General features: G+C 50.9%; 50 protein-coding genes (1 of these 50 running past the window's edge). 23 read left to right on the top strand and 27 right to left on the bottom strand.

What is annotated here, in order from left to right:
* Positions 1-165: 165 nt before the first annotated feature.
* The 3 genes from KDM89_RS17165 to KDM89_RS17155 form a co-directional block, all read right to left on the bottom strand.
* Positions 166-1,383, bottom strand: coding sequence for a GumC family protein (locus KDM89_RS17165; RefSeq protein ID WP_212689148.1), 1,218 nt, complete (start codon positions 1,381-1,383; stop codon positions 166-168).
* A gap of 2 nt (positions 1,384-1,385) precedes the next feature.
* The gene (locus KDM89_RS17160) at positions 1,386-3,635 is read right to left on the bottom strand and encodes an SLBB domain-containing protein (protein WP_212689147.1); all 2,250 of its coding nucleotides are present in this window, start codon (positions 3,633-3,635) and stop codon (positions 1,386-1,388) included.
* Positions 3,636-3,728: 93 nt separating this feature from the next.
* A complete protein-coding gene (locus KDM89_RS17155; protein WP_212689146.1) occupies positions 3,729-4,733 on the bottom strand; it encodes an MraY family glycosyltransferase in 1,005 nt (334 codons plus the stop codon).
* A 423-nt stretch (positions 4,734-5,156) separates the two neighbouring features.
* Here KDM89_RS17155 and KDM89_RS17150 point away from each other — a divergent pair, with 423 nt between their 5' ends.
* Positions 5,157-6,182 (top strand): S8 family serine peptidase, encoded by a 1,026-nt coding sequence (locus KDM89_RS17150; protein ID WP_212689145.1) that lies wholly within the window; start codon positions 5,157-5,159, stop codon positions 6,180-6,182.
* Between the two features lie 125 nt (positions 6,183-6,307).
* On the opposite strand, the gene KDM89_RS17145 is transcribed toward KDM89_RS17150, so the two are convergent.
* The 3 genes from KDM89_RS17145 to KDM89_RS17135 form a co-directional block, all read right to left on the bottom strand.
* The gene (locus KDM89_RS17145; protein WP_212689144.1) at positions 6,308-6,718 is read right to left on the bottom strand and encodes a hypothetical protein; all 411 of its coding nucleotides are present in this window, start codon (positions 6,716-6,718) and stop codon (positions 6,308-6,310) included.
* A 115-nt stretch (positions 6,719-6,833) separates the two neighbouring features.
* The gene (locus KDM89_RS17140) at positions 6,834-7,772 is read right to left on the bottom strand and encodes a hypothetical protein (protein ID WP_212689143.1); all 939 of its coding nucleotides are present in this window, start codon (positions 7,770-7,772) and stop codon (positions 6,834-6,836) included.
* 291 nt (positions 7,773-8,063) lie between these two features.
* Positions 8,064-8,543 carry a hypothetical protein gene (locus tag KDM89_RS17135; protein ID WP_212689142.1) on the bottom strand — a complete coding sequence of 160 codons (480 nt, stop codon included), beginning with the start codon at positions 8,541-8,543 and terminating at the stop codon, positions 8,064-8,066.
* Between the two features lie 375 nt (positions 8,544-8,918).
* On the opposite strand from KDM89_RS17135, the gene KDM89_RS17130 reads away from it, so the two are divergent.
* Together KDM89_RS17130 and KDM89_RS17125 are read left to right on the top strand one after the other, a co-directional pair.
* Positions 8,919-9,659, top strand: a complete 741-nt coding sequence (locus KDM89_RS17130) for a hypothetical protein (protein ID WP_230427935.1) — start codon at positions 8,919-8,921, stop codon at positions 9,657-9,659.
* 259 nt (positions 9,660-9,918) lie between these two features.
* Positions 9,919-10,521, top strand: a complete 603-nt coding sequence (locus KDM89_RS17125) for a LysE family translocator (protein WP_212689141.1) — start codon at positions 9,919-9,921, stop codon at positions 10,519-10,521.
* Between the two features lie 18 nt (positions 10,522-10,539).
* Here the strand turns inward: KDM89_RS17125 and KDM89_RS17120 are convergent, their stop codons facing one another.
* Positions 10,540-11,133, bottom strand: a complete 594-nt coding sequence (locus KDM89_RS17120; protein ID WP_212689140.1) for a hypothetical protein — start codon at positions 11,131-11,133, stop codon at positions 10,540-10,542.
* Positions 11,134-11,405: 272 nt separating this feature from the next.
* On the opposite strand from KDM89_RS17120, the gene KDM89_RS17115 reads away from it, so the two are divergent.
* Positions 11,406-12,281, top strand: coding sequence for an alpha/beta hydrolase (locus tag KDM89_RS17115; RefSeq protein WP_212689139.1), 876 nt, complete (start codon positions 11,406-11,408; stop codon positions 12,279-12,281).
* An 88-nt stretch (positions 12,282-12,369) separates the two neighbouring features.
* The gene (locus KDM89_RS17110; protein WP_212689138.1) at positions 12,370-13,047 is read left to right on the top strand and encodes a Bax inhibitor-1/YccA family protein; all 678 of its coding nucleotides are present in this window, start codon (positions 12,370-12,372) and stop codon (positions 13,045-13,047) included.
* Between the two features lie 86 nt (positions 13,048-13,133).
* Here KDM89_RS17110 and KDM89_RS22890 read toward each other — a convergent pair whose 3' ends face one another.
* Complete coding sequence (locus KDM89_RS22890; protein ID WP_329604688.1) at positions 13,134-13,967, bottom strand: DUF2322 family protein; 834 nt, start codon at positions 13,965-13,967, stop codon at positions 13,134-13,136.
* Between the two features lie 75 nt (positions 13,968-14,042).
* Between KDM89_RS22890 and KDM89_RS17095 the strand changes: the two genes are divergently transcribed.
* Both KDM89_RS17095 and KDM89_RS17090 read left to right on the top strand, forming a co-directional pair.
* A complete protein-coding gene (locus tag KDM89_RS17095) occupies positions 14,043-14,510 on the top strand; it encodes a carboxymuconolactone decarboxylase family protein (protein ID WP_212689137.1) in 468 nt (155 codons plus the stop codon).
* A gap of 8 nt (positions 14,511-14,518) precedes the next feature.
* Positions 14,519-14,953, top strand: coding sequence for a GNAT family N-acetyltransferase (locus tag KDM89_RS17090; protein ID WP_212689136.1), 435 nt, complete (start codon positions 14,519-14,521; stop codon positions 14,951-14,953).
* A gap of 170 nt (positions 14,954-15,123) precedes the next feature.
* Here the strand turns inward: KDM89_RS17090 and KDM89_RS17085 are convergent, their stop codons facing one another.
* Both KDM89_RS17085 and KDM89_RS17080 read right to left on the bottom strand, forming a co-directional pair.
* A complete protein-coding gene (locus KDM89_RS17085) occupies positions 15,124-17,163 on the bottom strand; it encodes a porin family protein (RefSeq protein ID WP_212689135.1) in 2,040 nt (679 codons plus the stop codon).
* A 226-nt stretch (positions 17,164-17,389) separates the two neighbouring features.
* On the bottom strand, positions 17,390-17,866 hold the full coding sequence (locus KDM89_RS17080; RefSeq protein WP_212689134.1) for a DoxX family protein: 477 nt from the start codon (positions 17,864-17,866) through the stop codon (positions 17,390-17,392).
* Between the two features lie 214 nt (positions 17,867-18,080).
* Between KDM89_RS17080 and KDM89_RS22885 the strand changes: the two genes are divergently transcribed.
* Complete coding sequence (locus KDM89_RS22885) at positions 18,081-19,649, top strand: MutS-related protein (RefSeq protein ID WP_212689133.1); 1,569 nt, start codon at positions 18,081-18,083, stop codon at positions 19,647-19,649.
* A 179-nt stretch (positions 19,650-19,828) separates the two neighbouring features.
* Here the strand turns inward: KDM89_RS22885 and KDM89_RS17070 are convergent, their stop codons facing one another.
* The 9 genes from KDM89_RS17070 to arsA form a co-directional block, all read right to left on the bottom strand.
* Positions 19,829-20,920 (bottom strand): S41 family peptidase, encoded by a 1,092-nt coding sequence (locus KDM89_RS17070; protein WP_212689132.1) that lies wholly within the window; start codon positions 20,918-20,920, stop codon positions 19,829-19,831.
* Positions 20,921-21,036: 116 nt separating this feature from the next.
* The gene (locus tag KDM89_RS17065) at positions 21,037-22,515 is read right to left on the bottom strand and encodes a cytochrome c oxidase assembly factor Coa1 family protein (protein WP_212689131.1); all 1,479 of its coding nucleotides are present in this window, start codon (positions 22,513-22,515) and stop codon (positions 21,037-21,039) included.
* Between the two features lie 49 nt (positions 22,516-22,564).
* On the bottom strand, positions 22,565-22,951 hold the full coding sequence (locus tag KDM89_RS17060; protein ID WP_212689130.1) for a BlaI/MecI/CopY family transcriptional regulator: 387 nt from the start codon (positions 22,949-22,951) through the stop codon (positions 22,565-22,567).
* A gap of 393 nt (positions 22,952-23,344) precedes the next feature.
* Entirely contained in the window at positions 23,345-23,857 is a 513-nt protein-coding gene (locus KDM89_RS17055) for a nuclear transport factor 2 family protein (RefSeq protein ID WP_212689129.1), read from the bottom strand.
* 104 nt (positions 23,858-23,961) lie between these two features.
* Entirely contained in the window at positions 23,962-24,630 is a 669-nt protein-coding gene (locus KDM89_RS17050; protein WP_212689128.1) for a nuclear transport factor 2 family protein, read from the bottom strand.
* Positions 24,631-24,829: 199 nt separating this feature from the next.
* A complete protein-coding gene (locus KDM89_RS17045; protein ID WP_212689127.1) occupies positions 24,830-28,264 on the bottom strand; it encodes an SbcC/MukB-like Walker B domain-containing protein in 3,435 nt (1,144 codons plus the stop codon).
* A complete protein-coding gene (gene sbcD / locus KDM89_RS17040) occupies positions 28,261-29,481 on the bottom strand; it encodes an exonuclease subunit SbcD (RefSeq protein WP_212689126.1) in 1,221 nt (406 codons plus the stop codon). The genes KDM89_RS17045 and sbcD overlap by 4 nt, the downstream gene beginning before the upstream one ends.
* A 112-nt stretch (positions 29,482-29,593) precedes the next feature.
* Positions 29,594-30,949 (bottom strand): ATP-grasp domain-containing protein, encoded by a 1,356-nt coding sequence (locus KDM89_RS17035; RefSeq protein ID WP_230427934.1) that lies wholly within the window; start codon positions 30,947-30,949, stop codon positions 29,594-29,596.
* A gap of 36 nt (positions 30,950-30,985) precedes the next feature.
* Positions 30,986-32,752 carry an arsenical pump-driving ATPase gene (arsA, locus tag KDM89_RS17030; RefSeq protein WP_212689125.1) on the bottom strand — a complete coding sequence of 589 codons (1,767 nt, stop codon included), beginning with the start codon at positions 32,750-32,752 and terminating at the stop codon, positions 30,986-30,988.
* Positions 32,753-33,060: 308 nt separating this feature from the next.
* Between arsA and KDM89_RS17025 the strand changes: the two genes are divergently transcribed.
* From KDM89_RS17025 to KDM89_RS17000, 6 genes are all read left to right on the top strand, one after another.
* Positions 33,061-33,510, top strand: a complete 450-nt coding sequence (locus KDM89_RS17025) for a cache domain-containing protein (protein WP_230427933.1) — start codon at positions 33,061-33,063, stop codon at positions 33,508-33,510.
* Between the two features lie 215 nt (positions 33,511-33,725).
* Positions 33,726-34,211, top strand: coding sequence for a hypothetical protein (locus KDM89_RS17020; protein ID WP_212689124.1), 486 nt, complete (start codon positions 33,726-33,728; stop codon positions 34,209-34,211).
* On the top strand, positions 34,211-35,344 hold the full coding sequence (locus KDM89_RS17015) for a glutathionylspermidine synthase family protein (protein WP_212689123.1): 1,134 nt from the start codon (positions 34,211-34,213) through the stop codon (positions 35,342-35,344). The genes KDM89_RS17020 and KDM89_RS17015 overlap by 1 nt, the downstream gene beginning before the upstream one ends.
* Positions 35,345-35,354: 10 nt before the next feature.
* Positions 35,355-35,762, top strand: a complete 408-nt coding sequence (locus KDM89_RS17010; RefSeq protein ID WP_212689122.1) for a DUF350 domain-containing protein — start codon at positions 35,355-35,357, stop codon at positions 35,760-35,762.
* A gap of 155 nt (positions 35,763-35,917) precedes the next feature.
* Positions 35,918-37,141 (top strand): sensor histidine kinase, encoded by a 1,224-nt coding sequence (locus KDM89_RS17005; RefSeq protein WP_212689121.1) that lies wholly within the window; start codon positions 35,918-35,920, stop codon positions 37,139-37,141.
* Positions 37,138-37,890, top strand: a complete 753-nt coding sequence (locus KDM89_RS17000; RefSeq protein WP_212689120.1) for a LytR/AlgR family response regulator transcription factor — start codon at positions 37,138-37,140, stop codon at positions 37,888-37,890. The genes KDM89_RS17005 and KDM89_RS17000 overlap by 4 nt, the downstream gene beginning before the upstream one ends.
* Here the strand turns inward: KDM89_RS17000 and KDM89_RS16995 are convergent.
* From KDM89_RS16995 to prs, 5 genes are all read right to left on the bottom strand, one after another.
* Positions 37,868-38,581: a hypothetical protein gene (locus KDM89_RS16995; protein ID WP_212689119.1), complete on the bottom strand. Its 714-nt coding sequence runs from the start codon at positions 38,579-38,581 to the stop codon at positions 37,868-37,870. The genes KDM89_RS17000 and KDM89_RS16995 overlap by 23 nt on opposite strands.
* 74 nt (positions 38,582-38,655) lie before the next feature.
* On the bottom strand, positions 38,656-38,937 hold the full coding sequence (locus KDM89_RS16990) for a hypothetical protein (protein ID WP_212689118.1): 282 nt from the start codon (positions 38,935-38,937) through the stop codon (positions 38,656-38,658).
* Positions 38,927-39,907 carry a type II secretion system F family protein gene (locus KDM89_RS16985; RefSeq protein WP_212689117.1) on the bottom strand — a complete coding sequence of 327 codons (981 nt, stop codon included), beginning with the start codon at positions 39,905-39,907 and terminating at the stop codon, positions 38,927-38,929. Before KDM89_RS16985 ends, KDM89_RS16990 begins: the two co-directional genes overlap by 11 nt.
* A 57-nt stretch (positions 39,908-39,964) precedes the next feature.
* Positions 39,965-41,665 (bottom strand): nicotinate phosphoribosyltransferase, encoded by a 1,701-nt coding sequence (locus KDM89_RS16980; RefSeq protein WP_212689116.1) that lies wholly within the window; start codon positions 41,663-41,665, stop codon positions 39,965-39,967.
* A gap of 63 nt (positions 41,666-41,728) precedes the next feature.
* Entirely contained in the window at positions 41,729-42,547 is an 819-nt protein-coding gene (prs, locus tag KDM89_RS16975) for a ribose-phosphate diphosphokinase (RefSeq protein WP_212689115.1), read from the bottom strand.
* 114 nt (positions 42,548-42,661) lie between these two features.
* Here prs and KDM89_RS16970 point away from each other — a divergent pair, with 114 nt between their 5' ends.
* Positions 42,662-43,360, top strand: a complete 699-nt coding sequence (locus KDM89_RS16970; protein WP_212689114.1) for an NUDIX hydrolase — start codon at positions 42,662-42,664, stop codon at positions 43,358-43,360.
* A gap of 169 nt (positions 43,361-43,529) precedes the next feature.
* Here the strand turns inward: KDM89_RS16970 and KDM89_RS16965 are convergent, their stop codons facing one another.
* Positions 43,530-45,008 (bottom strand): hypothetical protein, encoded by a 1,479-nt coding sequence (locus tag KDM89_RS16965; protein ID WP_212689113.1) that lies wholly within the window; start codon positions 45,006-45,008, stop codon positions 43,530-43,532.
* 318 nt (positions 45,009-45,326) lie between these two features.
* Between KDM89_RS16965 and KDM89_RS16960 the strand changes: the two genes are divergently transcribed.
* The 8 genes from KDM89_RS16960 to KDM89_RS16925 all read left to right on the top strand — a co-directional run bounded on the left by KDM89_RS16960 (position 45,327) and on the right by KDM89_RS16925 (position 53,516).
* Complete coding sequence (locus KDM89_RS16960; RefSeq protein WP_212689112.1) at positions 45,327-45,965, top strand: NAD(P)H-dependent oxidoreductase; 639 nt, start codon at positions 45,327-45,329, stop codon at positions 45,963-45,965.
* A gap of 194 nt (positions 45,966-46,159) precedes the next feature.
* Positions 46,160-47,233, top strand: coding sequence for a hypothetical protein (locus tag KDM89_RS16955; protein WP_212689111.1), 1,074 nt, complete (start codon positions 46,160-46,162; stop codon positions 47,231-47,233).
* The gene (locus tag KDM89_RS16950; protein WP_212689110.1) at positions 47,230-49,068 is read left to right on the top strand and encodes an AAA family ATPase; all 1,839 of its coding nucleotides are present in this window, start codon (positions 47,230-47,232) and stop codon (positions 49,066-49,068) included. The genes KDM89_RS16955 and KDM89_RS16950 overlap by 4 nt, the downstream gene beginning before the upstream one ends.
* Positions 49,065-49,718, top strand: coding sequence for a 4Fe-4S single cluster domain-containing protein (locus tag KDM89_RS16945; RefSeq protein WP_212689109.1), 654 nt, complete (start codon positions 49,065-49,067; stop codon positions 49,716-49,718). The genes KDM89_RS16950 and KDM89_RS16945 overlap by 4 nt, the downstream gene beginning before the upstream one ends.
* A 2-nt stretch (positions 49,719-49,720) precedes the next feature.
* On the top strand, positions 49,721-52,105 hold the full coding sequence (locus tag KDM89_RS16940) for a serine/threonine-protein kinase (RefSeq protein ID WP_212689108.1): 2,385 nt from the start codon (positions 49,721-49,723) through the stop codon (positions 52,103-52,105).
* A 207-nt stretch (positions 52,106-52,312) separates the two neighbouring features.
* Positions 52,313-52,603, top strand: a complete 291-nt coding sequence (locus KDM89_RS16935; RefSeq protein ID WP_212689107.1) for an HU family DNA-binding protein — start codon at positions 52,313-52,315, stop codon at positions 52,601-52,603.
* A gap of 134 nt (positions 52,604-52,737) precedes the next feature.
* On the top strand, positions 52,738-53,037 hold the full coding sequence (locus tag KDM89_RS16930; RefSeq protein WP_212689106.1) for a YciI family protein: 300 nt from the start codon (positions 52,738-52,740) through the stop codon (positions 53,035-53,037).
* The gene (locus KDM89_RS16925) at positions 53,034-53,516 is read left to right on the top strand and encodes a cupin domain-containing protein (RefSeq protein WP_212689105.1); all 483 of its coding nucleotides are present in this window, start codon (positions 53,034-53,036) and stop codon (positions 53,514-53,516) included. The genes KDM89_RS16930 and KDM89_RS16925 overlap by 4 nt, the downstream gene beginning before the upstream one ends.
* Before the next feature lie 101 nt (positions 53,517-53,617).
* Here KDM89_RS16925 and KDM89_RS16920 read toward each other — a convergent pair whose 3' ends face one another.
* The gene (locus KDM89_RS16920; protein WP_212689104.1) at positions 53,618-54,832 is read right to left on the bottom strand and encodes a hypothetical protein; all 1,215 of its coding nucleotides are present in this window, start codon (positions 54,830-54,832) and stop codon (positions 53,618-53,620) included.
* A 34-nt stretch (positions 54,833-54,866) separates the two neighbouring features.
* Positions 54,867-55,933 carry the 3' portion of a DUF3857 domain-containing transglutaminase family protein gene (locus tag KDM89_RS16915; RefSeq protein WP_212689103.1) on the bottom strand. Its footprint extends 1,645 nt past the window's final position, so only the last 1,067 of its 2,712 coding nucleotides appear in the window; the start codon falls outside the window, past its right edge; the stop codon is at positions 54,867-54,869.

The raw sequence follows: 55,933 nt of genomic DNA, 5'->3' as shown, positions 1-55,933 counted from the left end.
GTTCCAAAGTAGTTCCCGCTAATATTCAACGGGAACTACTTTGAAGATTTTTAATGCTGACGTCCAAACGGTTCAGATGAGGCGCTTACTTTTGGTGTTTGTCAGCAGTCTGGAGCATTTATAAAATGGGCTATTTTTTGAGGGTGAATCAAATTTTTCCGAGCATTAAATATTTTTTAAATCACGAATTTTTTGAGTGCTGCTTGAAGAAACGGATCTTTCTGATAGAAATGCAGTTCCTATTCCTAAGAGCAATCCAAACATAGCAAAGATTATGGCAATTAAGCTACGTTGCGGTTTTACTTTTATTTCGGGGTCTATTGCTTTGTCTAAAATCTGAATCAAGGGAATATCTTTTGCTTCATCGAGACGCGCGATTTCGTATTGTTTTGATAGCATTTCATGAAGCATTTGATAATATTTTAAGTCTCTTAATAATTGTAAATTGTTGTTGTTTTTAATGATTTTTTCTTTATTTATGGCGTGTTTTCCGAGAGTTAAGTTTTCACTAGATTTTGATGTGTTATAGCTACCGTTCTCTAACTTTGATAACTCTTCTTGCATTCCAAGTATCTCTTGATTAACTCGCTTGTATTGAGGGCTGTTCGGAGTAACGAATGATTCCAAGGATTTTAATTGGATTTGTTTTAACGAGATTGCTGCTCTTAATTTTGCAATTGTCTCAAGTGTAACTTTGCTTGTAATATCTACACTTGTAACACCATTTTCTTCTATGCTGCTGGACAGAGTTTTCTCTAATTCGCTTAAGTTATTTTTTGCACGTTCTAACTGTGTTTCGTAAAAAACTCGTCGTTGAGAAGCTTCTGTTAATGCTAATTTACTAGTCAGCTCTGTTAATTCTTGGACATATGCATTAGCAATTTCAGCTGCAAAATGAGGGTCATGATCATCAAAGTCTATTGAGATAATGCCATCTTTCCCAGAAGATATGGACGACCTTGAACTTAATATAGTTCTTGTATTTTCCATATATTTTTGGTCGTATTTTTTCTGCAAATCAAACTTCTGAATTAATTTGTCATTTAAATATCTACTTTTCAAAAGTGCGATGTAAAGCTCGTTTGGGTTTTTTATTCCCAAGGCTGCACCGGCACTACCAGCAAGTCCGCCAAGTTGAGAAAGCATAGCAGACGCCGTTGATTGGCTTTGCTGTGGGGGTAAGATTTTAGTGTTCGCCCTGTAGGTGTTCGGAATTAAAAGACTAACCCCGTACGCGAGTATTCCAAAAATAATTGGAAATGTAAGGATTTTGAATTTATGCTTTGCTATTATGATTAATAAGTAAATTGCGTTAATATCATTTTCATTGGAGATGTTCATGTCATCTAAATTTTGCTTATTTTCTTTTTCTAATGTGGACATGCTTATTGCCTTAATGTTTTAATTGCAGCTGCGCTGATACCAAATCCGGAAAGAATCTGTGCCCAATCTTTCAGTCCATTTGTCAGTGTTTTATATGGCGTTTCTTTGTTTAAGCGTTCAGGAATGACGATGGTATCACCTGGCATCAGAGCATAAGAGTTAATGCTAGAAAACCATCCGCGTCCTGTCGAAGAAAGAACGGTACCATTCGCACGTAAGATAAAAATATTATCTGTATCTGCATCTGAAGTTAATCCAGAATTTTGCAAATATTTATCGACTGTAGTACCTTTTTGCCAAATTAATGAAGATTCTTGATTTACAGCGCCGAATATATGAATAAAGTCGGGACGACTAGGTATGACTAGCTGGTCTCCATTTTCAAGTTTCAAATTAGGTAACTTAAGTAAGTTTTCGTTATTCTCACTTGACTCTAAATCCAACGAAATTCTACCTGTCGCTTTTAATTCACGGAGCTTAGCAATCGCATTAGCACTAGACTCTTTCGCAGCCTGAATTCTTGCCGATGCGAATGCAGCATCATTGCTAGTATCGTTTGTTGTGATTTTTGCATTCTCTGAGCGTAATTGTGCTTCGAGGCGTCGAACCGCTTTTTCAAGATTGGCTTGTTGCTCCTTTCGCACTTGTTCACGGTAAAATTCTGTGCCGAAAATATACGCACTGTTTGTTGCGCCGCCAGCTTTAGTAATTAGGGACTGAATCGTATCACCCGGAGTCATTTCATATACTCCAGGGATATTAACTTCTCCTTCTACTCTCACAACAACTTTTCGCTTTGACGCAGGGACACGAATATCATTTTGCGAAAACACTGTTACAACGTCGCCGGACTGAAGAGTTAAATTGTCTGGACTATTGACATCAGCCATTGCCCGGCCAAGATTAAATGAAACCAGGCTGATACTTTGGGTTTCTTTATCTGTTCGTTCTATAACGGCGTATTCCCAGTTGATTTCATCGGACAAATTGCCGATTCTTGCAGCTATTGAATTACTGTTTTGATTTGTAGCTGCGACATCAAGACCTTCAAAATTTCGTCTTGCAATGGTAGCTCGTGTAGTCAGAGCTTCTCGGTTTGGTATCAGATCCCTGATGCGCATTCCGATTGTATATGGAATACGAAGTTGTTGATTTACATTACCGCGTAAGGAAACAGCATTCGAAAAATCTGGTGTAATAGGGCTGATGGAAACGATATCACCGCTTTTTAAAGTTCTATTTAAGCCTTGGTTGTCCAGTTTAAACTCTTCGACGCTTCGAGGTTGTGATTTTGTCGGATCAATTCGTTCCAAAAACACGCGACGTGGATCTGCGATAACTGGCAAACCGCCAGCGATTTCAAGAACGTTGCTCAGAGTCTCATTTTGCGATCTCAGTTCGTAGATTGCTTGCGTATTGACCTTACCGGTAAGTGCAACGTGACCGACTGCTGCAGGTATGAAAATAGTATCTCCGTCCTGAAGTTTTACATCTCCGGATTTGTCGCCTTTGGCAATGAAAGAGTAGATGTCTAAGTTGCCAACAGTTTTGCCGTGACGCTTTACCTGTACATTTCGCATTGAACCTACTGAATTTGGCCCGCCGCTTGCCAGAAGGGCAGTGACCAAAGTGGAGAAACCAGAGACGGTGTAAGAACCTGGGCGTTTTGCGTGACCAACGACATATACTGTGATAGCGCGTAATCGTCCGAAAGTAACATTCATCGAAAAATCACGATACAGCTTTGCGACACTGGCCTTGATAACGGACTCTGCATCACCCGCTTTTACGCCGGCGAGAGAAATCGTTCCGACTGTAGGTAAACTGATATTACCGCTACGGTCGATCGTAGTTTTGTAGTCGATATCGACGCCACCCCATGCACGGATTACGACTTCATCCCCAGGGCCCAAAGCGTAGTCAGTTGGCAAAGGTGTGTTCTGCAAAGGAGCGAAGCTGGAAGGGCTGCCTGAGAAGAAATCCTGACCATATAAATTTAAAATTTTTCCCGTGGAATATTGTACAAAAGCCTGAAATTCACTTTTTTCGTTTTTTCCAACGCCGCCGGCATCTGCGCGTTGTGCGACTACAGGCTCGTTTGAGATGCTTTGAACGCCGTTTTGGTTTGAAATTTTAGGTGTTTTGAATGCCTCAGCCGGTAGGGCAGATATCTCGGCAGATGTAAGTTCAGCTTGTTGCGCATATGCACTGCTGATCAGCAGCAATGTTAACGTTGGTATAAATTGCTTCATTGATTTCTGCATAATAGGGAATAATCTTATTTTTGATCTGAGTACTAGTTCATATCAAAGTCGGGTTTGTTTGCCGAAACTAGTTGCCTTGAATTAGATGGATGGCGTTGGAATTTCTACGTCAATTTGCTTTTTTCTGCTAATTTTCATCCATGATTTTAATTTGAATTTGACAATCATTGAATAAAGAGAACCGTAAATCAACACAAATAAGCCCATAAAGATAAATATACCTGCAGAATTGTTCCACACAAAAAGGGCAGGGATGGCGCCAAAAAGGGATACGAGCCAAAGATAAGGTGATGTCATGGAATTTTGGCGAATTTTGAGTGCAGGTGTTTTATCTGAACATTTCACCAGTCGGCGATAGATCAAACTGTGTAAATGTATTGCATCTGGCTCACCGACCGGATGGCCGCGAACAAATTTGCGTCTGTAAATTGAAAAGACGGTTTCCCAGACAGGATAGATCACAACTAAAACAGGAAACCAGGGAGAGACCGCAGGATTGCGATTTACTAACAGAACGAGCAGTTCGGCAATTGCAAAGCCCCAGAGGTAGGCACCACCATCACCCGCAAAAATTTTTCCACCCGGAAAATTCCAGACGAAAAATCCCAAAGTTGCGAATAATAAAAGCAACGATTGAGTAAGGATAAAATTGTCTCCTACCTGATACGCGACGAAAGCGATCACGGCGAGCAGCATCATAGTTACACCACTCGCAAGGCCATTGAAGCCATCAATAATATTTAATGAGTGAGTCGTTCCTCCCACGCCAATCATGATGATCAGCGCATTAAGGAAAATGTAAGTTTGCGTGTATTGATCAATTACACCAATATTCAACGGATACAGCTTGGCATTGACCAGCCACATACCGACTAAGGCAGAAACAAATGCAGCTATTAGTCGCTTCAGTGCACTGACTTTTTTCGTGAAATCTTCAGTCATTCCGGCAAGCCAGACTGGTAGTAGCGAGCATAAAAAATACCAGCTGTTTGTTTGTTGTTCGCTGAAGTAGAGATAAACCATGCCGGTAACAACAGCCAGCATGACAGGGAGCCCGCCAATTCTGGGGGTAGCGCTGGCATGCATTTTTTGTGGACCGGATGCAACGTGGTCAGTGGATATGTGAGCGTGTATATGCTGAAAATTAACCAGCAAATAGCATGTCAGGAATGAAACAATCAGTGTAAGTATGGATGCTGTGAGCATTTTTAGGGGTGGTTTTGTGTGCTGCACAATAGGTTTTATCAGACGAATGGACGATTTGCAAGCCCAAAATTTCAACCGATCGCAGCAGAATTAATTTTGCACATTTTAACGGATTTTTATTCGAAAAAGTTGCTATAAAGGCAATAAGGTGATGCTAAATTGCCCGAAGTTTCCGAATTTTTCAGTTTTTTATGAAGCTTCTTATTGAATACTATTTTTGTGACGAGAAAATTACCTAATTTAATGCCTCGAATTTATCTTATGTAAAACAAAATGAAAGTTTGTCGCATAACAACATAAATCATGAAATTCAGATATTCAGTGAATTTCTTCATTATCTTCTCTCAGCTTAATTGTATTGTTGTTGCGTTTGCAGACACTGGTTACGTGCCTCATGAAGACTTAACTGCGAATCTTGTGCCGGCGCAAGGTGGTACCGCAGGGCAGTATGGTTATAATTTTATTACCGACTACAATAAAGCGCGCTTGCCAAAACCTCAGACTGGTTCTTCTGTTCGTGGCCCGGATGCAATTGATATGGGTGACTGGTCTGACGGTACGGGTTGTGCAGCGGAAGACAGCACATGGCATGGTACTCACGTTGCAGGAACAATTGCTGCAGTCGCGAATAATGGTAAGGGAATTTCTGGTGTTGCTCCATTAGCAAAAGTACTCCCTTTACGTGTCTTAGGCATGTGCGGTGGAACAACTTCAGATATTTCTGATGCCGTAGCGTGGTCCGCAGGTTTGACGGTTCCGAATATGCCGGTCAACACGACAAAAGCAAATGTCGTGAATCTGTCGCTAGGTGGTATTCATGCTTGTAGTCGAACAACGGCTGCTGCATTCCAGTCTGTCATGTCTGCGGGCACAATCGTTGTTGTTGCTGCCGGGAATGAGTCAATTGATGCTAAGTTGTCCAGTCCTGCCAATTGCCCGGGTGTTATTACGGTCGCATCTAATGATATTGCCGGCGCCCGTTCAAGCTATTCGAATTATGGTGGCACTGTGACGATTGCTGCACCCGGAGGCGGCTTTACAACAGCTAGTGATTTAATCTACTCAACATTGCCATCTGGTAAGACAAGCTACACCGCAATGACGCCTACAGAGGTTAATGCATACGGGACAATGGCTGGCACTTCGCAGGCGACGCCACACGTTGCAGGTGTGATCGCATTAATGTTGTCGGTGAATCCGAAGCTGACACAGACTCAGGTAAAAGATATCATTATGAAAACTTCACGCCGCCCGCCTGCAAACTGTCCCGCATGTGGTGCAGGCATTATTGATGCTACCGCAGCCGTGAATGCTGCAAAAGCTCCGTAAAGCGCAAGCACGTCATACATAGTATTAATGTATGATTTTGTCATGGTGCAAAAAAGCTGACCCTGAAACTCAGGGTCAGCTTTTTCAATTGAACTGCAGCCAGCGAAGCGAAATACAGAAATGAGTCAAGGGTTCACAGTGTTGTGTTTTGAGAAAACCTGTACTTTGGTACCTTCAGGTTTACGGGACGATAAAGCGAGTTTTTGCGTTTGCTGAAATTCGTCCATGATAAATGCCAGATTATTTTTATCCGGTGGAGGATAGGCAAAGATCCGGGTGCCGCCGTTTTCCTGCGAGGCAACAACACGCAGTTGTTTCTGCGTCAGATAGTTACTGATTCTGTCACTGTCTTCTTTTTGTGTTGAGAATACGCTGATGTAATACTCTTTGTGATTCACCACTTGAGTATCGCGCTCTGCGAGACTTGGCATTTCCTTGCCATCCCCGCTGTCTTTCAGGCATCCGCTCAGCAAAAGCGCAATTGCAGCCGTCATAAAGCCAGTAAAGATTTTTGTGACCGTAGAGCGTGCAAGCATGTTTTGGCGTCAGGTTGTTGTATTGATTGAGTACTGAAGTATGGTAGCAAACGGCTAAATTCTGTGCGTATTTATAAGCTGTAAAGTTGTTTTTTAGCCTGATTCGGTTTTTTGATTAAAACAATGTTTGTAGCCCGCGGATAATCAAATAGGCCAGCAAACAAAGCGATATAAACCACATTGGAGGGTGAATCAGTACGGTAATAATTGCCACAGCATCCAGCAAACTGACTGCAGCAGTCAGTAACTCACGCCCTATTCTTGATGCATCAGGCTGTACTGGATAAAGTAAAGTTTCAATGGCTTTTGTGAGTACTCCAAACGAAAACAATATTAAAATAAACATAACGATGCTTTGGTTCGGTATCCCGGAAATCACAGATCCGCTTGCTGCCTCTGTCGCAAGCAGTTTTGGAAACAGATGAAAGCCGCTGGTCGCATAGGCTGCGAGTGGCAACATCAGAATAATGGCCCATATTTTTCTGACAGAAAAACTTTGCTTGGCCAGTGATGCAAAATGACTGGCAACGTGAAACGTAAAGATAAGCCCGGCTATCCAGACAAGTAATACTGGAAAACCGTCACTGAACACTAAACCTGCTAATAAAAAATAGCACGCACGTACTGCTGCACTAAAAAAGACGGCAAGAATCGGGCGCTCTGAAAATTGAAATTGCAGGGACATCAGGACAAAAAGTCCGACGATCAGCCAGCGGGAATCATGTCGTGACAAAGACTGAATCGTAAAACATCCTACAAAGACAAGTGCAACGCCGGCAACAGCAAGCAATCCGACTGGAATACTGTTGATAAATGACTGGCTGTTGATACTTACCGGGGAACTATTCGGGCGTATCATAAATATCAGGCTTTGCCCCGCATTAACAAACAGCATAGACAACACTAGGGCGATAATATGGTCGCGCGACGGCAGGCTTGCGGTGGTATAAGCGCCAATCAGGCTGGCAGACAGTACATTACTTGCAAGCCCAGGCCACTCCGTGATTTTGTTCAAAGAAACAGAACTTATCAATTGTCCAGCCCATCCCCGCATTGTTGGCTTTCCCTGATTTTTCAACAGTAAAGTAACAGCAAGGTTTGTGCCACGCGGGTGGGATAACACCCTGTTGTAACGATTGAATTAGGTATCCGAATTTCAGTTCGGATGTTTTGCATTCCAAAATGTTAAATGCAGAAAAGAGAAAACAAATTATGCTGCTCTTGCTTGATTGCGCACCATGAAAGGAATTTCACGCTGGCTCCATTTTTTGCGCCGGAGAAAACATTAGTACTTGATGTAATTTACATGTAATTTGATGTAATTTACATGCAAATAAATGCACTCTTACGCTGCGTTGGACGATTCCTCTGAAAATCGCAGTTGACTGCGCTTAATCCAGAGTGCATTCACAATTTGCTCTTGATCGAATCCAGTCTCTGTCAGAGCTGAATGCAAGTCAGATTCGCTGGCCAGTGAAAAAACATCATCTTCTTGCAGAAGATCGATCAGGGTAAGTGCTGTCATTGGTCCGTAACTTCTCTGAATTGCAAAAGCGGCCGCACCGAGCGGATGCCCTGCTTTTGATAACACTCTGACCATGAGCTCGGCAGGAATATGACTCTCGTATGCATGTTTAATCACATGGGTAAGATGGAGCGCGCCAATATTTCTTAATCCGGCCTGCTGCGCAGAATCGACATCAACGGATCTGCGATGATGACGGAGTTGTTCATTGACCTCTGTAACCGCTGAAACCGGATCTTTTCGCTCTCTTACTTTTTCTGAAAACAGCAAAAGCAGGCTGTCGGTTAATGGATCAGTCATCTTCTTTCTCCTCAGCATAAACGCTGTCATTTTGTACAGAGCCGTTTTTGTCGATCTTGAGCAGCATGTTGTACGGGGGCAGACAGAACATTTTGCATCGCATTTTAGGCAATTCCTGCGTAAATTTGTAAATGTGTATTTCTTTTATGGCAACAATGACTATGCAGAATATCCATTGTTTTATATGCAATTCAGATTGGTCGCTAGTAGTCAGTAAAATCTTTGCCTCCGATGGAACCACTGTTTATCTGCGATTTCAGGTGGTTTATCAGTGCCACATGCCATTCATCACAACACGAAAATTTGTGCTGATTTCCTTGTTAAACTGAATTTGTTATTTCACTTTGTTTAACAAAATTAATTCGAGGGGCAGGTATGAAAATTTCTGAACGGCAATTAACACCATTTTTTTCCGGAGCAGCCTCTGCTGCAGTCGTAATCTTTACTACCGTTTTTCTGACTGGAGCAAAAGACGGGCCAGTGAAAGCGCATTTTGATGAAATCACCGTAGGAAGGATCAATATTGCCGAACCTGATGGCACGAAACGATTGATTATTTCTAACAAAGCCCAGTTCCCGGGGGCGTTTGAGCAAGGAAAAGAAATAGCACGGCCAGATCGTGCCAGTTTTGCAGGAATGCTGTTTCTGGATGAAGAAGGGAATGAAAATGGCGGCTTGATTCAAAAGGGAAGCAGAGACGCTCAGGGGAAAATTCGCGCAGGATTATCGCTGACTTTTGACCGGTATCGTCAGGATCAGGCAATGCAGTTATTACATACCAATAATGAAAAGTCAGCGAATTCAGCCATTATGATTAATGACGTTCCTTACTACGAAACAACGTCGATCAGCGATTTGTCTGCATTCAGCGATGCATCCGCGAAGTTATCTCCACAGGAGCGCGATGCTTACTGGAAAAAACTCAGTACTGACGGACGTTTGTCTGAAAACCGTATTCGATTAGGGACAACCGGCGATAAAGCATCGGCACTGGCCCTCAAGGATGCACGCGGGCGAACACGTATGTTGCTCATCGTAAATGCCGATGGCCAGGCTCAGATCAGTATGCTGGATGAGCACGGCAATACCGTGAAATCCATTAAGGCAACAGATTAAACAGCGCGGCCACAAAATCCCCCGGAACTGTCATTGAGGAGTGAATTTGAGGAGACAGGGCAAAGCAAGATAACGGAAATCAGATTTACACTGCCGCCCTGCTCCGGTTTTTACCCTATTCATTTTATTGAATGATATATGCAAAAAATTTTGATAATTTAGATAAAAAATGCATATATCTTGTTTTTAGTGGTGAATAAAGCTGAAATTGATCTGAATGCGTTCCGTACAATGCTCACCTTCATTCAGGGAGAGTATTGTGGAACACTGGTTGTTATATTTCAGTGCAGTTTGTGCGGTTTTTTTATTGCCGGGGCCGGATATGGCGCTGGTGATGAATAATGCTATCCAGCGTGGATTCCGCGCGGGCGTCTGGACCTCTGCCGGACTGGCATTTTCCCGCTCTGCACACGTGGTGTTATCCGGTGTGGGTTTGTCTGCCCTGTTTCACGTATTTCCAGTATTGCTGGAAGTGGCAAAGTTTGCAGGAGCGGCATTTCTGATCTGGCTGGCATACGGTAGTCTGCGCAGCAGTGATACCCAGAGTCAGGATAAACCGGCGTTTGAAGGAAAAGTTGCATTTCGTCAGGGCTTGCTGACGAATCTGATGAATCCGAAAGCCCTGATGTTTTGCGGAGTTTTTTTGCCGCAATTTATTCGTCCTGGGGAAATGCTGGCGACCGAATATCTGAAGCTGGGTTCCGGTCTCGTGATATCTGGCTGGTTGTTTGATCTGCTCTACGCAGGCTTGGCAGCGAGGGCTGCCAGTTATTTAAGCGGCCCGTCACGTACCCGCACTTTAATTAACAGGATGTTTGCCGGTATTTTTGCATTAACCGCATTTAAGCTCATCCTGAGCTGACTACATACAAAGCCTGTTTCAAAGACAGGCTTTGGCTTTATTCAGCAATTCTGACATCGCCGCAGAATAGACTGCTTCACTATCCTGTGATGAGTCCTGTGTTGGTAACCAGTTGATATACATGGTCAGAATCTGCTGATGCTTTACAGAAATCAGGCTGTGAACTCCGACCAGTCCTGCACTGAGTACCGGCATACGCAACCCCAGCTCTGTTAACGCAGGGCTGACAATACGTATTATGGTCTCCGGTGTGGCACCGAATTTCTGATATTCCCTTGAAATGACTTCTGTATCGGAGGCAAGCTGGCCGTTTGCAGATTGTTCCAGATGCAGTTTTACCCGGAATTGCTGCCCTGCTGCGCTCCAGAAAAATCTCACGCCATCCGTTACTGAGACTTTCTCTGCACCTTGTGAAGTCTGAACGGTACGGTAAGAGACACCATTCTGCCGTTTTGTCAGATCACTGATTTGTAAGCCCTGTTCACGGAAACACGCTACGGTGCTGTCAATTGTGGAAGTGCTGCTTTCGGCTGCATTGGCAGTACCGGTACATATGATCCCGAAGGCAATTACTGCCTGCACCCACCGACGGGTTGTCTGAGTTGTTTTCACCGTTATCTCCTTATGCGTTTTAGTTGCCGCATCTTAATGTTGTCGTTGTTCAGTTGCACGCGCATATATCCGGGATCTCTTCTCAGAATGCAGCTCAGTGAAGCCTGCGGTACTTTTTTCGTTTTTCGGGAGCCATAAGCGGCATCGAATACACTGATATCCGGACGAAAACGGCATATTGCTGGTGTTTTATCTCATGTAATTTGAATAGCAGTGACAATTGTGATTAGATTTAACGATTAATAATCAAAACCGACAAGACGGAGACACCGATGGCAAGACTTTTCCCTGCTGTTTCACTGACCCTGCTAGCAGGAACAACGCTTACCGGATGTATGAATATTCACGTTCCGGATAATGCTTTTTTACGTCCGGACAGTGCAACGGGTTATCAGTACAGCGGTCCGGTTAGTACTGAAAAAATTCAGAAGGCGAGTCCCGGTGCCACACTGAATGATATTGAGTTACAGTCGGCTGATCAGCAGGTGCTGAAAGGCATTCAGGCATTACCACCCAAAACTTTAGATGGCGTAACGGTCTTATATTTCGGTGGCAATTTATCTCATGCGGATGACAATATTCCGTTTTTGCTGCGAAATACCGCTAACTGCGCTGTTCCGCTGTACACCTTTGATTACCGCGGTTACGGGCGTACAACTGGAACGCCGGATACAAAATCCCTGAAAGAGGATGCGCTGAAGATTTATGACGAAGTACGTTCCCGTGTTCAGGGAAAACTGATTGTGCATGGCCATTCGCTCGGGAGCTTTATGGCAGGCTATATCGCGCAGCATCGTCAGCCAGACGGACTGGTACTGGAAACGACTGCAACGCGGGTGGATGAAGTTGTTCCGCTGATGACGCCGTGGTTATTGCGCCCGTTTACGAAAGTCAGCTATGCGCCATCAATTCTTGAGATTGATAACAGGGTAGCGGTCAGTCAGTATCGCGGCAAAGTACTGGTGATCAGTGGTGAGAAAGATCAGCAGACACCGGCGGAACTGGGGTTGGCAGTGTTTAATGCGATTCCTTCCGCAGACAAACAGTTTATGAATATTGCCGGTGCCGGGCACAGTGGCTTAATGGCGCGGGCTGATGTTCAGCAATCGTATTGCGCCGTTGTGAACCAGCTCGCACAAACACGCTGACTGTTGCCAATCCTCGGTTTTATGTAGGCAAATTTGCAAAACAATGTAAAATCAGCGCTACAACAATCACTTTTCAGGGGAATTCATTATGCAACTCGCAGGCAGCGAACATTCGTTTGGCGGTTCACGTGAACGTTTTATCGCCAAAGTGTTTAATCACTTGGGTGGTGCCTTACTGGCCTTTACCGCGCTGGAAGTGTTCTTTTTTACTTCCGGTATTGCAAATGTCATCTTGGGCGCTTTGAAATTTGTGCCGTGGATGGCAATTCTCGGCGCATTCATGATCGTCGGCTGGATTGCAACCCGTGCCGCGCATACTGCGGAAAGCCTGAGCAGCCAGTATCTGGCGCTGGGCGCTTACATTCTGGCGGAAGCGGTGATTTTTGTGCCATTACTGACGCTGGCGAGCAAAGTTGCACCGGGCGCGATTGCGAATGCCGGTCTGATTACTGTACTGGCAACGCTGGGTCTGGTTGGTGTGGCTTACGTATCCCGTAAAGACTTTTCCTTCCTCGGTACCATTCTGAAATGGGCTGGTCTGGTCGCGATTGTGCTGATCATCTGCAGCGCGATTTTTGGTTTCACACTGGGCATTATTTTCAGTGTCGCCATGGTCGGTTTTGCCGGTGCTGCGATTTTGTATGACGCTTCGGAAGTCATTCACCATTATCCGGAAGATCGCTATGTCGGTGCAGCATTGCAATTGTTTGCTTCCGTTGCGCTGATGTTCTGGTACGTACTGCGTATTTTTATCAGCCGCGATTAATTCGCTGGATTGAACAAATAAAAAACCGGCCGCTTGCAGGCCGGTTTTTTTACGTCTGCACAGTGCGTGCAGATATATTCCTCAGATCATGCGGGGATCAGTTCCACTTGCAGTACAGGCAGCTGACCGGCGCTGATCGCGATCAGCCGGTCGATATTCGGATGTTTGCCCGGATGCTGATGTGCATCTGCGGTGTGTTCTGCATACCAGTTAATGCCGGTTTCCGCGGCCTCTTTGCTGATACTGCCGAATTGCTGAAACAGTGCGTGATAGACGCGCACGCTGCCAGCCGAACCTGGCTGATTCAGAATTTCAGCGATCACCTGATCGCCGTCTTTCAAACGTAAGCCGCGTAAATGGTCGATTGCTGGCAGTGTGGCCAGTCGTTCTGCAAATTGCATATCTTTCCTTTCAGATTGTGCGGGGAGTGATGGGTTTTCTGCGTTCGCCTGAACGGACAGGCGCACGGCAAGGTCGCTGAGCCAGCGCCGTATCGTTTGCTGTTCATCCTCACTGTAGCCGGACATGATTTCATGCTCAGCCTGCATGACTTGTATCCGAGCCTGATGCAGCAGGGTTTTACCGTGTTCTGTCAGAACAATTTGCTGAATCCGGCCGTGAGTCGCATGTTTTTCGCGCTGTATGGTACCGGCTTTTTGCAAATTACTGACAATCAGACTGACAGTTTGCGGCGTCAGCAACGACAAACGTGAGAGATCCGCGTTCGAGCAACCGGGATAGGCTTGCAGCATGGTCAGGACTGAGAATTGCGGCAGGGTCAGCCCCAGTGGTGCCAGACTGTTTTCGATATAGCTGCGGTGCGCCTGTGCGGCCTGACGTAACAGGTATCCGGCATAGCCATTCGGCCCGCGTTTGCCTTCACCTGTGCCCGGAACCGGATTTTCTTGATTATTTTGCATAATATCAGGGCTCTGATATGATATTCGAACACTGATATTATCGCACAGACGATTTTTTCTGAACAAGGAGCAGATATGACAACGCAAGCGCCAACATCCGGCTTTTCCTATTCCCGACTGCAGCAAGAGCATCCTGCGGCGACAGCCGCACTCGGTCAGTTCGGGCAAGCGATCAAAGACAGTGGCTTATCGCCGCAACTGACCGAGCTGGTGAAAGTCCGTGCCTCACAGAAAAACGGATGCGCATTTTGCCTGCAATACCATGTGAATCTGGCACGTTCGCTGAAAGTGCCGCAGGCACAGCTCGATCAACTGGCCACATGGCAGGAATCGCCTTTGTTCAGCGCCTCCGAAAAAGCGGCGCTGGCATGGACAGAAGCGCTGACCAGCACGCCCGCCCTGCCCGATCCGGCACTGATGCCACGTTTGCGTGAACACTTCTCCGAAGCAGATTGTGTGCACCTGACGCTGGCAATCGCCCATATCAATGCCTGGAACCGTATCGCCGGCCCGCTGGGATTTACACCGCCGCCAGCGCAGTGAGTGCGGTCATGGATCAACTGGTCTTTTCAGAAATGACGGAGGCTTCTGCGCTGTCACGTGTTTTCCCTGTGTTGCAGCAACTGCGGCCTGCGCTGACATCGCTGGAACAACTTGAAGCTTACTGGCAGCGGGTGAGACCGGCGGGTTACCGTTTGCTGACGGTGGAGAAAGCCGGTGAGGTTGTGGCGGTTGCGAGTTTCCGGATACAGGAAAATCTGGTGCACGGACGTTATCTGTATCTGGAAGATTTAGTCTGTGATGCCACTGTCCGGCGGCAGGGGATTGGCGAGGCGATCATGCAGCAGTGCCGCGTGATTGCAGAAACATCCGGTTGCGCCAAAATTGTACTGGATACCGGTTTGAATAATCCGTTGGCGCACCGGTTCTATTACCGTCAGGGTTTGCTGGCCAGCTCGCTGCGTTTTCAGCAAGTGCTGGCGTAGACGACTGGCAGGCTTCCAAAAGGCGGAAAATCCCTTAAATGCGGTGTTCTGCACAGCAAAAACCGTATTTTTGACAGACGTCCGCAGAAACAGTGGCGCTCCGGGCAGGTGTTTTTTATGCCAGATGCGGATCGCTGCACAGTCTGCGGTCGATGCGCCCCCTGCTCTGCTTATTGGCTCAGCGTCAGTACCAGCCGCCAGGTGCGGGGTTTGCCTTGCTGGAAGCTGTTTTCGCTGTCGACGTTCCAGTTGTCGCGGTTAAACAGGTTCGACACTTGCAGACGTAATTGCGCCTGCATATCCAGCATGCGGAACTGGTAGCGGGCACCGAGCTGTACCAGCATTTTTTTCGGCAAACGGGTGCCGGTGGTTTCAGAAGTGGTTTGCGGCCCGCTGTACTGCAGAGCGAGATCAAACGAAGTATCCGCCAGTTGTTGCGGGTGGTAATCCAGATAGCTGCGCCATTCCAGCGGAATACTGCCGGCGGGGCGTGCATCGGCAGCATTGCTTTGTGTGCGGTTCAGCGTGGCATCCTGCCATACGGCCGCCATCACCATATTCAGTTGCGGATGCAGATTACCGGCGATACTGCCTTCCAGTCCGCGATGGCGCACCGTACCGGTCAGGGCGAATGCCTGCGCTGTGTTATAGCCGTAGTAGGGTTTGCTGACATCGAAATAACCGAGTACCGCATTGAATGGCTGACCGTGCAGACTACCCTGCCAGCGCACGCCCAGATCATGCTGACGGGTACGGATAGGCGGCAGCACTTCGAAGCGGTTACTGGCGCTGACCGGCGCGACACCGCTTTCCTCCACGCCCTGCGTCTGGCCCGCATACACGGAAAACGCATCACCGAGTTTGCGGCTGATATTCCAGTAAGGCTGGTTTTGCTGTTCTTCGATACGGTGCTCCGGCTGCAATGCACTGCGTGTCTGCTTTTCATAGCGGGTGCGCATCAGTCCCAGATTCACTGTCCACTGCGTATGCTGCCAGGCGTAAGCCAGTCCCTGACTGCTTTGCTGCACCGAATCGCGGGATTTTTCAGAATAGATAAACGGGCCACTCTGGCTCAGCGCCGGTAAGCCGCTGTCTGCAGAAACCGGCCCTGCATCGATATCTGCTTCGCCGCCATAGCGGTATTGCGCTTGTCTGCTGCGCCAGATCAGATGCAGCCAGTGCGTGCTGTCGTTGGTAAGCCAGCGTTTGCCTAGGCGCAGCTCTGCACTGCGTGAATCGCGCTCATTGCCCTGTTCTGCAATCAGACTGCGCTGCCAGACCGATGGTGCAGTCTGTGTGATCACCTGATCGTAGGTATGACGCTGTTTTGCATGCGAACGTATCAGGCTGGCGCGCCATTGCCAGTCTGCTGCCAGTTGCTGATGGGCCATGATGCCGTAGGTGCGCGCATTACCGGAAGAGCGCAGCCACGGTGCATGTAAGGCTGCCGGATAGGCCAGATGCAGCACTGAGGAAGGCGGTAAGCGGCCGTCTGTGGTTTGCCAGTAAGGATGCGGTGTTTCGTACGGTGTCTGATCCAGACTGTAAAACGGCAGGATTTCAAACGGTGCAGCAGCACCCTGCGCCGAACGGATACGGCCAACTACGGCAGCGGAACGGTAAAACGACGCTTCGCGCGCTGGTGTGATTTCCTGATACAAAGAGCCCGCGACCGAGACGCCGTAACGCAGCCCCTCGTTGCCCGGATTCAGTGGCAGCAACAGATTCACATCGGTGGCGCGGTCACCGCGTCCGCGTGCTGACTGCTCCATTTCCATGCCGATATTCCATTCGCGCTGATCACCGGCTTTGCGGAGTTCATAATCGACGATGCCGGTCGGCGCAGGAAAGGCATAGCCGCTGACAGTGGCACCGACTCTGACTTTCGAACCATCGGTCAGCAAATGTCCCAGATAGGCGGCACGGTCAAAATACATGCCCTCGATACGCAGATTACCGGCTTTGGACGGAGAAAAGCCGCGCACATTGCCATCGTCGTAAATACCTATCGATTCTTTGCCGGACTGGTTACCGAAACCATCTTCCGCACCGCTGATCGCATTGTTTTTATCGGTACTGGTTTTGACTTGGGGCTTGTCCACCGCGCTGAGTTCATCGCTGGCCACAGCCAGCGTTGCTGCGCTGATCGTAAAGACAGCGCAAAGCAATCGGGGTAAGACAGCAAGCTGGAAATATCGGGATGGATGCATGAAAAGTCTGCGCCGCACTGGAGTCAACGGAATGCCACATCAGACAAGAGCGGACAAACAAGGTTCCGGTGTTTCCTTATTTTTTTGCTACGTGCTGCAGAGCAGTGAACCTGTGAAAAGCGGTAATCTGCATAGCGCTTGCCCGCTCCACGGCATACAATCCGGGTGTTGTCAGCAAGCGCATGCAGAAAGCGGCATCTTCAGAAATGTCATGTCATGCAGAATTTCAACGCTGATGACCGCGCTGATTTGCAGCATCCTGATGGTTTGTCACCAGTCGCAGCTTTGCCTGCGGATAGTGATGCAGTGCCAGCGCCAGAAAGGACACGATCAGCAGCACGCTGTATTCAGCGCCGCCGCTGCCGGGGCCGACCACAAACCAGCCTTCTTTGGCATGCACCAGCACTATGCCCATGCCGTAAATAAACGCAAACAGTAACCCCAGCGGCGTGACCAGTTTGCCGAGTATCAGCAGCACCGATCCGATAATTTCACTGCCGGTTACCAGCATTGCCAGCACCGTGCCGATCACAAAACCGTGACCATTCAGAAATTCACCGAACGGCAGCACGCCGCCATTGAAAACGCGGGTCCAGCCATGTGCCGCAATAATGCCGGCCACTGTCAGGCGCAGCATCAGCCAGCCCAGCTGAGAACGGTGTTCGTGATGCCGTAAATACTGCAAATCAAAACGCGATGCCATGCTGAAATTCTCCGTGAATAGTGATGCTTGCCCGGGATTTGTTGTGTATTTGTGCCTTTTTCACTGTACACGATGTGCCGCACTGGCTTGCCGCTGGCTGATGAAATAACAACATATTTGTCTGTTATGCATCTTGAATAAATAGCAGAGCTCCAAATATGGCGCACACCAACGCCTGCATCACAGCGTTTTCATTCATCTTCAGGAGAAACAGGTGGCAGGCTTTTTACTATCCCGCATGCGGCGCTTCTGGTCATGGCTGCAACTGGCGCCACAGCCATCCGAGCCACGCTGGATGCCGCATGAACTGGCTGCATACCACCAGGCACAGCCGCATGACGGCGAATGCGATGAACAGACCTGGCGTGATGTCTTATGTGATGATTATCTGGCTGAAGTCGGGCAACACGGCAGTATTTTCGGGCGTCAGTATCTGTATGCCCGTTTGCGTTGCGGTCATACCGCACCGGCAGAAAAAGCACAGTTCCGGCAACTGACCGAAAACGCGGCGCAAACACAGCAACTGACAGCCCTTTGTGCGCCTTTGCGTCGTGCCGAAGCGGAGGTAGCCACGACCTTGTTTGCCGGAAAAATGCAATCGCCGCCGCGCTGGCATGCGTATTTACTGAGTTTGCCGCTGCTGATGCTGGGTCTGCTGTTACTGACCATCGTACAGGGCTGGATGCCTGCACTGGCACTGGCTCTTATCGCGTGGATGCTGATGATGATCGTACAGGTCAGCTATCAGCAGGCGGCAGAACAGTTCTCTGCGCAAACCCGTACCCTGCAATGGATGCTGCACGTGTTCAGCACCTTACCCGGCACCGGCGACGCAGATCAGCCACGGCAAGCCTTGCGTGTGATGAAGGGCTTGCGCCGCAAAAAATACGCCATGTTTCCTCTGTTGCAGTTGTATATGCAATGGTTTTTTCTGGACAACATCCGTCATTATTTCCGCACTTTGCAGCTGGTCAGGCAGCAACTGGCTTTTTTGCAGCAATGCTATGCCAAAGTGGCTCACGCGGATGCCAAGACGGCGCTTGCCAGCCATTTACAGACCCAGGCGCATTGCTGGGTCAGTCCGGCAGATCAGCAAAAGCTGCAGTTTGAAGACATGCGTCATCCGCTGGTCAACGACTGTGCACCGGTTTCTGTGACATTACGCCGCAGGGGTATTTTTCTGAGCGGAAAAAATGCTGCGGGTAAAAGTACTTTCTTAAGAATGCTGGGATTAAATACCTTGCTGGCCAGTGCATTTGGCTTCGCATTTGCGCGCACCGCCAGCCTGCCGGACATCACCGTCATCAGCAGCATGCAGAATAATGATTCACTGGCAGATGGTGAAAGTACCTACCGCAGTGAACTACGGCGTGCGCAGACTTTACTTTCGCATCCGGTATCCGGCCCGACCTTACAACTGGTGGATGAAATTTTCCGTGGCACGAATTATCTGGAATCAATGGCAGGCGCCACTGCGGTGCTGCGTCATCTGGCAAAAAAAGGCTGGGTGATTGTCTCCTCGCATAATTTATTGCTGGCGGATTTATTGCAGCAGGAACTGGTGCCTATGTATGTGGACAGCAGTCCCGATCGCCGTCAGACCCGTTTGCGGGAAGGCTGTCTGACTGAGCCGAACGGGCTGGATTTGTTTGCAGAAGCAGGCATCGCTGACGATATTCAGCAGGATGCGCGCCGGATTTTTGATGAAATCGTCTCACATGCCGGCGCTTCCCGCCTGCCAGCGCAACGGCTGACAATGCCTGCCGCGACGGTTCCAAGCTAAGTGCAGGCGTGCTGATGTCCGTGGCTCAGCCCGTTTTCAGTCTTTTTTTGCCAGAATGCGGCATTCAGCACAGAAAAAAGCAGGTTTTTCACGGACGTCCGCAGAAACACTGGCTGAGCGGGCAGGTAAAAAAATGGCCGGATGCGGTATCCGGCACAATGATTGGCGTATCAACGGGTTCAGCCGGGGTAATACACGGGAAACAGGGTTTGCGGAGAGCGGGCTTTTTCCAGTGTTTTTTTCAGGGTGTCGCGGTGTTCATCGTCGCGCGGTTTTTCCAGCAGTTGTTGCAGTAAATGCTGATAGGCGACCGGCAAAGCGTCGGCTGCTTTAGCGCGGATATCCGGCTGCACGCCCTTGCCTTCCCAGTTGGTGCCTGTGACCGGATTCACTGCACGGCCAAACGGAATCGCTGCGACCAGTCCGTTTTTGATGCTGTAAGGTGCGACAGGATTCGCGCCACCGCCGCTGGTTTCACCGACGACCACGCCGCGCTGATGGGTTTGAAAATCATAGGCACACTCTTCCCCGCCGGAAAACGTGTCCGATGAAGTCAGTACCGCGACTTTGCCGGCATAGCGGACTTGCAGATTATCCTGCGTCCAGAATGCGCGGGTGCTGTTCTCCGGACGGTTATAAATGCTGTTAATCAGCCGGTTATCGCCTTCGGGGAAGAAATAACTCATCAGCAGCGCCACCGATTCCGGGCTGCCGCCGTGATTGCGGCGTAAATCCAGAATCAGGCCATCGGTGCCGGATAAAATCAGCATCGCAGCTTCATAGGCTTTGGCAACAGAAAAAGTCGGCCCGAAACCGCGAATTTCCAGAAAGCCGATATTCCCAGGCAAGCGTTCCAGGCGGCCGATACCGAATGCGCGCATCGCCGCATCGCCTTTAATTTCGATAATTTCTGCGGCCGTTGGTCCCTGAAACGGTTTGGCATCCGGTACAAACTCCGGCGCAAAATTAACCCGGAAATGTTTGTCATGACTCAGCAACTGCAAATCCTTCCCCAGACGTTCAGCAAACGCTTGCGGGCTGACCATTTCTTTGTACGCATCCTGATCGGCACGTTTGCGTATTTCAGACGCAAGCTGTGCGCCTTTGTCCGGGAACACATAATTCGATGCAACCAGATCGGCCAGCTGATACAGGCTGGTTTTACGCTGATCGGCACTCAGCTCGCCGGCTGCCTGCGCACCGACACTGCATAACAGCAAACCTGCAGCGATGGCAGAGGCCAGATAAGAATAGTGGAATCGGTTTTTCACAGGATCTCCTTCATGGTTTGGTGTGGTTCATCATCTACTAAATATTTAGTAGATTGGTTTTTAAAAAAGCGGCACCGATGTGCCGCTACGCTGCTGATGCTGCGGTGGGGAAAAACTCAGGCCGGGGCGGATGCTGCGGGTTTTGGTAAGGCTTCCAGATCAATGCTGTCGACTTTCCAGACTTTGTCCGGTTTGGTCGCATGCACTACCACCATTGCTGTGCCCTGACTGCCGCTGACCGGAATGTGATATTTCACGTAACTTGTGCCGGGTTCAAACCAGTGTTCCCGAATATAGATGCGTCCGTACACTGGCTTGCCGAATTGCAGATCTGCTCCGGCATGGCGGCGGATACCGGGGTCATTTTGCAACTGCGCCAGTACGGCCTGATACGGTTCGGATTCGGACAGCGGCGGAATAGCGGCCGGTAATTCCGGTGCTTGCGGTACATCCGGCGCTTGCGGCAACGATGGCAGTGTCGGGGATGCAGGTAATTCCGGCAGCGAAGGCAATTCAGGAATCTCCGGTGCGGTGGCGATCTGGATCTGGGTTGCTTTCAGAACCATATCGGGTAATACCGGAGCCACCACCACACCGCCGGTGAAACTTAAGGCCATCAGCACTGCCAGCGGCATGCTGAAGCGTACTGCGGGCCCATCCGGCTGGTTCAGCAGACGCATAATGCGCTGGCGGAAACGGCTGCCTTTCCCCGCATCATCCTGTGCCTGACTGACGGTGGCAAGTTGCCAGCTGCTGTTGCGACCGCGCTGTTGCTGTCCCTGCAGCCGCGCCAGCATGGTCAGTGCTTCCGCCAGTATCAGCGGATCGGTCCCGGTGCAGCGCAGCGCCAGATCATCAGTCGCATGTTCACGTTCGGTACGGATTTGCTTCGATAACCACCAGACTGCAGGATGAAAAAACAGGATGGTTTCCGCCAGCAACTGTATCTGGTTCCACAACCAGTCAAGGCGGCGGATGTGCGCCAGTTCATGCGCCAGAATGGCACGCACATGCTGCACAGGTAATTGCTGTAATACTTGCTGTGGCAGCGCAATCACCGGATGCCACAGATGCGCAGTCCACGGTTCGAGACGCTCTTGCAGCAGACGCAGACTGACCTGACGCCGTATCTGCATTTGCTGACGCAGCGTCTGCAGCATCGCGCTGAGTTCCGGCGGCACACGGGTACTGATGTTCTGTTGCCAGCGCCGCAGATACAGCATCGCTACCGTCCAGCGCAGCGCCATGGCAGTGACACCGGCCAGCCAGAACACTGAAATCCAGCCCGCCAGTGCCAGCGTATCGCTGCCTTCCGGTATCAGCACATCGGGCGGCACGACGGCGGCAAACCCTTCGGTCGTGGTAAGTAATGCGTCCGGCACATCACCGTTGACTAACACCGCAAAGAATACTTTCAGCGGGATCAGCAGCGTCAGCGCGATGCACAGCATGCCGCTCAGGTGCCGCTGCGCCGCACTGTGCTGACGGGCCAGACGAAAATACATCAGTGCACCGACGGCTATCAGGGCGCTGCTCCAGCACGCGGTCAGCAAAGCCTGACACAGTGCGCTTTGTACTAGCAGAATCGAAATCATTGCTGCACTCCTTCCTGGAAAACCAGCGTGACGATGGCTGGCAGAAAATTTACTGACGGCGCTGGCGGGCTTCGGCGATCAGCGCGCTTAAGGCATCCAGCTCGGCATCGCTGGCTGGCTGACTGTCCAGCGCCCGCTGCACCATTTGCAGCGCAGAACCGGAAAAGGCTTTATGCAATAGATCCGACACCAGCGCCTGCTGCACTTCCGGCTCCGGATACGCTGCGCTGTAGCGATGGCTGCGTTCCGACGCATCACGCTCCACTAAGCCCTTCTCATGCATGATGGTCAGCATTTTCAGTACGGTGGTGTAGGCGTTTTCTTTTTGTTGTAACAAGGCTTCGTGCACTTCGCGCACAGTGCAAGGCTGGCCTTGCTGCCACAGCACCCGCAAAATCGCGAGTTCGGCATCGGTGGGGGTAAGCGGCATATTCATCAACGGCTCCTGCTGCGTAAAATTCAATCAACTAAAATCATAGTACTAAAACTTTAGTAATTAACGCAAACAGTTTTTTGCACTCTGCACAGCAGCGTTGTTTTTCTTACCGGATCGGAAACGGCACGCATTACTGCGCGTTGACGGAGCAGACCTGCAGATGCCGCCAGAAATGCGGAAAACCTCTGAAATGCCAGCAAATCCGAAAGTCAGGGGTTTGGGGAGGTATTCATGGAGGCATTGATTGTTGAATGCACCACGATCGCTCAGATTGGTATTAATTAATCTGTTACCGGTTCGAAAGCAATAATGGCCACATCAAAGATGTGACCATTATTTTTATACTCCATGACAATCACGGACCCGGGAAAGAGATTGCATATCAGGTAATATTTACTTCTCTGCGTTCCCCGTGCGCTGATGGTTATAACTGTAAATACGTGCAATTTTCCAGACACCGTCCTTTACAAGCATTAAGTGCGTAAACGACGACTGGAAGGTTTTTTTGACAATCTTGCCAGCATCCGTCGTATAAAACTCATGGTCGCCTGACACGATGGCGCCATATATTTCATCTCCTTTGCGCATAGGGAAGATGTGCAGCGAGGCAGGAACAACCATCCGGCGTGCCCGGTTCCCCGGACCATCCATGCCTGCATTGACCTTCGCCAGTGCGTCCCAGCCGATGACCGTTCCACCGAGATCGTGATAGAACTCAACATCTGCGGCGAGGTAGCTGTTGAGCGCGGCAGAAGTTCCGAAATTGAACTCATGCCAATATGCATCGTCAGTTTTTCTGACCTGCGCTTCCCAGTCATCGCTTTTGTCTGCTGCCAGGGCTGGCACCGCAGTGTTAAGGACGATGGCACATGTGAAAATGAAGATGGTTTTGAAAAGTTTGAGCATAGGTAGTTTTGCCTGAATGACTTTGTGATTTGCTGGTCGGTGTTTGTACGGAAGGAAAGCAGTTATAGATGCATTTTGGGTTTTTCAAAGACTGCGATCACAGCCTACTTCAAGCCCACTGAGGGTGGCGGTACCGGATTCAGCTCCTGCGACCATGTTACTGCCGCAATTTTCCAGCCGTTGCTTGTGCGCACCATTTGCCAGCTTTCTTTGCCCCAATTCTGTTTGTAGCTTCCCCTGACAAAGTTGTAATCAAACCAGACCAGCCCGACGTCGCCATCGCTGTCGATACGTACGTTCGATATAGTCTCGTCGACTTTTTCCTTTTCCTTGACGACAAAATTAATAAATTCGCGCGGGCTGCTGCTGAAGAATTTTGAAGGTCGCTTCATCTCTGGCTTTGGACGATTTGCGTACATCATTTCAATACTGGCGTCAGTGTTAACACCGGTCCAGGTGATGTTTTCTTTCAGAAACAATTGCAAAAATGCTTTCTTATCTTTGTTGACGATAGCGGTTCGGAAGGCTTCAATGACTTGTTCGATCTGCACCTTGTCGGTACTGTCCGCTGTCCGGGCGACTGCATACCGGGGCGAGGATGCCATTCCTGCGAGTATCAACATCGCTAATAATTTGTACATTTTCTTCCTTAAGTTGTGAGGAATTTTCTTATTTCTGACGTCTGCTATGGCTGCGCTAAAGTTATGCCACTGGCATCCTAGCAAAATTTTTTGTATTTTCTGGCAAAAAATAAGTACTTTATACGCGTCCACAAGTCTCACAGGATACTTTCTGCAATCCCGCAAAGACGACTGGAGCCGATTGCCGTATCTGAAAATATGGATCTTGCTAAAGAAATGCGGCATTCAGCACAGAAAAAAGCGGGTTTTTCACCGACGTCCGCAGAAACAGTGGGCGAGCGGGCAGGTACAAAAATGGCCGGATGCGGTATCCGGCACAATGATTCTTATTTTATCCGCTGACTTTCAGCGTGGAAGTACCCAAGCCATGTCCTTTGCTGACGATGATCTGCACCGGAATCCGCTCTTTCAGGCCTTCGATATGGCTGATGACGCCGATACATTTGCCGCTGGCGTTCAGACTGTCGAGTGCGTCGAGTGCGATATCCAGTGTGTCGGGGTCCAGCGTGCCGAAACCTTCGTCCAGAAACAGGGAATCAATCGAGGTCTGATGGCTGACCAGATCGGACAGACCGAGTGCCAGCGCGAGACTGACCAGAAAACTTTCGCCGCCGGATAAGGTGCGGGTATCGCGCGTCACATCTGCCTGCCAGGTATCGACAATTTCCAGCTCCAGTTCGCCGCTGGATTTGCGCTGCAGCAGGTAGCGGCCATGTAATTTTGCCAGATGCCGGTTTGCCAGATGCATCAGGTGATCCAGCGTCAGGCCTTGTGCAAAACGGCGGAATTTATTGCCGTCGGCGGAACCGATAATATCGTTCAGGCGTTGCCACCAGTCGGCATTGCGCATTTGTGTCTGAATTTCTGCCAGCAGACCGGATTGCTGGCTGCGGCGGCTGTCATCGTCCTGCAGCAGAGCTTGCATCGCACCGGCATCGCGGTTCAGTTGTTCACTCTGCTGTTCCTGTGTCGCCAGCGCTGCATTCAGCTCATCCAGCGTCTGTGGCGTCAGTGCCTGCGCGCTCAGTGCTTGCAGCTCAATGTATTTGCTGTGTCCTATGGTCTGGCTGTCTTTAAGCGCCTGCAGCAGTGCCTGACGCTGCTCTTCCATACCGGCACGTTGTTCAGCCGGAAGCAAGGCTGCCAGAAAGCTTGCATCGTCAGCGAAAACACTGCTTGCACGGGCGGTTTGCCATGCTTCGAGCGCCTGCACAGATTGCTGTTCCTGCAGTGAAGTTTCCTGCACCAGTTGCAGTAACTGCCCTTGCAGACTGGCCAGTCCGGCGCGCAGAGATTCGTATTCCGTCGCCAGCGTATGCAGATCGGTTGTTGCATCCAGTGCAGATGGCAGCGCTATTTGATCAGCATCGATGTCATCCCGCTCGCAACGGGCCAGCCACTGCGCAGCGTTGTCGCGGCTGTGTTCTGCGGCCTGTGTTTGCTGCTGCAATAACAGTGTCAGCTGTTGCCAGCGTTGTTCCTGTTGCTGCCATTGCTGCCAAGCCTGCTGGCGTTCTGTCAGCCATGTCTGCAAGCTTGTACCGTTGCTGGCGGCTTCACCCATTGCAGCCTGCAAACGCTGTTCCAGTTCTGCGATTTGCGTTTGCAGCTTGTCGACGCGGGTCTGCAATTCCTGTAACTGATCCTGTGTCTGTTGCAGCGCCTGCTGCGTCAGTGCCAGCTGGTTTTGTGCCTGCAGATGCTGTTGCTGGCTGTGCGCCAGCGCCTGCTGCGTCTGTTGCAACTGCTGCGTTGCTTGTTCCAGTTGTTGCAGTTGCTGCCGCACGCGGTTTTCCTGTTCCTGCGCCTGCTGCCAGCGTCGCTGCAAAGCGGTTTCATCCTGCCAGGCTTCCGCTGGTAACTGCAGGCTGCTTGCGCTGATGTTCCAGCGTTGCTGCAAAACAGTAATCTGCTGTGCGAATTTTTGCAGTGCCTGTGTTTGTTGCCTGTCCTGTTCCTCGAGTTTGTCGGCCCGCGAACGCAATAACCGGCCCTGCTCTTCACTGATTCTTAACTGCTCGTTTTTTTCCTGCAGCGCCAGTTCGGTTGCACTGCAGTCCAGCGCCTGATACTGCGCAATGCCCGGATGCTCTTCAGCTCCGCACAGCGGACAGGCATCACCCGGCTGCAAGGCAGCGCGGTGTGCATCCAGACTGCGGATCAGTTTTTCCTGTTCCAGCAAACGGCGCTTATCTTCCACCTGCTCTTTCAGCAGCTTAAATTGCTGACGCTTTTCCTGTAACTGCGGTTGCAGAGCGGCGATATCCGCGTGGGTTTGCTGGCTGTCCTGCTGCAGTTTCTGATGTTCTGCGCTGATCTGACGCCATTGTTCTGCCACCAGCCTTGCCTGCTGCCAGCTCTGTAAATCCTGTTGATATTGTTCCCAGACAGCGCGCAATTGTGCGGCGCTTTGCGGTGGCGTGTGCGCGTTCTGGCATCGCTCCAGAGCCTGTTGCGCATCGTTCAGCGCTTGCTGACGCTGATGTTCCGCTTGCAGTGTTTGCTGTGTGGTCTGGCTTTGCTGCGCAAATTTCTGCTGCAGCGTTTGCTGTTGCTGCTGCAATTGCTGAACTTGCTGTTGCAGCGCCTGACGCTGCTGGCGGATTTGCATAACTTGCGCGACGCTGGCTTCCCAGCCGGATAACTGTTCGCCAAGCAAAGCATTCTGTACATGCTGCTGACGCCAGACCAGCAAAGCCTGATGCTGTTCTTGTGTGCGTGCCAGCGCCTGCTGCTGTTGTGCGCAGACGGCGTTTGCAATGGCTGTGGCTGTCGTCAGTTGCGTTTGCGCAGCTTGTTGTGCCTGTTGCGTTTGTTGCTGTAACTGCGTCCGGCGTTGCTGCAGTGTGTGCAGACGTTGTAATTCTTCCTGCCAGCGTTGATACAAAGGCCGCAATTGTTCAGCAGGTTCGCTGCGCGCCAGCTGATCACGTAATGCCTGTGCAGCCTGCCAGTTTGCCTGCGCTTGCTGCTCTGCCTGTTGCGCCTGTTGCCATGCGGCTTCGGCCTGCGCCTGTTGTTGCCGCCATTGCTGCCACTGGCGCAATTGATTGGTTGCTGCCTGTAATTCCTGTTGTTGTACCGCCAGCGTTTGCAATTGCTGATGCATCTGGCCGCGCTTTTCTTCGTCCAGTAATTCCATGCCATCGGCTTTCGCCTGCAATTGCTTCAGTTCCTGCTGGGCTTCGCGCGCCATTTCATAACAACGCTGAGAAATCTGCCCATAGATATCGGTGCCGGTTAATTCTTCCAGCAGACCGGCGCGTTCATTCGCGCTGGCGTTCAGAAATGCGGCAAATCCGCCCTGTGCCAGCAACATGGATTTGGTGAAGCGACCGAAATCAAGGCCGGTGATCGTTTCTGTGCGGCGCAGCTTTTCTGCGATTTTGCTGGTCAGTATCGTACCCTGCCCGTCCGCCAGTTCCACTTCCGGTGCCTGTAATGCGCCACTGGCTTTGCCCCGTGCGCGGCGCTGGCTCCAGAACGCGCGGTAAGTCTGACCTTTGACTTCAAATTCCACTTCCGCCAGACAATCTGCGGTGTGGCGGGTCATGATGTCATTGCTGCTGGCGGATAAGGTCTTCAGGCGCGGTGTTTCGTGGTACAGCGCCAGACAAATGGCATCCAGCAGTGTCGATTTACCCGCACCGGTCGGGCCGGTGATAGCAAATAAGCCCTGATCTTTAAACGGACTCTGGGTAAAGTCGACGCGCCATTCGCCTTTCAGGGAATTCAGGTTTTTTAAGCGCAGGGTCAGAATTTTCATACGTTTTCCCCCTGCAGTGCGTGCAGTACCGTATCAAAACGGCTTTGTAATTCCTGGCTGACTTCTGCATTCAGATCCAGCGCAGCCAGTCGCCTGGCAAACACATCCTGCGGTTGCAATTCTTCCAGCGTTATTCGGCTTTCCGCTTGCAGACGCGCCACGGCATCGCTGCGGTCGCGCCGTATGCGCAAGACTTCTGCGTGCAGACCTTCGCAAATACTTTGCACCCGCGTTTGTAAATCACTCAGATAATCATCTTCGCGCACCGTCACTTCCAGCCAGACCGGGCATTCTGCGCTGCCAGCCAGTGCTGCTTGCGGAATCGCCTGTTCCAGCTCGCTCAGACTGCCGCGCACACTTGCCATCGGCTGAAATACCGGCACCGGTAACGGCGTTACCTGCTGCAATCCCTGCGTATCGAGATCAACCAGCAGCATTTGCTTTTGCTGTCCGAGCTCATCAAAGCTCAGTGTCAGCGGCGAGCCGCAGTAGCGGATATGAGGCAGACCGCCGACTTGTTGCGGACGGTGGATATGGCCGAGCGCGATGTAATCTGCAGGCGGAAAGGCGCTGGTTGGAAAAGCCTGAAGCGCACCGACATAAATTTCGCGTACTGATTCGCTGGCACTGGCGCCAACCGTTGTCAAATGTCCGGTTGCAATCACTGGCAGACGTTCACCGTTATGATGACGGCGATCTTCTGCCAGCGCATACAGTTGCTGATAATGGGAAAAGATCGCTTCCTGCAGGCTTTTTTGCTTATCTTCGGCATTCTGTCCGGCCTGACTTTGCATCACGTCACGCGGCCGGATATACGGCACCGCACACAACACGGCTGCAGGCTTACCCTGACGGTCATGCAGTGTGATGATTTGCTGTTCGGCTTGTTCACTGAGCGCCGGAATTACGGAAGTACCGAGACGCGCCGCCAGATGGCGGCTTTCATCCAGCGTGGCTACTGAGTCGTGATTTCCTGCCAGTACGATCAGTTGTGTACCGGCGTCGTGTAATTGCAGAATCAGTTCGTTATACAGTTCGCGCGCATAGCTGGGTGGCGCACCGGTATCAAACACGTCACCGGCAATCAGTACGGCATCGACTGCATGTTGCTGTACTTGTTCCAGCAGCCACGCAATCAGCGCCTGATGTTCGGAGTGGCGGGTTTTGCCCATAAAGTGCTGGCCCAGATGCCAGTCTGAAGTGTGTAAAAGACGCATTGCGCAGTGAATTCGTTCGCCGGAGAAAGACAGAATTTTACCTGCTGTCAGCCTTGCCGTCGGCGCAGAAATACCGGAAATGCCTGATCTTTTACGCTAAACCGTCAGCGGCTTAACTGCGGTTCAGAAAACCACCCAGTGCCTGTAATTGCGTATCACTGGCCACATGCACGGGTGCGAATCCGCCACCCGGTGTGCGGAAATTAGTGGTTTGTCCCTGATACAGGCGCGCTGCCAGCCACTGCACTTTACCGTTGTAGACGTAAGCACGCAGATCGAATTTCAGTTTACTGGCCGGGTCTGCTTCGCTGACGGCTCTTTCGCCGGGCGCCATGATGGCTTGTGCGACATAATCCGATTGCAGAATTTCCTGCCAGACGCGGGTGGTCAGTTTGTCGCCGCGATATGCTGCACGGCTGCCAAAACCCGTCGCTGGCTTGAAAAACCATTGCTTGCGCTCGTGCCAGAGTTGTTCTGCATTCTCAGGATGAACCAGAACCGTGCGCGGAATATTCGTCAGCAAAATCTGTTGTATCGCTTCCGGAACACCGAGTTTCTGCAGTTGCGATGCATCGGTCAGCAAGGCGAGATGACGTTTATCGGCATACAGCGCATGCGCTTGCGGATGCGGTGTCATCACGACTGCGTCCTGCATCCACGCATCCCGCAGAGCATGATGCTCAGGCGCTTCGAGATAAAAATCGGTCAGGCGGTTATACAGCAAATCAATCGCAATATCGCCGTGCCACAGGCGGCCTTCGCTCAGGCTCAGTCCGGCAGGGTCGGTCACAATCACGCGGATGCCGTGCTCCGTCAGTAATCGCTCAAATAATAAAAATTCCGGATACAGATATTGCTGCTGCGGATTTTCATCGACGATCGCAACCGTTGTTAAGTCACTTTCTTTACCTGCCAGCGCCCATTCTTCACGGAACATTGCCAGCAGCTCTTGTTCCAGTGCGCTGGCTGCGCCTGCCACTGGCAGGAAAGTTTCTACCGGCGGACAGCAGCCACGCTGCGCTTTCGACAGTACGGCATTCAGCATGATGCCGCCCGCATTGGTATTAATTTCAATCAGACCAGTATGATTGCCCTGTACATGAAAATCGTATCCGAACAAAACACCGCGCTGCCCTTGCGGCGTATGCCGGGCAGTTTCCGGTGCGCTGGCAAGAACGTGCTGCCGGTAAGCGGGTAAATGCACAACCGTTTCGACGGCCGTGATCAGCGTATTGATACGGTGTGCATGTTCACTGGCGAGAAACACTGTCTGCGCAGAAAAAAGATGCGGCCGCTCTTCGCGGATCATACGCAGCAAGGCATCATCTGCATTGCCTGACTCCAGCGTAGACCATAATTTCTCCTGATCGAGCGTGATACAAAAACAGCCGTCGTTTAACACTTGTACAGCGCGAACCATATCGCTTGTGCAGTTGAGTGATGTGGACGGAGCAGAACATTTTTGCATAGTTACCTCAGAAGAATCGTACTGACCATGTGCAGATTAGCCGCCATTTTCATGCTGCTTATTGCGTTGTACCAATGACCGGAGTTTTGCTGTGCCGCGTGGTTCTTCTGCTTCGGATTTCACCAGCGCACAGCGTTTTGCATGAACATCACGAACCTGCCGGATTTGCTCTTGTTCATACAATGCACGTTGCCGCAGTAAGGGTGCGGTTGGTCTGGCTGCGGCAATACTCTGGTTGATGATCCAGCCCCAGGGTTCAATGCCTGCGCGTCGTAAATCGTTTTGCAGCGCACTGGCCTCCAGCACCGGTGTTGTTTCAGCCAGCGTGACGATAATCACTTTGGTTTGCACAGGATCTTGTAACTGCATCATCGGCGTCATGAAATGCATACTTTTATCCGCCATCTGACGACTGATTTCACGATGATAAGCACCGGTTGCATCCAGCAATAACAAGGTGTGGCCGGTAGGTGCGGTATCCATCACAACAAACTGGCGGCTGGATTCGCGAATAACCCGCGAAAACGCCTGAAATACCGCAATTTCTTCCGTACACGGCGATTTCAGATCCTCTTCCAGCAACGCTTTTCCGGCTGCATCCAGTTTTGATCCCTTAGTTAGCCGGACTTGCTGACGATATGCCTCTGTTGCCGCATGCGGATCGATACGGCTGACTTTCAGATTGGGTAAATGCGCATCCAGCGTCTCTGTAATGTGGGCGGCGGGATCGGATGTGGTCAGATGTACCGGAAAACCCCGGTCAGCCAGACCTGTAGCGATAGCGGCAGCAAGCGTGGTTTTGCCGACACCGCCCTTTCCCATCAGCATGATAAAGCCGCGTTTATCCTGCGCCAGTTCATCCAGCATTGCCGCCAGAGAGTCGGCAGCAACGGCGGTTGGCGGGAGATCGGCTGACACGGTATTTTCAGTTTCAAACAATCCGGCAAGGGCTTGCGGATCACTCAGATTCGCTGCTTTCAGCGGCAGATAATCACAATGCAGTTGCCGCAGAAGTTCCGGCATATGCTTCAGTGCAGATTGTTCCCGTGCGTAAATGGCATTCGCTAAAGGATCTAGTTCAGCGCTTGCCTGCGGCATCAGCCCGTTGATGACGAGAAATGCAGGACGCAGTCCGGCGGTACTCAGTTCGCTGCAGGTTCTGGCGACTTCACTGAGTGCCGATTGCTGAGCGCGGGAAACCAGCACCAGTGAGGTTTGGGCAGGATCAGCTAATGCCGCTACTGCTGCCTGATAACGGTGACGTTGCTTTTGCAGGCCGGCAAGCGGGCCAAGACAGGACGCGTTTCCTTTTCCCTCTTCGAGAAACTGACTCCATGCGGACGGCAGTTGCAGCAGACGAATCGTGTGTCCGGTCGGCGCAGTATCTAACACAATGTGATCAAACTGTTCCCGTATGGCAGCGTCGGTCAGTAATCCGGTAAATTCATCGAAAGCAGCTATTTCATTGGTGCAGACGCCGGATAATTGCTCTTCCAGCTGACGTACAACTGTATCCGGCGCAATACCACGCACCGGATCAATGATTTGTTTGCGATACAGATCTGCTGCAGCCTGCGGATCGATTTCCAGCCCCCACAAATTTTCCTGTAACGCAGTAATCCGGTTGCCAATCGGCGTACGGAAAATCTGGCTGATATTTGATGCGGGATCTGTACTGACCAGCAGTACTTTCTTTCCCTGATGACACAGATGGATTGCACAGGCACAGGCAACCGAAGTTTTCCCTACGCCCCCTTTCCCGGTAAAAAACAGAAATGGCGTGGAACGCTGGAGGAAGTGCATAGCTTTACCTGCAGAAATAGTGGGGAAATATAGCCAGCATTTTAATTGTTAGTGAAGACTTCGGATCGATGATCCTCTTTGTTTTTGAAGACCTTTTATGCCGTTTTTTTGATTAAGGGTAGCTTTTGTAATTTGTAGCAGTGCTTTCATCAAATGTCCGTTAATTAAATATACGTTCCTATGATGAAGTGACTTGCGCTGAATACTGTGCCGCATGACCTGTGAGTTGAACTTATTCTTTTTTAATCTATTAAGGTTTCCTATACTGAAATCTCAGCTGATATACCGAAAACCTTCCGGAGGACATAATGAAAAAACTGCTGGTACTGGCTGTCTCATTAAGTTTCATGCAAATTTCCATCGCGGAGGAACTCCGTGCCACAAAATCCGATGCCGAAGCAATGGTCAAAAAAGGGGTTGGTGCATTGAAGTCCGGAGATAAAGAAAAGGTGTACTCAGATATTTCCGCTAAAAATGGCCCCTACACTTCCCGTGACCTGTATCTGGTTGTTTATCGTATGGATGGCACAGTGCTGGCGCATGGCGCCAATACGAAAATGGTTGGAAAGAATCTGATCGATTTAAAAGATATTGATGGGAAGGCGTTTGTTAAAGAACGGGTGGAACTCGCGGGAAAAAATCCTCATTTTTGGCAGAAGTATAAGTTTGTTAATCCGGAGACTAAAAAAATCGAACCTAAACAAATGTACTGCGAACGCTTAGAGGAAACGATTGTCTGTGGTGGTATTTACGATTAACAAACGCCCCATCCTCTACAACTACTTAAGTGGTGCTTATCTGTATCTCGGCGAAGCACCACTTATTTCAGACACTAAATACAGTTTCTCAAGTGCCTGTTCCGCTAAAAATATGTCTGTTTTTAGCACACAACGGTAATTCTTCTGTCCTTCCAACGTAGTCTTAATCGCAACACGAGCCTACAATCCGGCTATTCTTTCAACGGAGAACACTCGTGTCTCAAACAACTCAGCGCCGTCGCAGAGTCAGTGCGGCGTTACCTCTCATGCTTGCAGGCAGCACTCTGCTCGCTGCCTGCAGCTCTGATACGCCTTCGGGCAATATGTCTGACAGTACGCCGGAAACACTGCATGCAATACGGGATGAATACACGTCACTGGAAGATTGCCAGAAAGACTGGGGCGACAAAGCTTGTGAAACGCCGGTTCAGAGTCAGATTTCCGGGAGCCTAGATCAGAGCGCTTCGACAACCGCACAGTCACTGAACAGTAGTCACTCCACCTATGTCGGCCACAGCGGCTACTGGGGGCCCTACTACGTTGCAGGCGGGCGTGAACGTGCCCAGGCAGATTTCGGGGTTCGTCACGCAGAACCCAGCCGCGCTGTTGCTCAGCGTAGCAGCGTTGTCCGTTCCGGCTCTGTTTCCGGCGTCAGCCGTGGCGGTTTCGGCGGATCTGCTCACGGCTCAGGAGGCGGTTAATGGAGCGCATACAACTGAAACCGCGTCAGGGCTGGCAGCAACAGTTTGAGCAGCTCGGGTTCACCTATCATTCGATTGATGACTTGTACTGGGACGAACGCTACGCCTATCGCTTCACATCAGAACAGATCGATCATCTGGAAAGTGTGACTGAAGAATTACATCAGATGGCATTGCAGGCGGTCGGGCAAGTCGTACGCGAAGGTAGCTACGAGAAATTTGCCATTCCCGACCCATTCCGGAAAAAAATTGAAGACAGCTGGCTGGCTGGCGAGTTTTCGCTGTATGGCCGCTTTGATCTGAGCTGGAACGGTAGCGGTGAACCTAAATTACTGGAATATAACGCTGATACACCAACCGGACTGGTCGAGTCCAGCGTGGCGCAGTGGTACTGGCTGCAGGATGTGTTTCCGCAGCACGATCAGTTCAATTCCCTGCATGAAAAACTGATCGCACAATGGCAAAAACTGTCCGACGGAAAAGCTGTGCATTTTGCCGGCATCAGTGCCAGTGAGGAAGACTGGGGCAACCTCAGCTATTTACGCGACACTGCGATGCAGGCTGGCATCCGCACAGAACAGCTGGATATGGCAGACATCGGACTTGATGCCGCTTCATCGACCTTTGTTGACCAGAGCGATCAGCCAATTCAGCGTTTATTCAAGCTGTATCCGTGGGAATGGCTTTGCCGGGAGTCTTTTGGTTCCGCCCTGCTGGCAACTGAAATGCAGGTTATAGAACCCGCCTGGAAAATGCTTTTATCGAATAAAGCTATTCTGCCGCTGCTGTGGGAGATGTTCCCGAATCACCCGAATTTGCTTGCAGCAAGTTTCGATCAGTGGCGTATCAGCGGTGATTATGTGAAAAAGCCGTTGTACTCCCGTGAGGGCGACAATATTGTGCTGTATCAGGGCAGTCAGGTATTACGAACCGAAGGCCAGTACGGGGCGGAGGGTTACGTGTATCAGTCGCTTGCACCATTACCGTTCTATGATGACGGCGTCACCCCGGCTTTTGCCTGTATCGGCTCCTGGGTAGTCGGAGATCAGGCGGCGGGTATTGGCATTCGTGAAGATGCAACCCTGATTACCAAAGACACCAGCCGGTTTATTCCCCACTTTTTTACCGAATGAGACTGTATCTATGATCGCCTCTTCCTTCATCCACGGTTTTCCGCCCTTCCTGAGCCATTTCGCTGCGGCCGCAGTGCTGGTATTTTTGTTTATCGTGATTTATGTCCGTATCACACCGTATCGCGAAATTGCACTGATTCGCGAAGGAAATACCGCAGCCGCCATCAGCCTTTCCGGCGCTTTACTGGGCTATACCGTTGCGCTGGCGTCCGCTATTGCGAACAGTGTCGGGTTTGCGGATATGGTGCTGTGGGGTGGTATCGCTCTGGCTGTGCAGTTGCTGGCTTATCTGATTACACGGATGCTGTTGCCCGATCTGATCAGCGATATCCCGCAAAACCGGACTGCCAGCGGCGTATTTCTGGCGGCACTCAGTCTGGCGATGGGGCTGATCAATGCAGCCTGTATGACTTACTGATCCCCCACTCTGTACAAACAACGCGGATGTCTGTAACAGGACATCCGCTTTTTCGTCTCCGGTACCCGTGGTTTCGTGGTTTATCCCGTTCCGGATGAATTCAGTCAGTGGAAATGCAAAACTGCCTCCATCAATCAACCAGACGGAGATCCATCATGTTGCAACAGCTCACGAATCGCTACAAAACCTGGGATGCAGAAATCATGGCGGACTTACGCGCGATGAGTGAAGGCAAACCTGCCGCCGGGCGGTCCACATTTTTGCGATGCAGCCTGAAAAAGCTCAGCCATATAGAACTATTGCAGATTTATCACTTTTGCCAGAAATGGCGCGGCAGATTGCTGTGGACACGCCTTTTACAAATGACAGGCTTATTCCTGATAATGGGGTTGGCACTGTATTTGTATAAACCCGGGAAGACGCTTACCGGTGCACTGGTGATAGGTCAAATATTAGGCTGGTCCGTTTCTTTTGCTGCATTCAGTATCTGGTTTAACTATCGCCAATTGGTTACCAGACCCTTCCGGATAATTGCGATGGGTACTGGCGGAATGGCGTTTGGTGTACTGGTCGCGAATATTAGTTTTTCCCTCTCTAGCGGGCGACCTGTTTTACAAACATTACAGAATGACTGGGCGGGGCTGACACAGCTCTGTCTCGTGGTTGGTGCAGTCTACGCGTTATTACTTGGTGGTATCGCTGTCATCCGGAATCAGAGCTACGAAATGATGAATGCGCAGCTCAGCTTTGATGCCGAACGCGAACGCCATGCAAGACAGCAAACCGAAACCGAATTGCGTTTGCTGCGCGCACAAATCGAACCGCATTTTCTGTTTAATACGCTGGGCGCAGTGCAGCAACTGGCATTGCGAGATGGTCAGCGGGCGGCTGAACTGACCGGTAATCTGATCACATTCTTACGCGCCAGTCTCAGTGAAATACGTGCTGATCAGGTCACGCTGCAGGAAGAATGTGAACTGATCCGCGCTTATTTGCATGTGATGCAAGTCAGGATGGGTACACGACTGCAGTTTGCTATCGATTTACCGGTCCGGTTTCAGGCGGTGCGTATTCCGTCGATGCTGATTCTGACCATGGTTGAGAATGCCATTAAACACGGTATTGAACCCTCAGTGAACCCTGGCCAGATTCAAATCCGGGTTGCTTCAGATGCTGGCAACATCTGCATCCTGACGGAAGACAATGGCGTCGGTTTGTCGGAAGTGCAGACAGGCGGAACCGGTTTGCAGAACTCGCGTGAGCGGCTTCAGCTGATGTTTGGGAATGCAGCAGAACTGGCGATTTACGAGCGTGCAGAAGGCGGTGTTTGTGCTGCCGTCACTATCCCTGATACCACCACGACAGGACAATCAACATGACCACAAAAATTCTGATCGCTGAAGATGAACCATTGATGCTGGAGCGTTTGCAGGAATTGTTAACGCGTTTATGGCCACAGGGCAGTATTGTTGCGATTGCTGAAAACGGCCCGGATGCCTGGGATGCATTTCTGGAGCATGAACCTACCGTGGTTTTTCTCGATATCCGTATGCCGGGTATGAGCGGGCTGGACGTCGCACGGAAAATCGGACGTCAGGCACACATTGTTTTTATCACCGCTTATGACCAGTACGCCGTAGAAGCCTTTGAAACCGGATCGGTCGATTATCTGCTCAAGCCGGTAGAAGAACAGCGACTGGCGCTGGCGATTGAACGCCTGAAAGATAAACTGAATGCTGCGCCGCCAGACTTGCATCTGCTGCTGCGCAGCCTGCAAAGCACCGCAAAACCATCGACGCCGCTTGCACCGATGAAATGGATTAAGGCAACGGTCGGCAAGCAAATCCGGCTGATCAATGTCGCCGACGTTTTATTTTTTCAGTCCGATACGAAATATACCCGCGTGGTAATGGCAGACAGCGAAGCCCTGATCCGTACGCCGATCAAAGATTTGCTCAGCACGCTGGACGGTGAACAGTTCTGGCAAATTCACCGCTCGTATCTGGTTAATGTCAGCCAGATTGCTGCGGCAGAAAGAGTGGATGCAGAGCGGATGCAATTAATCCTGAAAGACCATAGCGAAAAATTGCCGGTGAGTCGCAACTTTACGCATTTATTCCGTGAATAGGTGACAGCTGCAGGTAGCGGTCTGCCTCGTGCAACAGACTGGTTTCATCCAGTACAGAAGCCAGTTCGTAGCCATCTTCGCGTAATTCACGCAGTACCTGCTGCAACTCGGAAACCGGTAATTGCAGTGGCGCCATAGAGCGGGCAAGCGCAGGATAGATATGTCGTCGCAGATACTGTTGTCTTGCCCAGCGCCTTAATCCGGTAGTGATCAGCAAAGCAGAGCCCGCCATGATACCTGCCAGCGTCCACGTCAGCGGTTCTGCATGTGCTTCGGCTACCGCATATACGGCTCCTGCAAACAAAAGGCCGATGCTGGCTTGCCAGCACAACGCCAGCCGCGCACGCGTACCGCTCTCGTGACGCTCCCACTTATACGACAACGCCACCAGTGCGGATGCCATCAGGAAATGCCTTTCTTCAGCCATAAGCTGCATCGGCTCGGTGCGCGCTTTCTGACTCAGCGCGAGCACCTGAGCGAAACGCTGATGGTAGTCAGGATGTGTCTCACGGATCAGTTGATCCAGTGGTAAGCGTTCCGCAGTGAAATGCGGATAATGGTGTTCTTCCAGCCAGTACGGTGTCTGACATTGTTCGCAACGCAGTTCGAAGCCCAGCAAACGGCCATCGGTGAAATTGACGTAATTGATATGAAACGCCGATCCCATACGGATCAGCTTATGCGCGGTCATCTCACGGCACACCGGACACCATTCCGCAATGTAACCCCTGCCCCGCCTTGTTTGTTTATATCCCCAGACTGTCGTCAATTCAGGCTCCTGCATACAGAAACTAGCATGTCATCAATGTAGCGCGAAGCCTCATTGTCCGCACATATTTTGCCCTGCCACCTGATTTTCATCAGAGCTAAGGCAGGCAAAATGCCGGATTTACTCTGACAGATATGTTTTTTACCGGAATTCCTGTCAAATGCGGTGTTCAGCACAATGATCTGGCGGTCGTCGGCAGAAAGTCCGGGGGAGAGAAAATTTGAAATGCTGATTTCAGCACAATTCAAAGCAACTGCAGAGGAAAATTTACCCGACATCCGGTAAGCGCTGATGAAAACCCGAGCCGCCGATTAACTGGAATATCACCCAGCCAGCCACCAGTGCATACACAACGCGCGGCAACCAGTCAGCCAGCCGGCGCTGCGCATCGCTGAGGGCAGTTTGTTCCGCATTGGCGACCCGTTGTAAATGCTCCGCCAGCCGTCCGGCGGATTCGCCGGAGTGCACCATACCGATGATCAAATGATCTGCGCCGAACAAAGCCGACGCTTTCAGTGCTGATGCAAGACTCTGTCCTTTTTGCAAAACCTGCAGTACAGGCGCTAAAGCTTGCTGTAAGACGCCGTTATTCACCACATTGACCGCCATCGGAAATGCCTCGAATAAAGGTACACCGGCTTCCTCCAGCATCGCCAGCGCAGACCAGAAATCAGCAAGGCAACGTCTGCGGTGCAAACCACCGATCACCGGCAGCGACAAAATCAGGCGATCCCATACCATCCGTTCTGGCGCAGGTTTGCTGCGTTCGAAGCGTTGCCATAACCAGCGCCCACCCAACACCAGCGCCGCCACGCCGCCTGTCACCGAGAAGAAATGTGTGAAATAAGCGGCAGCAGTCATCGCACCTGTATACAGCTGCGGAATCGGCGGGATCAGCAAGGCGGCAACAGCCAGCAATGTGGGAGAAGTCAACCGCGAACGAATCTGGCGCCACTCTGTATCCCGCTGCGTGTAGTAATCACCCAGCTTTTTCAGCACGCCAGTCGGATCACCGCTGCCCTCCCCCGCACCGATCAGCGCAGCTTCCAATGGCGTCAGCACCCCCGCTTTGCGCCCCGCCTTCGCAATACTCTCCCCCCGCGCTAACGCCCGCTTCACCTGCGCCAGCTTAGGATCAACTTGCCGGTTGAGCCGGATCATACCCCAGGCCTGTACCGGTGCAATTCCGGCACCGGACAGCGTTGCCAGTTGAGTAAAGAGTTGGGCGCGCAGCCAGAAAGACAGCATATGCATTCGCTTATATTTTTTAAGTGAATAATCAGTTTAATCGAAAGCGCTACTGACTTATACGCAATCCCAGCCTGCAACGAGTTTGTTGTCTGCTTTCCACGACGCCTGCAAACGCTGGCGAATTTCTGCAATGGTCTGGGTTTTGAGCAGTTTGCCATCGCGGAAAACGGGTTCCAGTACGCCACCGGCGAATTGCTGTTCGCTTTGCTGTTCGTACAGCACATAGTGGTCGTTTTCGTATTCCACGCGGATCAAGCCACGGGCGGATTTTTTGGTGCCGTCGTCTGTGGCGGGGTCTTTATAAATTTCAACTGCGGTATCACCGACCTCAGCGTAAATCGCCTTCATGGCGAAACCAAATGTGTCGCGTGTGTTCATGCCGTAGACAAAGCTGCCGATACCAAACACCACGTTACCGGAAGCGAATCCTTTGGCTTCGAGGCGCAGCATGATGTCGCGGGCGCGCTCCAGTGTGATCGAATCGCCGTAAATCAGGCCGACATGACTGTCCAGCAAGCGGTAGCCTTTGGCTGTCATGGTGCCGCCGAAGGTTTCCCACAAACATTCCACTGCGCCTTTACGTTCGGCATCGCTGATTTGCTGACCGGCTTTCAGTGTGTATGAACCATCAGCATTACGCACAGGCACACCGCCGCTGCTTTCCAGTTCACTGGCGTCATAACCAGTCAGAATACGAACCGGATCACCGGAATCAGGACGAAATACGACTTTGGCATTCCCCAGCGCATCTGGCTGGCGTTGCATGATGTCTTCACGCAGCGCAGGTGCAATCACTGTGATCACATTCCAGAAATCGAAAGTGTCACTGACCAGCGAAACCATACCGGACGGATAATCCTGCGTCACAAAGCGACGTATCACTTCACATTCTGCAATGCGGCGCAGGTTTTTCTCATCGGTGTCGCGATAGGCTTCCTGAGCACGTAACTGCTGTAAGGTCAGCAAAATACGCAGTGCCATCACGCTGTGTTCCGATGCCGGAATCGAGCCGCCGAGTAATTCCTGATCAGCATTCCCGCCGTAGTAATCTTCCAGATAATCCAGTGCCGGAATGGTGTCTGTTCCCCAGAAAGATAACAAGTGTGCGGCACCGCAGCGCATGGCGGAATGCACACCGCTCATACCGCGCATCGAGAAATCATGCCCTTGCCAGTTCACGAATTCGGTATCCGTTCCGGTGCGCTCTGCAAAGTGCAGCAACAGCTTTCTGAATTCAAACGCCAGCGTGGCGACGGTAGCCGGCTTCCACATTTCGCAACTGAACAGGGTTTCGATATACGTCGCTATCCACGGAAAATCCGGATGCGTATTCATGAATATCACAGGCGGCACTTTCATATCCACCCTTGCACCTTCCGGAACCGAGCGAATTTCCAGCGGCAGATAACCCAATCCGTGTAAGGCTTCCAGCCTGCTCACTGGTACTGCACCGGCGCCTAAGGCGGTATCCATGCGGCGGCGGTATTTGCTGACTGCCTGTTCCACTGGCAAATCAAAAAATTCACGTTGAAATAAATCAATTAAGAATTCCTGAATGAAACCCTGCAAACCAAACCACACAACTTTGTGATCAAACAATTGCGGCAATACCGGCGCATGTTTAGCCGAGCGCGGCGTAAAGTTAGCGACCAAGCGCGTGGTTTCTGCCGGATACATTGCCGGATGCCCGGTTTTATAAAAATCTGCGAGATGAAACGGCTGTAATCCGTTGGCTGTATTGTTTTTCGTGTTCATTTTATTCTCCTGTGTACTGCACTGAGCTTCATCACATCCGTCACATTCATTTGCACTGGATACTTACACAACTTCACAACGTGTGTCATCTGTCCAGCGATGGCGGGTAAAAATACGCTGATATTCTTCCAGTAACTGATCTGCACCTTTGCTGAAAATACCGTGCGTCACATACAGATACAGCGGTTGCCGGATATTTTGCGCAGCCTGTGCCTGCCGGATAGCCGTAGCCAGCGCGAGGAAGGTACCGCCGCCATCGCAAATATCATCGACGATCAGTAAGGGCCGATCCGGCAATTCATCCGGAATACGGGCGCCACTCAAGTGGCCGCTGAGGGTATCACGGGATTTTTCTGCGCACACAAAAGCGCAATCCAGCGTTTTGGCGAGTGCCGCAACCCGTTTCCGCGCACCGGCATCCGGTGCGACCAGCGTAACCGGCCCTGTTTCTGCAATGATTTTCTGTAAGGCAGGCAACGGTGAATCGACCACCACACGGTTCAGTAAAGCCGGCGTAACATCGCTGTGCGGGTCCTGAATGCGTACCAGATCGTAATGCTGCGCATTGATCAGATCACAAAATACTCGGATGCTGAGAGCTTCGCCCGGATTGGCTACCCTGTCCTGCCTTGCATACGGCACATAGGGCATATTCAGATGCAATCTGGCTGCAGGAGCAACGCGGCGCAGCGCATCGGTCAGCATCAGTAATTGCATCACCTGATCCGCACTCTGCAACAGCGCATGGATTTCAAATGCATCGCAAGTAGCTGCCAGCTCCGGCGTTTCGAGACGCACATGCCATTCGCCACCCGGAAAGAGCAGCATCTGCACTTGCAGTTGAACCGCACCCTGATTGTTTTTTCCCTCAACAGATAACATTGCAGCCTCTTAGTTGAATTATTCGACGAAGTGAATCTTAGTACAGTTAATTGAAAAACTCAACTAAGTAGGCGACAATCGGTTGTTTTTGGTTGCCGCGCTTATATTTGCCCTATGTCCCTTTCCCATACCGCCCCTGCTGTCAGCGTCGATATCGTTCTGCTGACCTTAAAAGACCAGTGTCTGCATGTGGCTCTGCATCAACGGTCTCAGGAACCGTTTTCCGGCGTGCTGGCCTTACCCGGCGGCTATATTCATACCGATGAAGATGCGGATCTGGAAGCCACTGCAACGCGCGTATTACAGCAAAAAACCGGCCTGACACCCCGCTATCTGGAGCAACTGAAGAGCTTTGCCGGGCCGCAACGCGATCCGCGCGGCTGGTCGGTGGCGATTTCTTATGTGGCCTTGATTCCGCTGACCGCACTGGAGCAGTCCGGCAACGGCATCTTTCATTTCTTTCCGGTCGATGATTTGCCGGAGCTGGCATTTGACCATGCGGAGCAAATTCAGAGCGCAGTGCAACGGGTTCGCAATAAATCCAGCTACTCCACCCTGCCCTGCTGGCTGTTGCCGGAAGCCTTTACCCTGACTGAACTGCAACGGACTTATGAGCAGATTTTTGGCGAAACACTGAGCCGGGGCACCTTCAGGTCACGTCTGGGCATCAAAGTCAGCGATGTCGCACCGGGTGAAGCGGCAGATGACGCGCAGTTGCTGATCGCTACCGATGCGATGAAAGGCGGCGCGCAACGGCCAGCGCGCTTGTTTAAGGTCAATCAGCTGGGCTTATTCCGCCGCGCCTGGTGGTAACGCAAACCAGCTCAAGCACAGAATGATTGTGCAGAGTCCGTCATCAGGACATTTGCAAAGTCCGGACTTTCTGCCGACGACAAGGCAATCGCTATGCAGAACACCGCATTTGAGGCAAAAAAGGCCGGAAAACCGGCCTTTTTGAGATGTATTGCTATGTCCGTGCTGATTAACGGCTGGCAACGCCGATCGGTACGGTCAGTGTTACGTCGAATATATTCGAGTTGAACTCACCTTTCAGCGATTTCACACGACCAACGCCCAGTTTCAGACGCGCTTTGGAATTGAAGTCATAGCCAGCATAAGCCACGCCTTGCACAATCGCGCCGCCTTTGGAGCTGATGCCGCCGCCACCCGCTGCACCGGACAACACTTCTGCTGTGGCGAAGAAGCTGTTCGGACGGATATCCGTTTTCACGCCCAGACCCGCCAGACCAACTGAGAAACCACCGGCATTACCATCATAAGCACTGTGAGCCTGTGCGCTGAAATAGGTGTTCGGTGTGATATCGCGGTCGATTTTGAAACCAACCAGTTTCACGCCTTCTTCGCTGCCGCTGTAACGTTTCGCTTTCGGGTAATAAGCGCCGGAGAAACCCCATTCCATGCCGCGCACGGTACGGGCCTCGCCGCGTTCGCGGTGGGTATCCAGTTCCACACCCAGTTGCACGGTAGCGAATTTTGCTTTGAACTGACCGTCAGGGAAACGCAGCATGCCGCCTTCCAGCGCAACGAAAACGTCTTTGGTCAGTGGGGCACTCGCGTACACAGCGACTTTACCCAGACTACCACCGCCAACGGTCAGCTTACCGCCGCCACCCAGACCCAGCGCCGCACGCGCACCGACTTTCACATCACCGAACACTGGTGTTTCTGCGCCGACTGTACCCAGCACTTCCGCATAGCCATCAGCACCACCTTTGGCCGCTGCACCGGCTTCAATACCCCAGTACACTTGCTCGGAAATAAAACGGTCACTGCGGAAGCCCGCGTAACCAATTTTGCCGGTATACGGCACGCCGCCCAGATCTTTGACGCCGCTGGCTGGCTTGTACGCACCTGCAGTCACCGCAATACGGTCAAAACCCATACCGCCGCGATCATCAATATTCAGCATTTTGCCGATAGAAGAAACCGGGCTGTAGCGGAAATTGGTATCGAGAGACATCACCAGACCGACCTGATTACTTTTGATAAAGCCATTCGGGAAACGCACTTGCGATACGCTGACACCGGCTGTGCCACCATCAAATTTGTACAGCAAATCCAAGTGCGGACGCACCATCAGACCGCCACCAACCATCGCAACACCACCGCCGCCGCCGCCAACATACAAACCAGCCTGCGCCAGCACTTTAGGCATCACTTCGTAACGACCGGACAATTCCGCACCACCGGTAAAGAAACCGCCACGCTTACCCGTCACTGCACCGTACACAGCCGGGCCAAACTGAATGTTCTTGTTAATGTTGATCAGATAATTTCCACCGAGCATACCCATGCCTTCATTACCCGGCAGCGTAATACGCTCTGCTGTAAAACGAATTTCGGAATCCGCTTTCTGCACATCCGCAGTGGTATTAGGTTCGTCAGCACAGGCGTACGCAGATGCCAGCAAGGCGCTGGCCAGAAGAGAAAGTTTTTTCATGGTCGTTAAGAGTAAAGCTGCAACGCAGCCTTCAGTACAGGAAAGGTAAAAACGCTTGCAGCGGTTTCCCGCTGGATTTCCGGCATTGTAACAATACACAGTCTGCGTCCGGTATTTTCTTCTGATGTAATGCCGTTTTTTGTGGCTCATCGTCCGGGAGCCAGAGGGAAATCGCAGAAAAATATGAATTCGCTATCAAATTAGACCGGTCGTCTGCAAACTTTTCAAAACCCTGTTATGCTTCATCTGCCTGAGTGAAATCCGCATATATGCGGTCAGACAAACCTCTCCCGACTGACTTGTTTTGAAAGAAGAGCTATGAGCGATCTGATTCAAAAATTGCAATGGCGTTACGCCACCAAAAAAATGGACCCGTCTAAAGTGGTTCCGCAAGAAAAAGTAGACCGTATTCTGGAAGCGATTCGCCTGACCGCTACTTCCAGCGGCCTGCAACAGTACGAAGTACTGGTCGTGACCAATAAAGAACTGCGCGAAAAAATCAAACCTGTTGCCTGGAATCAGGGTCAGATCACCGATGGTTCTCACCTGCTGGTATTCGCAGCATGGGACAACTACACCGAAGAACGCATCAACATGATGTTTGATCTGGTGAATGATGAGCGTGGTTTCCGCAACGAAGGCTGGGAAAACTACCGCAACATGTTGCTGAACACTTACCCGAAACGTGATGCTGAAACCAATTATCAGCACGCTGCACGTCAGGCTTATATTGGTCTGGGCACTGCACTGATCGCAGCTGCGGAAGAGCAAGTTGATTCCACGCCAATGGAAGGCTTCGATCCGGATGCAGTGGATCAGATTCTGGGCTTGCGTGAAAAAGGTTTGCGCAGCGTTATTCTGTTGCCACTGGGCTACCGTGAAGCAGAAAACGACTGGCTGGTGAACCTGAAAAAAGTCCGCCGCAGCAAAGAAAACTTCATTACCGAAATCAAGTAATCCCTGATTTCATGCGGTGATCGCATCACGCTTTCACCGTTGACAGCGCCGGACTCCCCATCCAGCCGGCGCTGGCATTACCTCCGGCCATGTTTACCCGCGCCGCGACAAAGCATTTCCTGACAGACAGATGGGTATCTGCCCCTGAATTCACGTGTTATATTTCTGCACACAGAAAATTTCCGTGAGACATCATGAGCGGACCAACCACAGCTTTATTTCTCTCGTCTGACCCTTTAAGCATTCTCTTGAGTGCCGCACTGATCCGCGCACAAGCCTCGATTGTCAATGCACATTTGCTGGCAGAGCGCTTGCGTGATGAAAATACTGAGCGGCTCGAAGCGCATATTGCAGAAATCAATGACGAATCCAAGTCATTCCAGCAACAGTTAAAACAGGCTGTTCAGCAGGCTGAAGAAGAATTTTCCGGTTTGCTGGCGCTGGCTGAACAAATTGGCTGCGCCGGACAAATTCTCGCTGTTCGTCCTGCCAGCCCTGCGGATAGCAGCGATGAGGTACTCACCGCTTACGTTGAAGCTTTGCAGGCAATCAACGCGCAATGCAAACCTGTTCTGTCAGCAGAAGCAGCCCGTCGCGCAGATCAGTTGCATGAAGGTACGGATACCACGCTCTCCAAAACTGCCGCCGAACAAATTCCGCGCCGCATCGCAGACCGCTTGTTACGCCGGATTGCCGATTTAGGTGAAGTTCCCGAGCCGCTGAAGCTGCTGGCGCAGGATCTCAGCCTCGCCTTGCCCGGCCCGCATGCGGACATGCTGGCCACGGAATTGCGCTTGCAAGTGCAAAAACTGCTGGATGCGGAATTGCAGCGTCAGGTACAGGAAGCACAGGCGCTGATTATCGAACAAAGCCTCAAAGATCTCGGCTATCAGGTTGAGGAAATCCGCGAAACCCTGTTTGTGGAAGGCGGCGTCGTTCATTTCCGTCGCAGCGACTGGGGTGCATACATGGTTCGCCTGCGTATCGATACTAAACAGGGAACTGCCAACTTCAATGTCATTCGCGCGGTGGCCGAAGGAGAAAATGAACGCAGTGTGGCAGATCATATTGCTGAAGACCGCTGGTGCAGCGAATTTCCTGCTTTACTCAAAGCACTGGAAGCACGCGGCCTGTCCTTACAGGTTACGCGCCGTCTGGAAGCCGGCGAATTACCGGTGCAATTAGTACTGGCATCGAAACTGCCGCAATTCCATGAAGAAGAACAACGTTCGCAACAGCAACAACTTCGTCAACGTCCATTGCAATGACATCTACATCACCACGCTGGCTACAGGATGTACAACGCCTGTTGCCGATACGCTCCCAGTTTGTCCTGTCCGGTAACATCCGCGACAGCTTTATTTCGCCGGTCGGTACCGGTAACGCACTGGTTCCGCTGACCCGTTGTTTGTGGGAATCCGTCCGTCAGCAAGGCTTTCAGTTTTTGCTGATTTTTGATCCGGCCGATGGCTTGCGTGTTTATCCGGACGAGCCTGCCGCACGCGATCTGGCCACTCGCCTGTTTGATTTAAAGCTGTGCGACGGATTGCAAATGATCAGTCTGGAAAGCCTCAGCAAACTGATGCGTAAGCTCAGTCAGGAAAGAGAAGCACGCTGTGCGCTGGTGGTGGACTTTGCATCCCGGCTGGCACGACAGCATGAGCAACTGACCGAGGCAGAACACCGCTTTTTTGTGGCAGCCGAAAAAATCTCGCTGCAGGCAAGTCCGCTGGTGCCGCAAAACACCGTCGGCAAGCCAGTCTACAACCCGGTGATCTGGCTGCTGAATCGTGCGCAGGACTTACCGTCGTGGTTTACGCTCGACAGTGAACGGGTCGCATCCGTCGTCATCGCCCGGCCTGACTTTGAAACACGGCGTGCCGCAGCCGGTTTGCTTGCACCTTTATTCAATGGATTCGCGTCTGCCACACCTGCTGCACGTGAACAATTCTTACGAAGTTTTACTGAAGGCACGGAAGGCATGAGTCTGACCGCGCTGTCTGACATTACAGAACTGGCTGATCGCCAGCAACTGGACGTCACTACAATCGACGATGCAGTGCGCTGCTACAAGGTTGGCGCGCTGGATAATCCGTGGCGCAAAGATTATCTGCGCGACAAAATCCGCTCCGCACAAGGCTTTATCGAAGAACGCGTCAAAGGCCAGAAGCCCGCTGTCGTCAAAACACTGGATATTCTGAAGCGCTCCGCGATGGGACTCACCGGAGCGCATGCGCGCTCAGGCGCAAACCGGCCACGCGGTGTTTTGTTTTTTGCAGGTCCGACCGGTGTCGGTAAAACTGAGCTGGCAAAAACCCTGACACAACTGGTGTTTGGTGACGAACGTGCTTATCTGCGTTTTGATATGAGCGAATTCGCCGAAGAACACACCAGCGCACGGTTACTTGGTGCGCCACCGGGTTATGTCGGTTTTGATGCCGGCGGCGAACTTACCAATGCAGTGCGCCAGAAGCCTTTTTCTGTGGTGCTGTTCGACGAAATTGAAAAAGCACATCCGCGCATTCTGGATAAATTCCTGCAAATACTGGAAGACGGGCGTCTGACCGACGGACGTGGTGATACCGCCTACTTCTCAGAAACCATTCTGGTATTTACCTCTAATCTCGGCATTTTTACCGAAGATCAGTACGGCCATCGTCAGCAAAATGTGCAACCCGGTGATCCGTATGAAACGGTAGAAACCAAAGTCCGCAATGCGATCAGCGATTATTTTAAATTCCGCCTGTCCCGCCCGGAATTGCTGAACCGTATCGGTGACAATATTGTCGTGTTTAACTTTATTCAGGCGGAAGTTGCCACCCAGATTTTTGATGGCATGCTGCGCAATGTCGCCCGCAGGCTGCATGAAGAATTGCGGCTGCAATTATCAATGCCACAAACGGTGCGCGATGAACTCTTACTGCGCTGTACCCGTGACCTGAGCAATGGTGGCCGTGGCATCGGTAACGCACTCGAATCCTGCCTGATCAACCCTTTATCCCGTGCATTGTTTGAAACCGATCTGGAAAACAAACAAAAGCTGATCATTACCGGCATTCAGGAGCAGGATAAAGTTATTTCGCTGAGCGTTCAGGCGACATGAAAATTTCTGTTAATAAAGCCCATTACCCGGTCACGGTGCTGGGGCCCGGCAAGCGCATCGGTATCTGGCTGCAGGGCTGCCGCATTCACTGCAAAGGCTGCGTTTCTCAGGATACCTGGGCCAGCGAGCCGGGTCACGACATGACAGTCGCACGACTGATGAGCTGGTGCAGGCAAGTCGCTAAAGACGGTGTCGATGGGATCACCATTTCCGGCGGCGAGCCGTTCGATCAGCCAGCCGCGCTCAGTGCTTTGCTGGACGCTATCCATTTCTGGCGTCAGGAAAGTGGTCTGGAGCTAGATATTTTGTGCTACAGCGGATATCCGCTGGCAAGTTTGCAGAAAAAACATAGCAAAATACTGACAAAAATCGATGCGCTGATACCTGAGCCCTATATCGATGCGCAGCCACCGGAGCTGGCATGGCGGGGATCGGCAAATCAACCGCTGGTTTTACAGACAGCACTGGCACAAAAAAAATACGCAGACTGGCAGAATCTGCCATTAACGCAACAGGAAAAACGCATACAAACCATGACCGACGGCAAACACATCTGGTACATTGGTATTCCGGCGCGCGGTGATATGCAATCGCTGGAAACACTGGCGGAATCACGCGGCGTGCGTTTTGAACAGGTCAGCTGGAGATAAGTTTGACTCAGGATTACATTCGCGTTTGTCCGGGCTGTTTAACCGAAAACAGCCACGACACCTTACGTTGTCAGTGCGGCATGCTGCTGACCAGCGTCGATCTGAGCTTACGGAGCGAGCAACCGGGCCAGAACAACAAATCTGATGATATTCCGGCACGCTCTCCGGCAGACAAGCAAGCTGCTTCTTCCCAGCTCTGCCCGCATGAAGACTGCGCACAACCAAATCCGCCCGATGCCGAATTGTGCCTGTACTGCAATCGCCCGCTCGCCGCACCAGTTCGTGAGGAACCGCGCAGCGATACTGCAATACATGCAGGATTATGGAATCTGCCACCTGAACTGAAAGAGCGGTATTCACTGATCGCTCCGCTACCTGCATCCGGCGGTGAAGCCGACTTGCTATTGTTACGCGGAACAGATCACCAGCGCTATGTACTGAAGCTTTACCGTCACGGCAATCATCTGAAATCCGGTATTACCGAACGCCTCGCAAAAGTACCGGTGGAACATCGCGTGCATGTTCTGGAAACCGGAACTCTGTCCGGCCGCCAGTATGAGCTGATGGAATATTGCGAGCAGGGATCGCTGCGTCAGTATTTACAACAGGAAAAACCAGATGTAATGCAGCTTCGGGCGATTTTGCTGGAGCTCGACAGCGCTGTCAGCAGCGTTCATCAGGCGGGTTTATTACATCGCGACCTGAAACCGGAAAACATTCTGATCCGTACAAAAGAACCACTGGATCTGATTCTGACGGATTTTGGTATTGCATCAGCACTGGATGCAACACAAAAACTGACCGGTACGGCGCGAACTCTGCATTATGCAGCACCGGAAACCTTATCCGGTGTCATCAGCGCAAAGGCTGATTACTGGGCGCTGGGCATGATACTGCTCGAAGCAATCACAGGCAGGCATCCGTTTAATCAGTTTTCTGAAGCTGTTATTCTGCACCAGCTCGCAACACGTGAAATTGATCTGAACAATGTGGCAGATAAGGGATGGAAAAAACTGCTGCGTGGCTTGTTATTACGAGATCCTGCGAAGCGCTGGGCATCGGCTGAAATTCTGCGCTGGCTGGCAAATGACCCCACTTTACCGGAACCGGTCGAAACCCAGTCAACAGCTGGTTTCCGCGAACCGTTTCATATCGGCGCAGATATTTGCCACACCAAAGAACAACTGGGCGTTGCACTGGCCCGCAACTGGGCACTGGCCAGTAACGACCTTGCGAATGGTTTATTGCTGCAATGGTTCCGTGATGTGCAAAAGGACCAGAATGCCGTGCGCTTATTGCTGGATAACCGTCATGACCGGCATTTATCTGTCGATGTTCAGCTATTGCAACTGATCTTATATTTATCTCCGGGTTTGCCGCCCGTATGGCGCGGCGAATCTGTAGAACTGTCAGCAGTTTTACTGAATGCAAACCGCTCGCTGAAAGGTGAAAAGGATGCAAGCGTATGGCTGCACGCGCTGTATCATCACAAAGTGCTGGATATGTATGCGCAGCAAGGTGATACACACTCTGCAGATCTGGCCGGTCGCTGGTACCGGAGCGCTGACGAATATCTGCAGACATGGCACAGCTTCCGCGAGAAAATTCATACGCGCATTCGCAGCATGTCCGCGGGCTATGTCAACGTCGATAAACTGATGTTCAGCGATAACATGCAGGTGGGGCCGAACTTACTGGATGTACATGCCAAATTACTGGCGTGCGCCTATGACGCACGCTGGGCGGATCGCTTACGTAAAAGGCTGCAGGCCAGCTACGCAGGCCTTGCTGCCTACTGCCCGTGGCTACAGGAGATCGCAGATCTGACGACGATGTCCTCAGCGGGATTACTGGTCATGGATGCGCTGATCCCGGATGCGGAAAAAGCTGTCGAGCAACAAAAACAGGCCGAAGCATGGCAGGCACAGGAAGCAACGATCGGCCTGGGAGATATTTCGGAACGTTACTACGGTACGGTAATGGCACTTAAATCTGCTGCTAATGCCACCTTATTTTTTGCGGAAGCGGATGCAACTCTGCACCGTGAGCTCGAGACATTATTTGCGCTGCTGACAGAAATCCGCGAAGCACCACATCAGTCTGCGGAGTGGCTGAATCTGAAAAAACACGCCGCGAAAACTGAGCGGGTACTGTTGCGAATGGCGCCTGTCGCCAGCAATATTTCTGAGCGGATGACCGAAAATGCCGGCTGGCTGGGTGCACAGGCACTGATCGCGGGGATGATGATTGCGCTGGTGGTGCCTATGCTGTTTAACCGAAACCTGCTGCCTTTTGTTTTGCTGACTTTGCTCTGCATCGTGATCTGGCGCCTGCTACCGGTGTATCTTCGCATGCGTCAGTTGCGGGAACTTGCTGCTTTGCTTTAAGTCTTAATAGTGGATGTACCGGGTTTTCTGCACAGCATCATTCAGCTTCAACTGCACTGTATTGCGTAAGGAATGCAACAAACTGGTCTTATGATCGGCCATCTGTAAAAAATCCACATCAGAACGCATTTTTTCACGACACAATACTTGCACTCGCTGCAGAACTCGCTATACACTCAGTAAAACTGCTTTTTTCTGGAGAAAAACATGAGCAAATCCCTGTTAGTAGAAACGATTGTTGCGGAACATGGTCTGACTAAAGTAGCTGCGAATGAAATCGTGGGTACAATCCTGGATACGATTGTTTCCACTGTTAAAAAAGAAGGCAAAATCGCGCTGCCAAACATCGGTACTTTCCAGGTCGCAAAACGTCCTGCACGCAAAGGCCGTAATCCTTCTACTGGCGAAGCGATCAAAATCCCTGCAAAGAATACTGTACGTTTTAAAGCATCGACTGTTATCAAAGAAGCCGTTGCAAAAACTAAAGTAGCGAAGTAATCGCTGCTCTGTAAAAGCCCCTGAGTTTCAGGGGCTTTTTTCATTTCAGGCCTGCATCAACAAAGACTTTCCTGCTTCAGGCAAACTTACTGAAAGGTGTCTGATACAACTTACTCTCCTGAACAGGTATACCTTTGCATTACTTTCTGATTCTGGTGAATTACATCCGTCCGCTGAGTGAGGTTGACAGCCATTTGCAGGCTCACCGCGACTTCCTGAAAACACATTACGATGCGGGGCATTTTCTGATGTCCGGCGCACGACATCCGCGTGATGGCGGCGTTATTCTGGCGCAGGCTCCGGATGTTGATACTGTCGCGCAATGGATGAAACACGACCCCTTTTCCGTTGCCAGTGTTGCTGAATATCAGATCATTCAGTGGCAGGCATCCATGTCAGCCGCCGGCTGGCCCTTACCTGAGCAAGCTGTATGAACGAGAAAAAAGACATCCCTGTCGCCATCAACAGCGCAACAATCCCCGCACGTACCGTTAAATCCTTATATCCGGCACAGTTTGCTGCGCAAATGGAAGGCAGAACCAAGCATGTACTCGGTGATGTATTCGGACTGAAGAATTTCGGCGTTAACCTGACACGGCTCGTACCGGGTGGCATCTCTGCATTACGCCACGCACACAGCCAGCAGGATGAGTTCATCTATGTCATCAGCGGATGCGGCGTATTAATCACGGATGAAGGCGAGACAGTCATCAGCACGGGGATGTGTGCAGGCTTTCCTGCCGGAACAGGTAATGCCCACCAAATCCGTAATACCGGCACGATGGAACTGATTTTTCTGGAAGTCGGTGATCGCAGCGCGGGTGATGAAGTCACTTATCCGGATGATGATCTGATGGCTCAGTTTGTCAGCGGAGGCTGGCAATTTACCCGCAAAGATGGCTCTTCTTACTGACAAGTCCATCGTACCTGCAAAAAATGTCTCAAAAAAAACGGGTGCAAAGCACCCGTTTCAAATTCAGTGAATCAGATACATCCAACCCAACCGGGATGTATTTAGCTGCCACTGCGAATATTTTGGATTGCTTGCTCGCGACGTTTACGCTCTCTTTCGTCTAGCGCCTTGATAACTTCGCGGGCATTCAGCAATTCCGTACGATGCTCGCGGAATTGTTTGAGATCTTTTTCGTCGCTAAACACCAGATTGTCATTTTCCAGCGTCAATTTCCCTTTTGCTGCCTGACAGGTCAGCAGAATCCTCCGGATTGCCGCGTAATAAGCTGCTTCTGCCTCACTGTATTCGAGCGCAGTTGTGACCATGCGGCTCGCAGCCGAATCCGTTACCTTGATCCGGTTACGCCGTTCGGCAGCCGTCATGACTTGCTCACCGTCAATCGAAAAGAATGATTCCAGTAATTTATCGTATTGTGCTGCAGTAGCTACACGCATCTCTTCGATTTCGGCAATTGTGATCAGGTTTTTCTCCAGCGTCACTGGTTCTGTCACCGCACTTTGTTTCAGCATATCGTCTATGACTTTTCCGGCATTCAGCTTCGCTGAAAATGCGCGGTCGTTTTCATCACGCTTCAGAATAAACTGATAGATCAACTGATTCTCGGAGTCTGTCTTGATATGACCAGTACGGGATGGGGGCTGAATTCGCGGCACTTCAGCCAACTTGCCATCTTCAAATGCATTCAGATTCTCGAGATATTCCAGAAAAAATTTTCTTGCCTCCTGCATGCGCTGCTTCTGTTTTTCACGCAAAAAGCCAGCAACAGCGTTGCCCATTTCCGGCAAACCCTGGCGCATAGCATTTTCCATACTTTTATATGGCAGCCCGCGTCGTACCTCCAGTAAAGCGAGTTTTTCTTTCTGTCCCAGTTTGTCGAATTCCGCCTGAGCGTTTCCATACATCGAATACTGATCAAATTTAGCGGACAACTTGCCGGACGGCGTTCCCAGCTGCTCCGTATATTTTTTTGCGTACTTTGCAGACCAGTATTTCCCGATAGTATCGGTAGCCAACTTATCTAATATCTCGTTTGTCAGCGGAGCGACAATGAAATCGATATCCATTTTTCCATCGATCGCTTCCCTTTGCTGAAGATCTTTCCGCAATTGTTTCCTGAGAAAATTCCGGTAATCAAGCGCATCCAGTGCAACGCGAATCTCACTTTGCGGCGCAGGATCACTGACAACATCCGCCATGACCGGACTACTCATCAGTGCAGCACACAGGCTGAGGGACAGAATAAATTTTTTCTTCATAATTTTTCTCATGTCTTCTTATTCGTATAATTTTTTAAAAAGCCTTATCAAAAGACAATAACGGATAAATTATCTGAGATGATTGTGATTTCTCACGTGCTTTCTTCAGATAGACCACAGAACGGATTTTGTTATTTTTTGCGGCGTAGAATTGTCCGAGATAAAAATAGGCTTCTGCGACATCAGGGTTCATTGCTTCGCCAGCATCTGCATGCAAGGCTTGCAGGACTGCTTCGTCTCCGGCTTTTCCGCTGATCGTATCCAGTACTGCACTGCGCCAGTCTTTATTTTTATCGGCAAATAAAATTTCCGGCAATTTGCCGTTGATCCGTAACTGACAAAGCAATTGCAGAATCATCGCCGCCTTGGTAGTGGCAGGCTCTTTCCCCTGTGCAATCACATTACGTGCTGCTTCCTGCGCTGGTCCCCATTTTTTTTGCTGAAAGCGCGATAGTGCCAGTAACAGCCAAAGCTGATCTTCATCTTCCGTCTTCGTCAGCGACGACAGCAACTCTTCAGATTTTTTGAAATTCCCGGCGTAGTACAACGCCTGCGCTTTATTCGACAATACTTTTTTATCTTCGGTTGCCACTGCATCCAGCTTTGCCAGTATGCCCGCCAGTTGCGACGTATCGCGGCTTTGCGCAATCAGCAGCGCCTTTTCTGCCAGCAATGCCGGATTGTTTTCATCATCTTTTAAACGGTTTTCCAGCGATAAACGTTTTACGGCGTTCTGATCCTGTGCCTGCTGCGCTGCGTTTTCAGGTTTGGACACAATCGCTTCGCTGGCATCGGTATAGCGAATTTCCAGCGTATTCTCCATGTAACGTCCAACCCGCTTAACTTCATCAAGAAAGTCCGGGACCTGCATTTCCGGCACAATATCTTTAGTCAGGTTCAGATTCAGTTTGGCACTCAGGTCCCGGTTATTAAAATCCAGCTTTTCAGAAAACTGAAAAGCTGTGGACTGAATCGTTGTCACACCTGGTTTGTAGCGCCCGTTGAAACCCTCTGGTAACTGCACTTTGAATTCATAATCAATACGGACCGGCGAATTTGGTACTGCCAGCGGATAACGCCGGCGCGGGGTTTCCGGCACCC

Origin of the sequence: Cognatundibacterium luofuense (genome assembly GCF_018139685.1) — a bacterium.
Lineage (GTDB): Bacteria > Pseudomonadota > Gammaproteobacteria > Burkholderiales > Burkholderiaceae_D > Undibacterium > Undibacterium luofuense.
The sequence above is the reverse complement of the archived record's forward strand: the minus strand, read 5'-3'. Positions and strand labels throughout refer to the sequence as shown.

Excerpts from the sequence above, each read along its gene's own strand:
- KDM89_RS17165 (WP_212689148.1), bottom strand. The coding sequence starts at position 1,383 with ATGTCCACATTAGAAAAAGAAAATAAGCAAAATTTAGATGACATGAAC.
- KDM89_RS17160 (WP_212689147.1), bottom strand. The coding sequence starts at position 3,635 with ATGAAGCAATTTATACCAACGTTAACATTGCTGCTGATCAGCAGTGCA.
- KDM89_RS17155 (WP_212689146.1), bottom strand. The coding sequence starts at position 4,733 with ATGCATGCCAGCGCTACCCCCAGAATTGGCGGGCTCCCTGTCATGCTG.
- KDM89_RS17150 (WP_212689145.1), top strand. The coding sequence starts at position 5,157 with ATGAAATTCAGATATTCAGTGAATTTCTTCATTATCTTCTCTCAGCTT.
- KDM89_RS17145 (WP_212689144.1), bottom strand. The coding sequence starts at position 6,718 with ATGCTTGCACGCTCTACGGTCACAAAAATCTTTACTGGCTTTATGACG.
- KDM89_RS17140 (WP_212689143.1), bottom strand. The coding sequence starts at position 7,772 with ATGCGGGGATGGGCTGGACAATTGATAAGTTCTGTTTCTTTGAACAAA.
- KDM89_RS17135 (WP_212689142.1), bottom strand. The coding sequence starts at position 8,543 with ATGACTGATCCATTAACCGACAGCCTGCTTTTGCTGTTTTCAGAAAAA.
- KDM89_RS17130 (WP_230427935.1), top strand. The coding sequence starts at position 8,919 with ATGAAAATTTCTGAACGGCAATTAACACCATTTTTTTCCGGAGCAGCC.
- KDM89_RS17115 (WP_212689139.1), top strand. The coding sequence starts at position 11,406 with ATGGCAAGACTTTTCCCTGCTGTTTCACTGACCCTGCTAGCAGGAACA.
- KDM89_RS17110 (WP_212689138.1), top strand. The coding sequence starts at position 12,370 with ATGCAACTCGCAGGCAGCGAACATTCGTTTGGCGGTTCACGTGAACGT.
- KDM89_RS22890 (WP_329604688.1), bottom strand. The coding sequence starts at position 13,967 with ATGCAAAATAATCAAGAAAATCCGGTTCCGGGCACAGGTGAAGGCAAA.
- KDM89_RS17095 (WP_212689137.1), top strand. The coding sequence starts at position 14,043 with ATGACAACGCAAGCGCCAACATCCGGCTTTTCCTATTCCCGACTGCAG.
- KDM89_RS17090 (WP_212689136.1), top strand. The coding sequence starts at position 14,519 with ATGGATCAACTGGTCTTTTCAGAAATGACGGAGGCTTCTGCGCTGTCA.
- KDM89_RS17085 (WP_212689135.1), bottom strand. The coding sequence starts at position 17,163 with ATGCATCCATCCCGATATTTCCAGCTTGCTGTCTTACCCCGATTGCTT.
- KDM89_RS17080 (WP_212689134.1), bottom strand. The coding sequence starts at position 17,866 with ATGGCATCGCGTTTTGATTTGCAGTATTTACGGCATCACGAACACCGT.
- KDM89_RS17065 (WP_212689131.1), bottom strand. The coding sequence starts at position 22,515 with ATGATTTCGATTCTGCTAGTACAAAGCGCACTGTGTCAGGCTTTGCTG.
- KDM89_RS17060 (WP_212689130.1), bottom strand. The coding sequence starts at position 22,951 with ATGAATATGCCGCTTACCCCCACCGATGCCGAACTCGCGATTTTGCGG.
- KDM89_RS17055 (WP_212689129.1), bottom strand. The coding sequence starts at position 23,857 with ATGCTCAAACTTTTCAAAACCATCTTCATTTTCACATGTGCCATCGTC.
- KDM89_RS17045 (WP_212689127.1), bottom strand. The coding sequence starts at position 28,264 with ATGAAAATTCTGACCCTGCGCTTAAAAAACCTGAATTCCCTGAAAGGC.
- sbcD (WP_212689126.1), bottom strand. The coding sequence starts at position 29,481 with ATGCGTCTTTTACACACTTCAGACTGGCATCTGGGCCAGCACTTTATG.
- KDM89_RS17035 (WP_230427934.1), bottom strand. The coding sequence starts at position 30,949 with ATGCAAAAATGTTCTGCTCCGTCCACATCACTCAACTGCACAAGCGAT.
- arsA (WP_212689125.1), bottom strand. The coding sequence starts at position 32,752 with ATGCACTTCCTCCAGCGTTCCACGCCATTTCTGTTTTTTACCGGGAAA.
- KDM89_RS17025 (WP_230427933.1), top strand. The coding sequence starts at position 33,061 with ATGAAAAAACTGCTGGTACTGGCTGTCTCATTAAGTTTCATGCAAATT.
- KDM89_RS17015 (WP_212689123.1), top strand. The coding sequence starts at position 34,211 with ATGGAGCGCATACAACTGAAACCGCGTCAGGGCTGGCAGCAACAGTTT.
- KDM89_RS17010 (WP_212689122.1), top strand. The coding sequence starts at position 35,355 with ATGATCGCCTCTTCCTTCATCCACGGTTTTCCGCCCTTCCTGAGCCAT.
- KDM89_RS17005 (WP_212689121.1), top strand. The coding sequence starts at position 35,918 with ATGTTGCAACAGCTCACGAATCGCTACAAAACCTGGGATGCAGAAATC.
- KDM89_RS17000 (WP_212689120.1), top strand. The coding sequence starts at position 37,138 with ATGACCACAAAAATTCTGATCGCTGAAGATGAACCATTGATGCTGGAG.
- KDM89_RS16995 (WP_212689119.1), bottom strand. The coding sequence starts at position 38,581 with ATGACCGCGCATAAGCTGATCCGTATGGGATCGGCGTTTCATATCAAT.
- KDM89_RS16990 (WP_212689118.1), bottom strand. The coding sequence starts at position 38,937 with ATGTCGGGTAAATTTTCCTCTGCAGTTGCTTTGAATTGTGCTGAAATC.
- KDM89_RS16985 (WP_212689117.1), bottom strand. The coding sequence starts at position 39,907 with ATGCTGTCTTTCTGGCTGCGCGCCCAACTCTTTACTCAACTGGCAACG.
- KDM89_RS16980 (WP_212689116.1), bottom strand. The coding sequence starts at position 41,665 with ATGAACACGAAAAACAATACAGCCAACGGATTACAGCCGTTTCATCTC.
- prs (WP_212689115.1), bottom strand. The coding sequence starts at position 42,547 with ATGTTATCTGTTGAGGGAAAAAACAATCAGGGTGCGGTTCAACTGCAA.
- KDM89_RS16970 (WP_212689114.1), top strand. The coding sequence starts at position 42,662 with ATGTCCCTTTCCCATACCGCCCCTGCTGTCAGCGTCGATATCGTTCTG.
- KDM89_RS16965 (WP_212689113.1), bottom strand. The coding sequence starts at position 45,008 with ATGAAAAAACTTTCTCTTCTGGCCAGCGCCTTGCTGGCATCTGCGTAC.
- KDM89_RS16960 (WP_212689112.1), top strand. The coding sequence starts at position 45,327 with ATGAGCGATCTGATTCAAAAATTGCAATGGCGTTACGCCACCAAAAAA.
- KDM89_RS16955 (WP_212689111.1), top strand. The coding sequence starts at position 46,160 with ATGAGCGGACCAACCACAGCTTTATTTCTCTCGTCTGACCCTTTAAGC.
- KDM89_RS16950 (WP_212689110.1), top strand. The coding sequence starts at position 47,230 with ATGACATCTACATCACCACGCTGGCTACAGGATGTACAACGCCTGTTG.
- KDM89_RS16945 (WP_212689109.1), top strand. The coding sequence starts at position 49,065 with ATGAAAATTTCTGTTAATAAAGCCCATTACCCGGTCACGGTGCTGGGG.
- KDM89_RS16935 (WP_212689107.1), top strand. The coding sequence starts at position 52,313 with ATGAGCAAATCCCTGTTAGTAGAAACGATTGTTGCGGAACATGGTCTG.
- KDM89_RS16925 (WP_212689105.1), top strand. The coding sequence starts at position 53,034 with ATGAACGAGAAAAAAGACATCCCTGTCGCCATCAACAGCGCAACAATC.
- KDM89_RS16920 (WP_212689104.1), bottom strand. The coding sequence starts at position 54,832 with ATGAAGAAAAAATTTATTCTGTCCCTCAGCCTGTGTGCTGCACTGATG.